55 protein-coding genes (1 of these 55 cut by a window edge) are annotated in these 55,687 nt (G+C 71.8%); 20 read left to right on the forward strand and 35 right to left on the reverse strand.

All coding sequences use genetic code 11. The features are described from left to right. Positions 1 to 554 precede the first annotated feature (554 nt). Entirely contained in the window at positions 555 to 1,409 is an 855-nt protein-coding gene (locus tag ABD361_RS25325) for an SDR family NAD(P)-dependent oxidoreductase (RefSeq protein WP_344438501.1), read from the reverse strand. A gap of 249 nt (positions 1,410 to 1,658) precedes the next feature. Between ABD361_RS25325 and ABD361_RS25330 the strand changes: the two genes are divergently transcribed. The 4 genes from ABD361_RS25330 (at position 1,659) to ABD361_RS25345 (ending at position 5,006) form a co-directional block, all read left to right on the forward strand. Further along, entirely contained in the window at positions 1,659 to 2,309 is a 651-nt protein-coding gene (locus ABD361_RS25330) for a CatB-related O-acetyltransferase (protein ID WP_344438502.1), read from the forward strand. Positions 2,310 to 2,361: 52 nt separating this feature from the next. Further along, positions 2,362 to 3,531, forward strand: a complete 1,170-nt coding sequence (locus ABD361_RS25335) for a macrolide family glycosyltransferase (RefSeq protein ID WP_344438504.1) — start codon at positions 2,362 to 2,364, stop codon at positions 3,529 to 3,531. 156 nt (positions 3,532 to 3,687) lie between these two features. Continuing rightward, on the forward strand, positions 3,688 to 3,942 hold the full coding sequence (locus ABD361_RS25340; protein WP_344438326.1) for a chaplin family protein: 255 nt from the start codon (positions 3,688 to 3,690) through the stop codon (positions 3,940 to 3,942). 98 nt (positions 3,943 to 4,040) lie between these two features. Beyond that, complete coding sequence (locus tag ABD361_RS25345) at positions 4,041 to 5,006, forward strand: ATP-grasp domain-containing protein (protein WP_344438328.1); 966 nt, start codon at positions 4,041 to 4,043, stop codon at positions 5,004 to 5,006. Here ABD361_RS25345 and ABD361_RS25350 read toward each other — a convergent pair. The 3 genes from ABD361_RS25350 to ABD361_RS25360 form a co-directional block, all read right to left on the reverse strand. Next, the gene (locus ABD361_RS25350) at positions 4,996 to 5,481 is read right to left on the reverse strand and encodes a hypothetical protein (RefSeq protein WP_344438330.1); all 486 of its coding nucleotides are present in this window, start codon (positions 5,479 to 5,481) and stop codon (positions 4,996 to 4,998) included. The two genes, ABD361_RS25345 and ABD361_RS25350, sit on opposite strands and share 11 nt — an antisense overlap. 87 nt (positions 5,482 to 5,568) lie before the next feature. Continuing rightward, positions 5,569 to 6,168 carry a dihydrofolate reductase family protein gene (locus tag ABD361_RS25355; protein ID WP_344438332.1) on the reverse strand — a complete coding sequence of 200 codons (600 nt, stop codon included), beginning with the start codon at positions 6,166 to 6,168 and terminating at the stop codon, positions 5,569 to 5,571. A gap of 41 nt (positions 6,169 to 6,209) precedes the next feature. After that, positions 6,210 to 6,422 carry a DUF4287 domain-containing protein gene (locus ABD361_RS25360; protein ID WP_344438334.1) on the reverse strand — a complete coding sequence of 71 codons (213 nt, stop codon included), beginning with the start codon at positions 6,420 to 6,422 and terminating at the stop codon, positions 6,210 to 6,212. A 152-nt stretch (positions 6,423 to 6,574) separates the two neighbouring features. On the opposite strand from ABD361_RS25360, the gene ABD361_RS25365 reads away from it, so the two are divergent. Next, on the forward strand, positions 6,575 to 7,213 hold the full coding sequence (locus ABD361_RS25365; protein ID WP_344438336.1) for a TetR/AcrR family transcriptional regulator: 639 nt from the start codon (positions 6,575 to 6,577) through the stop codon (positions 7,211 to 7,213). A gap of 128 nt (positions 7,214 to 7,341) precedes the next feature. Here the strand turns inward: ABD361_RS25365 and ABD361_RS25370 are convergent, their stop codons facing one another. The 9 genes from ABD361_RS25370 to mqnC form a co-directional block, all read right to left on the reverse strand. After that, the gene (locus ABD361_RS25370; protein ID WP_344438339.1) at positions 7,342 to 7,836 is read right to left on the reverse strand and encodes a hypothetical protein; all 495 of its coding nucleotides are present in this window, start codon (positions 7,834 to 7,836) and stop codon (positions 7,342 to 7,344) included. Between the two features lie 104 nt (positions 7,837 to 7,940). Further along, positions 7,941 to 8,678, reverse strand: a complete 738-nt coding sequence (locus ABD361_RS25375) for a hypothetical protein (RefSeq protein ID WP_344438341.1) — start codon at positions 8,676 to 8,678, stop codon at positions 7,941 to 7,943. Between the two features lie 103 nt (positions 8,679 to 8,781). Continuing rightward, positions 8,782 to 9,222, reverse strand: a complete 441-nt coding sequence (locus tag ABD361_RS25380) for a hypothetical protein (RefSeq protein ID WP_344438343.1) — start codon at positions 9,220 to 9,222, stop codon at positions 8,782 to 8,784. 144 nt (positions 9,223 to 9,366) lie between these two features. Further along, the gene (locus tag ABD361_RS25385; protein WP_344438345.1) at positions 9,367 to 10,659 is read right to left on the reverse strand and encodes a geranylgeranyl reductase family protein; all 1,293 of its coding nucleotides are present in this window, start codon (positions 10,657 to 10,659) and stop codon (positions 9,367 to 9,369) included. 114 nt (positions 10,660 to 10,773) lie between these two features. Then, entirely contained in the window at positions 10,774 to 13,377 is a 2,604-nt protein-coding gene (locus ABD361_RS25390; protein WP_344438346.1) for a hypothetical protein, read from the reverse strand. A 105-nt stretch (positions 13,378 to 13,482) separates the two neighbouring features. Then, positions 13,483 to 14,181: a demethylmenaquinone methyltransferase gene (locus tag ABD361_RS25395; RefSeq protein WP_344438348.1), complete on the reverse strand. Its 699-nt coding sequence runs from the start codon at positions 14,179 to 14,181 to the stop codon at positions 13,483 to 13,485. 347 nt (positions 14,182 to 14,528) lie between these two features. Further along, positions 14,529 to 15,143 carry a Uma2 family endonuclease gene (locus ABD361_RS25400; protein WP_344438350.1) on the reverse strand — a complete coding sequence of 205 codons (615 nt, stop codon included), beginning with the start codon at positions 15,141 to 15,143 and terminating at the stop codon, positions 14,529 to 14,531. A gap of 88 nt (positions 15,144 to 15,231) precedes the next feature. Next, positions 15,232 to 15,867, reverse strand: coding sequence for an amidohydrolase family protein (locus ABD361_RS25405; RefSeq protein ID WP_344438352.1), 636 nt, complete (start codon positions 15,865 to 15,867; stop codon positions 15,232 to 15,234). A gap of 12 nt (positions 15,868 to 15,879) precedes the next feature. Then, complete coding sequence (mqnC, locus tag ABD361_RS25410) at positions 15,880 to 17,076, reverse strand: cyclic dehypoxanthinyl futalosine synthase (RefSeq protein ID WP_344438354.1); 1,197 nt, start codon at positions 17,074 to 17,076, stop codon at positions 15,880 to 15,882. Positions 17,077 to 17,332: 256 nt separating this feature from the next. Between mqnC and ABD361_RS25415 the strand changes: the two genes are divergently transcribed. Continuing rightward, a complete protein-coding gene (locus ABD361_RS25415) occupies positions 17,333 to 18,643 on the forward strand; it encodes an alpha/beta hydrolase (protein ID WP_425583319.1) in 1,311 nt (436 codons plus the stop codon). Positions 18,644 to 18,703: 60 nt separating this feature from the next. Here the strand turns inward: ABD361_RS25415 and ABD361_RS25420 are convergent, their stop codons facing one another. Next, positions 18,704 to 19,558 carry a menaquinone biosynthetic enzyme MqnA/MqnD family protein gene (locus tag ABD361_RS25420; protein ID WP_344438355.1) on the reverse strand — a complete coding sequence of 285 codons (855 nt, stop codon included), beginning with the start codon at positions 19,556 to 19,558 and terminating at the stop codon, positions 18,704 to 18,706. A gap of 283 nt (positions 19,559 to 19,841) precedes the next feature. Here ABD361_RS25420 and ABD361_RS25425 point away from each other — a divergent pair, with 283 nt between their 5' ends. Next, on the forward strand, positions 19,842 to 20,045 hold the full coding sequence (locus ABD361_RS25425; RefSeq protein ID WP_182313849.1) for a cold-shock protein: 204 nt from the start codon (positions 19,842 to 19,844) through the stop codon (positions 20,043 to 20,045). Positions 20,046 to 20,148: 103 nt separating this feature from the next. Here the strand turns inward: ABD361_RS25425 and ABD361_RS25430 are convergent, their stop codons facing one another. Further along, positions 20,149 to 21,930 carry an AMP-dependent synthetase/ligase gene (locus ABD361_RS25430; RefSeq protein WP_344438357.1) on the reverse strand — a complete coding sequence of 594 codons (1,782 nt, stop codon included), beginning with the start codon at positions 21,928 to 21,930 and terminating at the stop codon, positions 20,149 to 20,151. 123 nt (positions 21,931 to 22,053) lie between these two features. Between ABD361_RS25430 and ABD361_RS25435 the strand changes: the two genes are divergently transcribed. Then, the gene (locus tag ABD361_RS25435; RefSeq protein ID WP_344438359.1) at positions 22,054 to 23,142 is read left to right on the forward strand and encodes an AraC family transcriptional regulator; all 1,089 of its coding nucleotides are present in this window, start codon (positions 22,054 to 22,056) and stop codon (positions 23,140 to 23,142) included. A gap of 84 nt (positions 23,143 to 23,226) precedes the next feature. Then, the gene (locus ABD361_RS25440) at positions 23,227 to 24,411 is read left to right on the forward strand and encodes a lipase family protein (protein ID WP_344438361.1); all 1,185 of its coding nucleotides are present in this window, start codon (positions 23,227 to 23,229) and stop codon (positions 24,409 to 24,411) included. Between the two features lie 124 nt (positions 24,412 to 24,535). Here the strand turns inward: ABD361_RS25440 and ABD361_RS25445 are convergent, their stop codons facing one another. After that, positions 24,536 to 26,419, reverse strand: coding sequence for an AMP-dependent synthetase/ligase (locus ABD361_RS25445; protein ID WP_344438363.1), 1,884 nt, complete (start codon positions 26,417 to 26,419; stop codon positions 24,536 to 24,538). A 201-nt stretch (positions 26,420 to 26,620) separates the two neighbouring features. Beyond that, positions 26,621 to 27,265 carry a TetR/AcrR family transcriptional regulator gene (locus ABD361_RS25450; protein WP_344438365.1) on the reverse strand — a complete coding sequence of 215 codons (645 nt, stop codon included), beginning with the start codon at positions 27,263 to 27,265 and terminating at the stop codon, positions 26,621 to 26,623. Positions 27,266 to 27,617: 352 nt separating this feature from the next. On the opposite strand from ABD361_RS25450, the gene ABD361_RS25455 reads away from it, so the two are divergent. Beyond that, positions 27,618 to 28,652, forward strand: coding sequence for an ETX/MTX2 family pore-forming toxin (locus ABD361_RS25455; protein ID WP_344438367.1), 1,035 nt, complete (start codon positions 27,618 to 27,620; stop codon positions 28,650 to 28,652). A 66-nt stretch (positions 28,653 to 28,718) separates the two neighbouring features. Here ABD361_RS25455 and ABD361_RS25460 read toward each other — a convergent pair whose 3' ends face one another. The 4 genes from ABD361_RS25460 to ABD361_RS25475 all read right to left on the reverse strand — a co-directional run bounded on the left by ABD361_RS25460 (position 28,719) and on the right by ABD361_RS25475 (position 32,322). Then, complete coding sequence (locus ABD361_RS25460; RefSeq protein ID WP_344438369.1) at positions 28,719 to 30,047, reverse strand: dicarboxylate/amino acid:cation symporter; 1,329 nt, start codon at positions 30,045 to 30,047, stop codon at positions 28,719 to 28,721. 207 nt (positions 30,048 to 30,254) lie between these two features. Beyond that, entirely contained in the window at positions 30,255 to 30,542 is a 288-nt protein-coding gene (locus tag ABD361_RS25465; RefSeq protein ID WP_344438371.1) for a DUF4229 domain-containing protein, read from the reverse strand. Between the two features lie 80 nt (positions 30,543 to 30,622). Beyond that, positions 30,623 to 31,786 carry an aminofutalosine synthase MqnE gene (gene mqnE / locus ABD361_RS25470; protein ID WP_344438373.1) on the reverse strand — a complete coding sequence of 388 codons (1,164 nt, stop codon included), beginning with the start codon at positions 31,784 to 31,786 and terminating at the stop codon, positions 30,623 to 30,625. 80 nt (positions 31,787 to 31,866) lie between these two features. Further along, positions 31,867 to 32,322, reverse strand: coding sequence for an Lrp/AsnC family transcriptional regulator (locus ABD361_RS25475; RefSeq protein WP_344438375.1), 456 nt, complete (start codon positions 32,320 to 32,322; stop codon positions 31,867 to 31,869). Positions 32,323 to 32,463: 141 nt separating this feature from the next. On the opposite strand from ABD361_RS25475, the gene ABD361_RS25480 reads away from it, so the two are divergent. Then, a complete protein-coding gene (locus ABD361_RS25480) occupies positions 32,464 to 32,595 on the forward strand; it encodes a hypothetical protein (RefSeq protein WP_344438516.1) in 132 nt (43 codons plus the stop codon). On the opposite strand, the gene ABD361_RS25485 is transcribed toward ABD361_RS25480, so the two are convergent. Further along, positions 32,592 to 33,281, reverse strand: a complete 690-nt coding sequence (locus ABD361_RS25485) for a UbiX family flavin prenyltransferase (RefSeq protein WP_344438377.1) — start codon at positions 33,279 to 33,281, stop codon at positions 32,592 to 32,594. The genes ABD361_RS25480 and ABD361_RS25485 overlap by 4 nt on opposite strands. 175 nt (positions 33,282 to 33,456) lie before the next feature. Here ABD361_RS25485 and ABD361_RS25490 point away from each other — a divergent pair, with 175 nt between their 5' ends. Then, positions 33,457 to 34,590, forward strand: coding sequence for a hypothetical protein (locus ABD361_RS25490; RefSeq protein ID WP_344438380.1), 1,134 nt, complete (start codon positions 33,457 to 33,459; stop codon positions 34,588 to 34,590). A 157-nt stretch (positions 34,591 to 34,747) separates the two neighbouring features. Here the strand turns inward: ABD361_RS25490 and mqnP are convergent, their stop codons facing one another. Then, positions 34,748 to 35,650, reverse strand: coding sequence for a menaquinone biosynthesis prenyltransferase MqnP (mqnP, locus tag ABD361_RS25495; RefSeq protein WP_344438382.1), 903 nt, complete (start codon positions 35,648 to 35,650; stop codon positions 34,748 to 34,750). Between the two features lie 79 nt (positions 35,651 to 35,729). Further along, positions 35,730 to 37,181, reverse strand: a complete 1,452-nt coding sequence (locus ABD361_RS25500; protein ID WP_344438385.1) for a menaquinone biosynthesis decarboxylase — start codon at positions 37,179 to 37,181, stop codon at positions 35,730 to 35,732. Positions 37,182 to 37,291: 110 nt separating this feature from the next. On the opposite strand from ABD361_RS25500, the gene ABD361_RS25505 reads away from it, so the two are divergent. Then, complete coding sequence (locus ABD361_RS25505) at positions 37,292 to 37,582, forward strand: PLD nuclease N-terminal domain-containing protein (protein WP_344438387.1); 291 nt, start codon at positions 37,292 to 37,294, stop codon at positions 37,580 to 37,582. Here the strand turns inward: ABD361_RS25505 and ABD361_RS25510 are convergent. The 8 genes from ABD361_RS25510 to hemL all read right to left on the reverse strand — a co-directional run bounded on the left by ABD361_RS25510 (position 37,579) and on the right by hemL (position 46,080). Further along, the gene (locus tag ABD361_RS25510; protein WP_344438389.1) at positions 37,579 to 38,100 is read right to left on the reverse strand and encodes an SRPBCC domain-containing protein; all 522 of its coding nucleotides are present in this window, start codon (positions 38,098 to 38,100) and stop codon (positions 37,579 to 37,581) included. The two genes, ABD361_RS25505 and ABD361_RS25510, sit on opposite strands and share 4 nt — an antisense overlap. A gap of 95 nt (positions 38,101 to 38,195) precedes the next feature. Beyond that, positions 38,196 to 39,278, reverse strand: coding sequence for a c-type cytochrome biogenesis protein CcsB (ccsB, locus tag ABD361_RS25515; protein ID WP_344438391.1), 1,083 nt, complete (start codon positions 39,276 to 39,278; stop codon positions 38,196 to 38,198). After that, positions 39,275 to 41,065, reverse strand: coding sequence for a cytochrome c biogenesis protein ResB (gene resB / locus ABD361_RS25520; RefSeq protein ID WP_344438394.1), 1,791 nt, complete (start codon positions 41,063 to 41,065; stop codon positions 39,275 to 39,277). The genes ccsB and resB overlap by 4 nt, the downstream gene beginning before the upstream one ends. Before the next feature lie 3 nt (positions 41,066 to 41,068). Beyond that, on the reverse strand, positions 41,069 to 41,773 hold the full coding sequence (locus ABD361_RS25525; protein WP_344438508.1) for a cytochrome c biogenesis CcdA family protein: 705 nt from the start codon (positions 41,771 to 41,773) through the stop codon (positions 41,069 to 41,071). 88 nt (positions 41,774 to 41,861) lie between these two features. Beyond that, positions 41,862 to 42,485, reverse strand: a complete 624-nt coding sequence (locus tag ABD361_RS25530; protein ID WP_344438396.1) for a TlpA family protein disulfide reductase — start codon at positions 42,483 to 42,485, stop codon at positions 41,862 to 41,864. Between the two features lie 23 nt (positions 42,486 to 42,508). Beyond that, a complete protein-coding gene (locus ABD361_RS25535) occupies positions 42,509 to 43,861 on the reverse strand; it encodes a polysaccharide deacetylase family protein (RefSeq protein WP_344438398.1) in 1,353 nt (450 codons plus the stop codon). A gap of 207 nt (positions 43,862 to 44,068) precedes the next feature. Next, positions 44,069 to 44,716, reverse strand: a complete 648-nt coding sequence (locus ABD361_RS25540) for a histidine phosphatase family protein (RefSeq protein WP_344438511.1) — start codon at positions 44,714 to 44,716, stop codon at positions 44,069 to 44,071. A 38-nt stretch (positions 44,717 to 44,754) separates the two neighbouring features. After that, complete coding sequence (gene hemL / locus ABD361_RS25545) at positions 44,755 to 46,080, reverse strand: glutamate-1-semialdehyde 2,1-aminomutase (protein WP_344438400.1); 1,326 nt, start codon at positions 46,078 to 46,080, stop codon at positions 44,755 to 44,757. Between the two features lie 127 nt (positions 46,081 to 46,207). Here hemL and ABD361_RS25550 point away from each other — a divergent pair, with 127 nt between their 5' ends. The 4 genes from ABD361_RS25550 (at position 46,208) to ABD361_RS25565 (ending at position 48,465) form a co-directional block, all read left to right on the forward strand. Further along, entirely contained in the window at positions 46,208 to 46,786 is a 579-nt protein-coding gene (locus ABD361_RS25550; RefSeq protein WP_344438402.1) for a hypothetical protein, read from the forward strand. Positions 46,787 to 46,817: 31 nt separating this feature from the next. Beyond that, entirely contained in the window at positions 46,818 to 47,153 is a 336-nt protein-coding gene (locus ABD361_RS25555) for a YnfA family protein (protein WP_344438404.1), read from the forward strand. A gap of 61 nt (positions 47,154 to 47,214) precedes the next feature. Next, a complete protein-coding gene (locus ABD361_RS25560) occupies positions 47,215 to 47,976 on the forward strand; it encodes an SDR family NAD(P)-dependent oxidoreductase (protein ID WP_344438406.1) in 762 nt (253 codons plus the stop codon). 108 nt (positions 47,977 to 48,084) lie between these two features. Further along, positions 48,085 to 48,465, forward strand: coding sequence for a VOC family protein (locus ABD361_RS25565; protein ID WP_344438408.1), 381 nt, complete (start codon positions 48,085 to 48,087; stop codon positions 48,463 to 48,465). A 36-nt stretch (positions 48,466 to 48,501) separates the two neighbouring features. On the opposite strand, the gene ABD361_RS25570 is transcribed toward ABD361_RS25565, so the two are convergent. Further along, positions 48,502 to 49,695, reverse strand: a complete 1,194-nt coding sequence (locus tag ABD361_RS25570) for an RtcB family protein (RefSeq protein ID WP_344438410.1) — start codon at positions 49,693 to 49,695, stop codon at positions 48,502 to 48,504. A 162-nt stretch (positions 49,696 to 49,857) separates the two neighbouring features. On the opposite strand from ABD361_RS25570, the gene ABD361_RS25575 reads away from it, so the two are divergent. Together ABD361_RS25575 and ABD361_RS25580 are read left to right on the forward strand one after the other, a co-directional pair. Beyond that, positions 49,858 to 50,733 carry a hypothetical protein gene (locus ABD361_RS25575; protein ID WP_344438413.1) on the forward strand — a complete coding sequence of 292 codons (876 nt, stop codon included), beginning with the start codon at positions 49,858 to 49,860 and terminating at the stop codon, positions 50,731 to 50,733. A 137-nt stretch (positions 50,734 to 50,870) separates the two neighbouring features. After that, entirely contained in the window at positions 50,871 to 51,608 is a 738-nt protein-coding gene (locus tag ABD361_RS25580) for a hypothetical protein (protein ID WP_344438415.1), read from the forward strand. 75 nt (positions 51,609 to 51,683) lie between these two features. On the opposite strand, the gene lysS is transcribed toward ABD361_RS25580, so the two are convergent. Beyond that, positions 51,684 to 53,405: a lysine--tRNA ligase gene (gene lysS / locus ABD361_RS25585; RefSeq protein ID WP_344438418.1), complete on the reverse strand. Its 1,722-nt coding sequence runs from the start codon at positions 53,403 to 53,405 to the stop codon at positions 51,684 to 51,686. Positions 53,406 to 53,562: 157 nt separating this feature from the next. Here lysS and argS point away from each other — a divergent pair, with 157 nt between their 5' ends. Continuing rightward, positions 53,563 to 55,320 carry an arginine--tRNA ligase gene (gene argS / locus ABD361_RS25590; protein ID WP_344438420.1) on the forward strand — a complete coding sequence of 586 codons (1,758 nt, stop codon included), beginning with the start codon at positions 53,563 to 53,565 and terminating at the stop codon, positions 55,318 to 55,320. 4 nt (positions 55,321 to 55,324) lie between these two features. Here argS and ABD361_RS25595 read toward each other — a convergent pair whose 3' ends face one another. After that, on the reverse strand, positions 55,325 to 55,687 hold the 3' portion of the coding sequence (locus ABD361_RS25595; RefSeq protein WP_344438422.1) for an ATP-binding protein. It continues 78 nt past the right edge of the window; the window shows 363 of its 441 coding nt (coding positions 79-441); its start codon lies off the right edge, out of view; its stop codon occupies positions 55,325 to 55,327.

Here is a 55,687-nt window from a genome sequence, read left to right on the forward strand (position 1 = left end):
CCCCCAGGGCGCAGCCCGCCCCTCCGCCCCCCAAGCCGCGCAGCGGCGCAGCGCACACTCCCCCACCCCGCGCAGCGAAGCGGAGCGACCACCCCACAAGAAAGGGAAACGCCGCCACCACGGGCCAGCCCCCTCAAGCCGCGCAGCGGCGGACCTCACTCCACCAGGCAAACGATTCCGACGCACCCACACCATCCCGGGCTCGCCCCTCCAGCCGCGCAGCGGGTGGGCCCCCAGGGCGCAGCCCGGCCCTCCGCCCCCCAAGCCGCGCAGCGGCGCAGCGCACACTCCACCACCAAACCCACCCACCCGCACCGCCCCGCACAGCGCCCCGCACCGCTCAGCTCAACTGCACCAGTACCCCCACCACCATGACCCCGACGGCCACCGCCACCGCCAGCGCCGTCACCGGTGACACCGATGAACGTAACCTCCGCCGTCCCACCCACTCGCGCATCCGCAACTCCTCCCTGCGCACCCCAGCCTTCCGGAGGCCGTCCGTCCGCCGCGATACGGTCATCCGCCCACCGCAGGTGGGGCTCGCCCCCGGGGGCTCACCCCTCCCCCGTCACCCACTCCCCCGTCATCGCCAGCACCCCCGTCCCGTCCACATCCGCGAGCTTGCCGCTCACGAAGTCGCGGGCCCACGCCGAGGTCTGCATCCGCAACGGCGGTTCCGCGGCCGTCAGGGCCTGGATCACCGGGGTTGCCGCCTCGGCCGGGGTCTGGGCCGTGGCGAAGATGTCTTCGAGGCGGGACAGGTAGGCATCGAGGGCGGGCCGGTAGGGGCCTGCGGCCTCGGACAGGCGCTCCACGTCCAGGCCGATGTTGTTCACGAACTCGCTGCTGACCGGCCCCGGTTCCACCACCGTGATCCGCACACCGAACCGCGCCACCACAGGTGCCAGCGCTTCCATGAACCCCTCGACCGCGAACTTCGCTGCGCAGTACGCCTCGTTGAACGGCTGGCCGACGACCCCTCCCACGCTGCTGACGGTCACCAGGCGGCCGCCCGCCGCGCGCAGGTGCGGCAGGACGAGCCGGGTGGTCTGGACGACGCCGAAGAAGTTGACCTCCATCACGGCCCGTACGTCCTCGACGGAATCCCGTTCGATGGTGCCGAGATGTCCCGCACCGGCGTTGTTGACCAGTGCGTCCAGGCGTCCGTGGTCGGCGACGACCCGTTCGATGCACGCCGTCACGGAGGCCACGTCGGTGACGTCGAGGCGGCGTACCTCCACGGACTCGTCCACCCCTGCCGTGGTGGCCGCTTCCCGCAGCGCATCGCCCCGCGACAGGTCCCGCATCGTGGCGACGACGTGCCAGCCGGCCTGCGCCGCAGCCACTGCGGCGGCCAGGCCGATGCCCGACGACGTGCCGGTGATCAGGACGGTCTTCTCGCCGGTCATGCCGGTCATGCGCGACTCGCTCTCCCTCGCCCTGCCGGACCCGGCCGGTGCGCCGAGTGGCGTCAGTCTCGGCGCCCGCCCGGCCCCGCGGGCCCACGGCACGCCGGGGGACGAACCGAGAGACCCCTATCGGACCCCGCCTCGGCCCCCGCCTCGGACCCCCGCCATAAATCGCTGGCCCGCTTCCCCCTCCGCAGCGATCATGGACGCGTGTCTTCCTTCCCCGCCGATCCGACCGTGCTGCACCCCATGCCCGGGCAGCCCCGCGTCGTGCTGCTGAAGCCGCTGGTGACGTCGCCGCTGATCGAGGTCGGGGAGTTCTCCTACTACGACGACCCGGACGACGCGACCGCGTTCGAGTCGCGCAACGTGCTGTACCACTACGGGCCGGAGAAGCTGGTCATCGGGAAGTTCTGCGCGATCGGCACCGGCGTGCGGTTCATCATGAACGGCGCCAACCACCGCATGGACGGCCCGTCGACCTTCCCCTTCCCCACCATGGGCGGCTCGTGGGCCGAGCACTTCGACCTGCTCACCGACCTGCCGAACCGCGGGGACACCGTCGTCGGCAACGACGTCTGGTTCGGTCACGGCGCGACGGTCATGCCCGGCGTGCGGATCGGGCACGGCGCGATCATCGCCTCCGGTGCCGTGGTCACCTCCGACGTACCCGACTACGGGATCGTCGGCGGCAATCCGGCCCGCCTCATCCGTACGCGCTACAGCGAGCGGGACGTCACCCGGCTGCTGGCCCTGGCCTGGTGGGACTGGCCGACGGAGCACATCACCGAGCACGTCCGCACCCTCATGTCCGGCAGCGTCGACGACCTCGAAGCGGCTGCCCCACAAGCCCCACAGACTCCACAAGCCCCACAGACTCCGCAAGCCCCTCGGCACTGACACGCCCCTCAGCACTGAAGCGAGTGATCCGACGTTGCCCGCACACATCGCCATGGTCGGCGTTCCCATCCTCAGCCACGTCCTGCCGGGCCTGGAGGTCGTCCGTGAGCTGGTGGCCCGCGGGCACCGGGTGACGTACGCCGTCGACCCGGCGGTCGTCCCCGCGGTCGCCGAGCTGATCGCCGGTACCGGCGCCGAGCTCGTGCCCTGCACGTCCACGCTGCCGGTCGCCGACAACAACTGGCCCGAGGACGCCATCGCCGCGATGGGGCTCTTCCTCGACGACGCCGTCCAGGCGCTGCCGCAGTTGCGTGCCGTCTACGACGACGACCCGGCCGACCTCTACCTGTACGACATCGGCGCGTACGTCGCCCGGGCCCTGGCCGAGTCGCAGGGCCGGCCCTGCCTGCAGCTGTCCCCGACCTTCGTGGGCTGGCGCGACTACCACCGGGACGTCGTGGCGCACGTGCGGAAGCTGCCGGGCGCCGACGCGTTCTGGGAGAGGTTCGCGCAGTGGCTCGCCGGTTGCGGGGCCACGACCACCGACGTGGACACCTTCTCGGGCCGCCCGCCGCGCGCCCTGGCGCTGATCCCCCGGGCGATGCAGCCGCACGCCGAGCAGGTCGACACCGATGTGGTGACGTTCGTCGGCCCCTGTTCCGCCGCCCGTGCGGACGAGGGCGGCTGGACCCGCCCGGCGGGCCCCGCCGGCGCGGCGAAGGTGCTGCTGATCTCCATGGGCTCGGCGAACACGCGGCAGGCGGAGTTCTACCGGCAGTGCCTCGCGGCCTTCGGCGACCTGCCCGGCTGGCACGTCGTGCTGCAGATCGGCAAGTACACCGACCCGAAGGAACTCGGCGAGATTCCGGCCAACGTCGAGGTGCACCCGTGGGTGCCCCAGCCGGCGGTCCTGCGGGAGGCCGACGCCTTCGTCACCCATGCCGGGATGGGCGGTTGCGGCGACGGGCTGCTGGCCGGGGTCCCCATGCTCGTGGCGCCGCAGAACATGGAGCAGTCCATGAACGCCGACCGGCTCGTCGACCTGGGCGTGGCCCGCCGCATCGACACCGCGGAAGCCACCGCGGAGGACCTGCGCACGGCCCTGCTCGACCTCACCGCCGACGCGCAGGTCGCCCGCCGCTCGGCGCGGCTGCGGGCCGAGGTGCGGGCGGAGGGCGGCGCGGCGCGAGCCGCCGATCTGATCGAGGGCATGCTGGCCTGAGCCGGTCGACCCGGTCGAGCCGGCTGAGCCGGGCCGAGCCGTCATCCGTTGGGGTGGACGCCCGCCCCTGCGCAACATGCCGTGCGCCGCCTGTCGTTGTACCTGCGTCCAGATGATCCTGATGATCCAACGATCCGATCAACGGAGTGGGTTGCGATGACCTTTGAGACCTCTCACCTCGTCCGTCGTGCCGTGGCCGTCGCGGGCGCCACCGTCGCCGGGCTGGCCGCTGCGGCGGGCGTGGCCGCGGCCAGTACGAACGTCCTCGGCGTCGGCAACCCCGCCGCCGACAACACCTGCGTCAACAAGACCGGCCCCGCCACGGCCGCCGTCACGCACAACCCCGGGGTGCGCACCGCGCACCTCACCCAGCTGCCCGTCGCGCTGCCGGTGAACCGCTGCGGCAACTGAGACCGGCGTTTCGGCAGCCGAGTCCCCGGAAAGGATCTTGCGGTCGACGACGCCGTACATCCGTACGGCCGTACAGCCGTCCCGCAGAGGGAGATCCCGTGACCGACTCCGTCCACGTCGCATGCGCCGACGTGTGGATGCTGGTGCGGGAGCACCCGGCGCCGCTGCTCAAGGCCACCAAGGCGCTGTCCGGGGCGCTGGCGAAGGCCTTCGGCCCGCGGTTCGCCGTCTGGCGCTCCGACGAGCTGCTGTTCGGCGTCCGGGAGGGCCGCCTGGTGCTGCGCACGCTCGGCGGCCTGGACGTACCGCCGCCGCGCGTCGTCCTGGTGCGGCAGGCGCCCGGCACGATGTCCCACGACCGGGAGATGACGCTGCTGCGGCACCTGGAGCGCATGGGCGCCGTCCTGATCAACACCGCCGATGCGGTGCACCGCTGCCGCAACAAGCTGTGGCAGCTGCAGGACCTCGCCCTGGCCGGGCTGCCGGTGCCCGACTCCCTGTCGTACGCGACGGCGCCGCTCGGCGGGGTGGTGCGCAGCCCTGCCCTGGAGACGCCGTGCGTGGTGAAGTCCGTCAACGGGCACGGCGGGAACCGGGTGTTCCTGGCCCCCGACGGGCAGCTGCTGCGGGCGGTGGCGGGCAGCCTGGCGCAGGAGGTGCCGCTGCTGTTCCAGGGGTACGTGACCGCCTCCCACGGCCGGGACCTGCGGGTGGTGGTCGTGGACGGCGTCCCGGTGGCGGCCGAGGTACGGACCTCCGCCGACGGCTCCCTCGCCGCGAACCTCGCCCGCGGCGGCACCGCGGACCTGTGCCTGGGCCGCTACCCGGCCGCCGAGGCACTGGCGGTGGCGGCCGCCGGGGCCCTCGGCCTGACGGTGGCCGGGGTGGACCTGCTCTTCACCGCCGACGGGGCCGACGGTGCCGCCGGGGGCCATGTGATCTGCGAGGTCAACGCGGTCCCGGGCTGGCGCCCGGGCATGTCGGGGGTGATCCCCGCGATCACCGCGCACATCAGTCGCCTGCTGAAGGAGGCGCCGCCCCTCACGCCGCCCGTCAGTACGTGACGGGCGCGGCCGGAGCGGCGGGCGGGACGTACGGTGCGCCCGGCAGGACCCCGAGGAGGTACTGGCCTTCCTCGCGGCAGTCCTCCGGGAAGCGCAGCTTGAGTCCCTTCTCCCAGCCGGCCACCATCAGCTCGCCGGCCAGCGTGATGCCGAACATGCCGTTCTTCGGGGCGCTGCCCGCCACGCAGGCGCGCGGCAGGTCCATCAGGAGCTTGCCGGGTTTGCCGGAGGGCGTGTGGCCGTTGAAGAACAGCAGCCGCCGGTCGGTGAGGACGATGTACATCTGCCGCGGCCGGACGGTCGCGATCACCGTCCCCGCGCTGATCACGCCCACCAGGGCCGTCGTGGCCAGCTGCCGGCGCTTGGAGACGCTGCCGACGTGGGCGAAGGTGATGAGCTCGACCCTCTCCCCGGGGAAGAGCAGCGGAAACGCCGCCTCATAGGTCTGTTGCTGACGGCGTTCTCTGAGCGGCACTGGGGCTCCGTGTCGGGGAAGTGCGGGTGGTGCAGGCACGAACCGTATGGCACGCACTCCCAAGGTTTCGGCACGAAAGCCCCAAGATCAGCCCTGCTTCGCCGCCGGGCGGTACGTGCACGCCTGCGTGCCCGTGCTGCTGGTGACGACGTCCACCAGTTCCAGCTCGCGCAGCAGGCCGTCGCGCGGGAAGATCGTCTTGCCGCCGCCCAGCAGCACCGGCATGACGACGAGCCGCAGCTCGTCGAACAGGCCCTCGTGCAGGAGGGTGCGCACGAGGCTGGGGCTGCCCATGACGAGCAGGTCGCCGCCCTCGGTCGCGCGCAGCTCGCGGATACGGCGCAGGGCCTCGTCGCCGAGGATGCGGGTGGTGTTGTCCCAGGCCGGGGCGTCATCGCCGAGCGTGCTGGAGACGACGTACTTCGGCATGGCGTTCATGCGGTCGGCGAAGGGGTCGCCGGCCCGCTCGGGCCAGGCTGCGGCCATCGTCTGCCAGGTGCGGCGCCCGAACAGCAGGGCCTCGGCCTTGCCGAGGGCGTCGGCGAAGGCCCCGCCGACGACGTCGGGGTCGAAGAACCGGTGCGACCAGCCACCGTGGGCGAAGCCGTCGTCGGTGTCCTCCTCCGGGCCGCCCGGTGCCTGCACGACGCCGTCGAGGCTGATGAACTCGCTGATCACGATGCGCATGGGATGTGCTTCTCCTTCGTGACGCTGCTGACGTACTGACGCTACTTGCCGCTGTCTTCGGCGAGGGTGTGGGCCACGAGGGCATTGGCGTGACCGTGGCCGAGCCCGTGCTCGGCCTTGAGCCAGGCGACCAGCTCCATGTGACGGGTCAGGGGCGAGGAGCGGATGAGCTCCTGCCATGCGGCCACGGGGCGGCCATACGTCCTCTCGATGGACGGGAAGTAGCTGGCGGGGCCCTTCACCTGGATGGTCATGCGGCTGTCCTCCGTTACGCATGTCGCACGTCGCGCATCGCGCTTGTGTACGATGTCCACATTCGGAGGGTGCGGCGATCCGCGGACCCCCCGTGATCAACTGCAGCCTAGGCGAGAAAAGTGGATGCTGTCCACATAGGGAGGTGCGGGCTGTGGCCGAGGGGGCCGGGCCGAAGCGCGCGACGTACCGTCACGGCGACCTTCGCAACGCGCTGATCAGGGCAGGCTTCGAACTGGCCCGCGAGGGCGGGCCGGAGGCCGTCGTCCTGCGGGCCACGACGCGGCGGGCAGGGGTCGTGCCCAACGCCGCCTACCGCCACTTCGCCGACCGCAGCGCGCTGCTGCACGCCGTCTCCCAGGCCGCCATGGCCGAGGTCGCGCGCACGATGGAGGCCGAACAGGCCGCCCTGCCGCCGGCCGCCGACGCGGCGGCCGGCGCGCGCGCCCGCTTCCGGGCGGTCGGCACCGGCTACGTGCGCTTCGCCCGAGAGGAACCGGGGCTCTTCCGCACCGCGTTCCACGTGCCCGGCGATATGACCCACGCGGCCGACGAGACCGCCGCGGGGGACGGCGGCAGGACGCCGTTCGAACTCCTCGGCGCGGCCCTCGACGACCTCGTCGAGGCCGGCGTCCTGCCGGAGGACCGCCGCCCCGGCGCCGAGTTCCTCGCCTGGTCGGCCGTCCACGGCCTGGCCGCCCTCCTCATCGACGGCCCCCTGCGCGGCCTGCACGCCACCCAGGTCCAGCAGGCGGTCCAGGACGTCATCGACATGATCGAGCGCGGCCTGTAAGCCGGTAAGCCTGCAAGCCTGCAAGGTCGCGCTCTTCGGCGGGCGCGGCCCGCCGGAGTCCTGGCCCACGGCGCCGACGCGGAACCGGTGCGGTTGGTGGGGTCGTTCGTCACCCCGCTCGTGGCGCGTCAGTGGATGCGGAAGGACGTCCCCGTCACCAGCGTGCCGCCGAACGTCGCGCGGGTGTGCGGGGGCAGCGGGCGCTGGGCGCAGGCCTGGGTCCAGCAGGCGGAGGCGGTGTAGTTGCCGGTGTCGTAGCCGCTGCGGTAGGGCCAGGTGCCGCGGGCGGTGCCCGGGGACCCGTAGAAGCCCTGGTGGGCGTACGGGACGCGGCCGCTGAGGAAGCAACCGTCGCCGCGGTTGCAGACATTGTGCTGACTGATGCCCTGCTCCCCGGCCGGCTCGCTCGACTGCCGGACGGACAGGATGCCGCCCGTGGCCGGGTCGAGGACGACGGTCTTGGGCACGTTCGAGGCGAGCAGGGCCTGCTCGTGGGCGGTCAGCGGCGGTACGGGCCCGGGGCTCGCCTGGGCCGGGGCGGCGAGGCCGAGGCCCAGGGCCGCGGCCGCGGCGGCCAGGGCGCCGGCGCGGCGCAGGGACGGGCGGGGCGTGCGGTGCGACACGGTGAACCCCCAATGCTCGACGGGTGCTTGGCCGTCAGGCTAGGGGCCGCCCGCGCCGCACGGTACCCGCCGTCGTACTCCTGTCCGGATCCCACCCCGGAGGGTCAGGGGCAGTTGAGGGCGGCGTTGCCGGTGTCGATCACGCAGGTGTCGGTGCCCTCGCCGGCGTCGACCGTGCCGCGGTTGTCGTGGACGTGGAGGACGTCGTCGCCGTCGTCGCCGTGGACGGTGCCGGTGGGGGCGACGGTGCCGTTGATGTCGATGTAGTCGTTGTCGAAGACGCCTTCGACCAGGCCGCGGATGGTCACCGCTCCGTCGGCGAGGATGACGTCCGCGCCCCGGGCGCCGCGGATGACGCTGTGCTCTCCGGTGTCCGCGGTGCTGAAGAGCAGGATGGTGTCGCGGTCCTGGCCGCCGCGCACCGTGCCCAGAACGGTGCCGCGCAGGTCGAGGGCGTCGTCGCCGGCCTGGCCGTCGACGTCCCCGGTCTCGGTGAGCCGGGCGCCGTGTTCGAGGGTGATGTGGTCGGCGCCGGTCCCGCCGAGGACGTGGCCCTCGACGGTGCCGGACAGCGAGACGGTGTCGTCGCCGGCGCCGGCGTCGACGGTGTCCTCCCGGGCCAGTGCGGTGCAGACGATGGTGTCGTCGCCGTCCGTTCCGTCGATCTGCGGGCCCGCGACGGGGGTGCCGTTGACGGTGCAGGTGGGTGCGGGGGCGGGTGTGGCGGCCGGTGCGGGGGCGGTGGGTTCGGCGGCGTACGCGACGGGTCCCGGGCGTACCGCCGCGGGCAGGACGAGAACGGCCGCCACGGCGAAGGCGACGGCGCAGTCGGGCTTCCTCACCAGGGCCCTCCCTCGGAAGAGGTGGTGTGCGCGGGGTCCGCCCGCCGCGCGCTGGTGGTCCGCACGGCGGGCGGGGCGTGCCGCGAGGCGGCGGAAGGCGGCGTCACGGGCAGTCGAGCGCCCGGTTGCCCTGGAGGATCACGCAGGAGTCGAGGCCCGGGCCGCCGTCGACGACGCCCAGGTTGAGGTGGACGAAGATCCTGTCGTTGCCGAAGCCGCCGTTGACGCGGCCGTAGGGGCCGACGATGCCGACGTCGATGAAGTCGTCGCCGCCGAGGCCGTCCACGACGGTGAAGGCGTCGACGCTCTCGCAGGTGATGCGGTCGGGGCCGGGGGTGCCGTGGACGACCGCCCCGGTCACGGGGATGCCGTTGACGGAGCAGGTCGTCAGCTTCTTCGCCTTCTCCGCGGGCGCGGCGGGCGGTGCGGCCTGCGGTGCGGTGCGCGGCGCGGCGTGCGCCGGGCCGGCGAGGACGGCGGCGGGCAGGGTCAGGGCCGCGGCGAGTGCGGCGAGGCGGGCGGTGCGTCTCTTCACAGGGTTCATGACGAGCGGGTTCCCTTCACGAGAAAGCCCTTCCGGCCCCGCAAACGGAGCCGGACTCTCCTCCAAACTTCCGTGAACACGACACGCCGAAACCGCACGAAAGCTACACGAAGGGGTGAATCACGCTGTGCTCCTGACGAACCCTCAGGAGCGGGGCGCCACCTTGCTCAGCCCGTTGATGATGCGGTCCATCGCGTCGCCGCCCGTCGGGTCGGTCAGATTGGCCAGCATCTTCAGCGTGAACTTCATCAGCAGCGGATGCGTCAGGCCCCGCTCCGCCGCCAGCTTCATGACCTTCGGATTGCCGATGAGCTTCACGAACGCCCGGCCGAGCGTGTAGTAGCCGCCGTAGGTGTCCTTGAGGACCTTCGGGTAGCGCTGCAGGGCCAGCTCCCGCTGGGCGTACGAGCCGCGGGCGTGCGCCTGCACGATCACGTCGGCCGCGAGCTGCCCCGACTCCATGGCGTACGCGATGCCCTCGCCGTTGAACGGGTTCACCAGGCCGCCGGCGTCACCGACCAGTAGCAGCCCGCGCGTGTAGTGCGGCTGGCGGTTGAAGGCCATCGGCAGGGCCGCGCCGCGGATCGGGCCCGTCATGTTCTCTGGCGTGTAGCCCCACTCCTCCGGCATCGAGGCGCACCAGGCGCGCAGCACCTCGCGCCAGTCCAGCTCCTTGAAGGAGGCGGAGGTGTTGAGCACGCCGAGACCGACGTTGCTCGTGCCGTCGCCCATGCCGAAGATCCAGCCGTAGCCGGGCAGCAGCCGGTCCGGGCCCGGGCCGCGCCGGTCCCACAGTTCCAGCCAGGACTCCAGGTAGTCGTCCTCGTGCCGGGGCGAGGTGAAGTACGTGCGCACGGCCACGCCCATCGGACGGTCCTCGCGCCGGTGCAGGCCCATGCCCAGCGACAGCCGGGAGGAGTTGCCGTCGGCGGCGACGACCAGCGGGGCGGCGAAGGTGACCGGCGCCTTCTCCTCCCCCAGCTTCGCCTCCACGCCCACGATCCGGCCGGTGACCTCGTCCACGACGGGCGCGCCGACCGTGCACCGCTCGTACAGCCGGGCGCCCGCCTTGACCGCCTGCCGGGCCAGCTGCTCGTCGAAGTCGTCGCGCTTGCGCACGAGCCCGTAGTCGGGGAAGGACGCCAGCTCCGGCCAGTCGAGCTCCAGGCGCACGCCGCCGCCGATGATGCGCAGGCCCTTGTTGCGCAGCCAGCCCGCCTCCTCGGAGACGTCGATGCCCATCGCCACCAGCTGCTTGGTGGCGCGCGGCGTCAGGCCGTCGCCGCACACCTTCTCGCGCGGGAACGCCGTCTTCTCCAGCAGCAGGACGTCCAGGCCGGCCTTGGCCAGGTAGTAGGCGGTCGTCGAGCCGGCCGGGCCCGCCCCGACCACGATCACATCGGCACGGTGTTCGGTACGCGTACGCGACTCGGTCACGGCGGGCTCTCCGTTTCGGCAAGGGGACGGGACGGGACTGCTGGGCTCGTACCCGCCGAGTCTAAGAGCCGCGCCGAGCCGCCGGACCGGCGCCTGCGCGCCCGGTCAGTCGAATCAGTCGAAGTCCAGGGGACCCACCCACCAGTACTTGACCGCGTTGTCGAACACCGAGCGCCCCTGGGCGCCGAACCGGTCCCGCCAGGTGTACATGATCGCGTACTCCTTGCCGTCGGCATCCACGTACGCCTGGTCGAGCGCGTGCATGACCTCGCCGTTCTTCTCCTTCCACGTCCACTCCCACAGCGCGCCCTGCCGGCCCTGGAAGGTGTTGCGGGTCAGCTGCACGCGGGTGTAGCCGTCCTGCTGGGAAACGGTCTTCTCCAGCTGCTCGAAGTGCTCGTACGAGTAGACGGCGGGCTTGCGCGTGATGCCGACCCGCAAGGTCTCCGGCCCGGTGGGGCCGTGATAGTCGGTCTGGTCGCTGCCCTTGTCCTGACTGCTCCACCCCTCGGGCACGGCGAGCGAGTACCCCTCGGGGGAGGTCACGCGCGTGTACCCCTTGGGCAGTTGCCCGGCAGGCGGCTGCACCGCCGCCGGGCCGGCGGAGCCGCCGGCGGACGGGGACGCGGACGGCTCCGCCGAGGGCTGCGCGGACGGTGCCGCCGAGGGCTTCGCCGACGGGCCGGCGGTGGCGGGCGCCTGGGCATCGGTGCCCTTGCCGTCGTCACCACCCGTCAGCATCACGCCGGCGGTGGCGACGCCACCGATCAGGAAGGCGGCCAGACCGATGGCCACCCACACGAGCGGACTGCGCACGGACCCGGCCCGCGGCGCGGCCGGCGCCTGCGGCGCCGGGGGCTGGAACGTGGGCAGAACGGCGGTGTGCGGCTGCCCGGGCACGGACGGGTACGCGGCGGCCGCGTACGGCTGCCCGGCCGGTACGGCGACGGGGGCCGCGGGGGCGGCGGGCGCCGCAGGGGTCGCGGCGGCCGGCGGTGCGGCAGGAACCGCGGGCGCCGCGGGGGCGGTGGGCGCCATACCCGCCGCAGAAGCCGGCGGCGCGGCAGGCGCCGTAGGCAGCGCACCTGCGCCCGCCGTCGGCGCAGCAGGCGCCGCAGGGGCGGCAGAAGCCGCTGCTGCCGGTGACGCCGGCGGCGTCGCAAGGTCCGCAGGAGCGGCAGGGGCGGCAGGGGCAGCAGGGGCAGCAGGGGCGGCAGGAGCCGAACCCACCGCACCCGCCGGCGCCGTAGGCGTGCCCGCGCCCGTCGGCACCCCGCCCGCCGGCGGTGCCGTCGGCAGCGGGGGCAGCGGGGCGGCCTTGCCGCCCCCGCCCGCGCCCCCGGCCGGACGGCCCCCGCGGGCGGCGTAGAGCGCCGCGAGCAGCACCGCTGCCGCCGTCCACAGGAGGCCGAACAGCAGCAGTTCGGCCTGGTTCGTGTGGATCGAGGTGGCCGTGCTCCTCCCGCCGTACGACGAGCCGAAGGACGAGCCGAAGGACGAGCCGGAGCCCGAGCCCCGGGTGATCTCCATCGAGAAGCCCGTGACGAACGACAGCAGCCACAGCGTGCCCAGGAAGAACACCCCGGACAGCACCTGCTCGCTCCGGTCCGCCGAGCGGCGCGCCACCATGGCGGCCAGGATCAGGGCGCAGACCACGCCCAGGGCGACCGTGCCCGTCTGTGCCCAGGCTCCCGCGGTGTCGCCGATCTCGGACAGGCCGAGGGTGCCGCCCTCGTGCCGGCCGCCGTCGCTCACCGAACCCTCGATGCCGGCGCCCCAGGACACGCCCAGTGCCGCCAGGCCGCAGTTGACCAGCAGCGGCAGGGACGTGGGCGCGGCCCAGTCGCCCATGTCGTCGGTGTGGGTGGCGATGACGACGAAGGCGACGAGGGCGCACAGCGCGACGGACAGCCCCAGGGCGCGCAGGGCGGTGCCCCACGCCCGTACGACCACCTGTGCACCGGCGCCCAGCCGGGCGGTGAGCGCGGTGCGGCACAGCACTGCGCCGCTCACCGCGCCGGTCAGCACGAGGGTGAAGAGCGCGGCGAGGAGCGGGGTGGTGGAGATGTCGACCATCTCGGTGCTCGGCCGGCCGATCAGGCCGAGCACGAGCACCACCGCACCGCTCAGCAGGGTGAGGCGCAGGGCGGCCTGCGCGCCGCCGCCGGCCGTACCGGCCGCCTCGGCGCGGCGCAGCCGTACGGCGCCGAGGGCCACGGCGCCGGCCCACAGCAGGGTGATGGTCAGCGGCCACACGGAGACCGAACCGCTGCCCCTGATGACGAAGGACAGCAGGCCGCCACCGCCCACTTCGATGTCCAGGGTGCCGCCCAGTCCTTGCAGGAGCAGGGCGACGGTGAGCTGGAAGCGGTCGGACCAGTTGCCGAAGCCGGCTTCGGCGTAGTCGTCCGTGGAAGGTATGGACAGCAGCAGGGCGAGGCCGAGGAGGAGGCCGGCGGGCCACAGGGCCGCCTTGGCCGAGCCGGCCCAGTCGCCGGTCAGCGCGCTGCGCAGGAACTGTGCCCCGCGCGAGGGCGCGACGTTCGGCGCGTACGCCGGTGGGGGCGCGTACGGCGGAGGTGCCGTGGGCAGCGGCGGGGCGGGAACCGCGGCTGCGGCGACCGCGGCGGCGGCCGGGCGCTCCCTGCCGCAGCTCATGCAGAACCGCGCTTCGGCGACGAACGCGGCGCCGCAGGCGGGACAGAACGGGGACGGCATGGGGCCTCCGGAGGGGACGTCAGGGCCGGGGGCCCAAGATCGTACCGATCTTGAGTCCTGCCCATGACAAACACCGGAGGCCGCCGTGCCGGCGACGGCAGGGCGTCAGTCCGCCGGGCGGACGCCCCGGTGCAGGGCCACGATGCCGCCGGTCAGGTTGCGCCAGGCCACCTTGGACCAGCCCGCGCCCTGCAGCCGCGCCGCCAGGGCCGGCTGGTCGGGCCAGGTGCGGATCGACTCGGCGAGGTAGACGTACGCGTCCGGGCTGCTGCTCACGGCCCGGGCGACGGGCGGCAGCGCCCGCATCAGGTACTCGGTGTAGACCGTGCGGAACGGCGCCCACGTGGGCCGGCTGAACTCGCAGATGACCACGCGCCCACCGGGCCGGGTCACCCGCAGCATCTCGCGCAGCGCGGCGTCGGTGTCCTGCACGTTGCGCAGCCCGAAGGAGATGGTCACGGCGTCGAAGACGCCGTCCGCGAAGGGCAGTTTCGTCGCGTCGCCGGCGGTCAGCGGCAGCCACGGCTGGCGCTTCTTGCCCTCGCGCAGCATGCCCAGCGAGAAGTCGCACGGCACGACGTAGGCGCCGTCGGCGGCGAAGGGCAGCGAGGAGGTGCCGGTGCCGGCCGCGAGGTCGAGCACCTTCTCCCCCGGCCGGGCGGCGACGGCCTTCGCCACTTCCTTGCGCCACAGCCGGGCCTGGCCGAGCGAGAGCACGTCGTTGGTGAGGTCGTACTTCGCCGCCACGTCGTCGAACATCGCGGCGACTTCGTGCGGCTGCTTGTCCAGGGATGCTCGGGTCACCCGGCCATTCTTCACCACGGCCCGCGCGGGATCTTGGACGGGGACGGCCGCCCGGGAAGGACCGGTCGCGCCCGTGGTGCGCACTGCGCTCGCTCTGTGGGCCCCCTCGCCCTCCAGGCCTGCCGGCCCCCTGCCCGTCGCCCCCCTCGGCGACCGGACTTCCTCCGGCAGTGCGCGCCCTTCCGGCTCGTCCGCATCGCGGACGGGACCCTGACACACCGCACCACGCGACGACCGCAGCGGCCGTCCCCGCACGGATCATCCTGCCGGGCGAATCCGCTACGACCGGGGCCCTTGACGCGGCCCTGACGTGGGCGGACGCCGTTCTGACGGATTGCTGACGGCGTTCAGAACTTGAGGAGATTCGCCAGGTCGATGGCGACAGGGAACGGAACCTCCGTTTCCAGCTTCCCCCGGTGCACGGGATGCAGAGGTGCCGGGATGTAGGCGTCCTTCCCCACGGGAAGCCAGAACTCGTGCACCTCGGGCATTCCGTCGTCACCCCGCTCCACCCGCCAGTAGTAACGGACACCGGCCGCCGCGTACATGGCCGGCTTACGGACGCGGTCGTCCTGACGCGACCCGGGAGACACGACCTCCACGAGAAGGACGGCCTTCTCCACCGGTACGTATTCCGCTGCCAGGAGGTCGAAGCCCCGCGCGTTGAACACGACAACATCAGGAACGGGAGGGTTGTACTCGTCGATCAGAACGCACTGCTCACCGAGAACGCCAAAGGGTTCGACGAGACACTCCCCCAGGTGCTGTTCAAGGGACGACCTCACCTTGTTGTGCCACGGCAGAGCCCTACCCCGAACCACGATCGCCCCATCCACGAGGTCCCAGTCGAAGGGCAGAGTCAGGTCCTTCACCTGATCGAATGTCCACCCCTCCGGAGGCGGGAACATCCAGTTCTCAGGAGTGGCCTTCTCCAGCCGTTCTGCGATCATCACTGCTCCCATGAACGCGAGTGTGGACGCGGGTGCGGATCGCGGTCCCATATACGACGGTAGCGTCACCCGAAGTAATGAACGGGCTTCCACGCCGCTCTCAGCGGCGCCGGTGCACCAGCCGGCCCGCCAGCACCGTGGCCACGCACGTGCCCGCTCCGGCCGCTTCCAGCGCGGAGACGTCCGGGACGTCGAAGACGGCGAAGTCGGCGCGGCCGCCGACGGTCAGCGGGGAGGCGATGGCATCCGCCAGGGACGCCGCGCCCCTCAAGGGGTCGAGGTGCGCCTCGGCGGGAGCGGCCGGGGGCAGGACGCGCAGGCCCGAGCGGGCCACCGCCGTTGCCGTCAGGGGATCGGTCAAGGGCCCCGCGAGGGCCGTCGTGCCGTGCCGCAGCATCTGCTGCAGGCCCCGGCGGATGCTGCCGGACCAGCGGGTCTCGTCCATCTCCAGGGACGCGAGCCGCTCGCCGGTCAGCGGGCGCTCGCCCAGTTCGGCGTACTCGCGCGGGTCCGGGTGGTAGGCGCCCCGCAGGAGGGCGCCCGCCGCGGGCTGCCGCAGGCCCGGCGTGAGCACTCCGCGCCAGCGGCGCACCCGTGCCTGCGGGAAGGCCGCGGCGACCTCCTCGTACGGGCCGATCGCCGCGATCGCACCGCCGTCGACGGCCACCGCGCCGTCCGGCACGGGATCCGTGCCGGGGCCGGCGATCAGCAGGTCGGCCGCGTGCAGCGTCAGCAAGGGATCAGCCCGTCAGCTCGCCTCGACGATCTGCAGCTCGGGGTGGGCCGTGCCGCCTTCGAGGGCGGTCGAGGACAGGTGGGAGACGACGCGGTCGTCGACCGGGTCGTTGGCCGGGTCGTCGTGCACCAGGAGGTGCTCGTACGTGGTGGCGCGCTGCGCCGGTACGCGGCCGGCCTTGCGGATGAGGTCGATGAGCTCCATGCGGTTGGAGCGGTGCCTGGCGCCGGCGGAGGAGACGACGTTCTCCTCCAGCATGACCGAGCCGAGGTCGTCCGCGCCGTAGTGCAGCGAGAGCTGGCCCGCCTCCTTGCCGACCGTCAGCCACGAGCCCTGGATGTGGGCGACGTTGTCGAGGAAGAGCCGCGCGACGGCGATCATGCGCAGGTACTCGAAGATCGTGGCCTGCGTGCGGCCCCTCAGGTGGTTGTTCTCGGGCTGGTAGGTGTAGGGGATGAAGGCGCGGAAGCCGCCGGTGCGGTCCTGCACGTCGCGGATCATGCGCAGGTGCTCGATGCGCTCGGCGTTGGTCTCGCCGGTGCCCATGAGCATGGTGGAGGTGGACTCCACGCCCAGGTTGTGGGCGAGCTCCATGATCTCCAGCCAGCGCTCGCCGGACTCCTTGAGCGGGGCGATCGCCTTGCGCGGGCGCTCGGGCAGCAGCTCGGCGCCGGCGCCGGCGAAGGAGTCCAGGCCCGCGGCGTGGATGCGGCGGATGGCCTCCTCGGCGCTGACGCCGGAGATCCGCGACATGTGCTCGACCTCGGAGGCGCCGAGGGAGTGGATGACGAGCTGCGGGAACTCCTTCTTGATCGCCGCGAAGTGCTCCTCGTAGTACTCCACGCCGTAGTCGGGGTGGTGCCCGCCCTGGAACATGATCTGCGTGCCGCCCAGCTCCACGGTCTCCGCGCAGCGGCGCAGGATGTCGTCGAGCGGGCGGGTCCACACCTTGTCGCTCTTGGGCGGGGCGTAGAAGGCGCAGAACTTGCACGCCGTGACGCAGGCGTTCGTGTAGTTGATGTTGCGCTCGATGATGTACGTCGCGATGTGCTCGGTGCCGGCGTAGCGCCTGCGGCGCACGGCGTCGGCGGCCGCGCCGAGGGCGTGCAGCGGTGCGGAGCGGTAGAGCTCGAGCGCCTCCTCCGGGGTGATCCGGCCACCGGCTGCGGCGCGGTCGAGGACGGCTGCGAGGTCGGCGTTCTCGGTCACCGGACGTCCCTTCGAAGGGGGTGTGGAGCAGGTGTCGCCAGCCTAGTCGAGGGCTCCGGGCCGCGGTCACGGGGGCGACAAAGGAGGCATCGGGCCTTTCGCCCTCCCCGCGCGCGGGCCTTCCGGCCCTGTTCCGAAGTTATGACTCAATTCACGGGCCGTCCCAGGAACCTCGCACCGTCGTTCGGCCATCCCCTAGGGCGGAACGAACCGTCATGTCCTTCGGGGCAGCAGCATCATCATCCGGAGCGACGCGATGACGCACTCACCAGGCGGGGGCTACCGGCCCGACGCGGGGTACCAGCAGGGCGGTGGCTACCCCCAGGGGGGTGGCTACCCGCAGGCCGACGGCTACGGCCGCCAGGGCGGCTACGGCGGGCAGCCGGGCGGCTACGGCCGGGCGCCCCAGCAGTCGTACGACGGCTACGCCCAGGGCGGTGGCCCGGGTGGCTGGCCGCCGCACGGCCACGACGACTACGACCCCGACGGCAAGTACCAGTCGCAGGGCCGGCGTCGCGCGTCGCGCGCCAAGATCTGGGTGATCGTGGCGGCGTCCATAGCGATACTCGGGCTGATCACCGGCGGTGTCCTGAAGTACATGGAGATCGGTCCCTTCTCGAAGAAGGGCGACCCGGTCAGCTTCGGTCAGGACAACAACAACGGCGGTGGTCAGGCGGGCGGCACCGACGCCCAGGCCGCGGACTCCAAGACGCTGATGCCGACGGGCCCGGCGGCACAGTTCAAGAACGCCAACACGCTGAGCGACGGCACCGAGATCGGCGTCGTGACGATCACGGGCAAGAAGTCGGGCTTCACGGGCAAGGTCTGGGTCTGGGCGCCCAAGCAGTACAAGGACCCGAAGTACGCCAAGAGCGGCTTCCCGGTGATGATCGCGCTCCCGGGCGGCCCCGGCTACCCGAACAACTACTGGATGGGCACCGACCTCAACCTCCAGTCGAGCATCAGCAAGTGGTCCCAGGAGGGCAAGTCCCTGCCGTTCATCCTGGCGATGCCGATCCTGAACCCGGACGACAAGCACTACTACGACGGCAGCGACATCCCGAACCAGCCGAAGATGGGCACCTGGCTGTCCGAGGACGTCCCGGACCTGATCAAGCAGAACTTCCGCACGCTGAAGTCGCGTGACGGCTGGTGCTTCATGGGCTCCTCCTCCGGCGGCTTCGCGGGCTTCAAGGCCGTGCTGAAGCACCCGGACAAGTTCAAGGCCGTCATCGCCTCCGGCCCCGACATCGTCCCCGACTCCCCGCTGTGGAACGGGCACGAGAAGGAGAAGCAGGAGAACAACCCGCAGAAGCTCGCCCAGCACCTGATCGACACCAAGGGCCCGGACGTCTACATCGCCTTCCAGGTCGGCACGGCCGAGCCGCCGATCGTGATGAGCCAGGTCAAGCAGTTCCAGGCGCAGTACGGCAAGGGCCCGGTGCACACGATGCTGCGGGAGATCCCCGGCGGCAAGCACAACGCCAAGACCTACGTGCCGAACATGGGCGAGGGCCTGATCCAGTACATCAGTCAGCACATGGAAGGCCCCACGCCCTCCTCCTGATCGCGTTAGCGCCCAGGCCCGAAGCCCTGGTCCCTCGGCCCCGAATCGACGGGCGAGGGGTCAGGGCTTCAGCAGTTCCACCCGTACGTCGGCCGGGTAGCCGGTGGTCGGTCCGGTGCGGCGGGCGAACTCCGTCACGCCGGCGAGCTGCGCCGGGCCGAAGCGGAAGTCCAGCGTCGTGAAGTAGCGCTCCAGCAGCTCGGCGTCGAACGCCTCCCAGCGGGCCGCCTGCTCGGCGACCTTGCCGACCTCCTCCAGCGACAGGTCGCGCGAGGCGAGGAACGCCCGGTGCACCTCGGAGACCAGGCGCGGCTCGCGGGCCAGGTAGTCGCGGCGGGCCGCCCAGACGGCGAAGACGAACGGCAGGCCCGTCCAGTCCTTCCACATCTGCCCGAGGTCGTGCACCTCCAGCCCCAGCTTGGGCGCGTAGTGCAGGGAGGCGCGCAGCGCGGCGTCGCCGATGAGGACGGCGGCGTCGGCCTCCTGCATCATCGCGCCGAGGTCGGGCGGGCAGGTGAAGTACTCGGGGTGCACGCCGTGGCGCTCGGCGAGCAGCAGCTGCGCCAGGCGCACGGAGGTGCGGGAGGTGGAGCCCAGGGCGACGCGCGCCCCGTCGAGCCGGTCCAGCGGCAACTGCGAGACGATCACGCAGGACATCACCGGGCCGTCGCAGCCCACCGCGATGTCCGGCAGGGCGACGAGCTCGTCGGCGTGTCTGAGGAACTCGACGAGGGTGACCGGCGCGATGTCCAGGTCCCCGGCGATCAGCCGCTCGCTGAGCTTCTCCGGGGTGTCCTTGGTCAGCTCCAGGTCGAGCAGCGTGCCCGTCCGGGCGAGGCCCCAGTACAGGGGCAGGCAGTTGAGGAACTGGATGTGGCCCACGCGGGGGCGGGCCGGTGAGGCTGAATTGTCCACATCCGGAGGCTAGCCCCGGCGCCCGGGGGCCGCCGGACCGGGGTCCTGTGTCGCAGTGCCCGACCTGCGATCTTTTCCGGGCGCCGGGCCCGGAAAACCCGCCACACGCGTGATCTTCGACTCCTTCCCCGGAAGAACCTCGCGTGCTAGGCTCGCCGCAAGTTGCAGTTTGGTTTCCCTTGCAGTACAGAGCCTGCGGAGCATGTGACCCGCAGGCTTTTGTAGTTTTCAGACTCCTTTGCAGGTTCTGGAGCAGGGCAACCCTTTGGCCCAAGGAGGGCTTATGGCTACCGGAACCGTGAAGTGGTTCAACGCTGAAAAGGGCTTTGGCTTCATCGCCCAGGACGGCGGGGGCCCCGACGTCTTTGTCCACTACTCCGCGATCAACGCCTCCGGCTTCCGCTCCCTCGAGGAGAACCAGCCGGTGACCTTCGACGTCACGCAGGGCCCCAAGGGCCCGCAGGCGGAGAACGTCACCCCGGCGTGATTTCCGGATCCTCCGGGGTCCACTCCAAGGAGCCCTGCCCCGCTTCGGCGGAGGCGGGGCTCCTGCCTTTTTCCGGGCCTTTCCCTGCCCTTCCCCAACGGTTTCATTCGTACATTTCGGCGATTTCTGCGGCGTACCGCTGTTCGATCACCGCGCGGCGCATTTTCAGCGTCGGCGTGAGCTCTCCGCCGGCGACCGAGAAGTCCTCGGGGAGGATCGCGAAGGCGCGGATGCGGGCCGGCCGGGAGATCCGCTCGTTGGCCGCGTCCACCGCCTCCCGGCACAGCCGCTGCACCTGAGGGTGACCGGCGGGCCCCGCGGCGCCGAACGCCACGCCCTCCCGGACGGCCCAGGCCGCGATCTCGTCGGCGTCCAGGGTCAGCAGCGCCACCGGGTACGGCCGGCGGTCGCCGATCATGACCGCGCGGGAGATCCAGCGCGACTGCTGCAGCGCGGCCTCCACGGGCGCGGGCGCGAGGTTCTTGCCGCTGGAGGTGATGATCAGGTCCTTCTTGCGGCCCGTGATCCTCAGGTAGCCGTCCTCGTCCAGGCTGCCGACGTCGCCGGTGTGCAGCCACCCCTGCGCGTCGACCGCCGCGGCGGTCGCGGCCGCGTCGCCGTGGTAGCCGGCGAACACCCCCGGCCCGCGGACCAGCACCTCGCCGTCGTCCGCGATGCGCAGCTCGCAGCCGGCGACCGGCCGCCCCACCGTGCCGTACCGCACGGCCGCCCGGTGGTTGAGGGTGACCACCCCGGCGGCCTCGGTCATCCCGTACCCCTCGAAGATCCCTATGCCGCAGGCGCGCAGCAGGTCCACGGTCTGGGGGGCGATGGGGGCGGCCCCCGTCAGCGCCCAGCGCAGCCGGCCGCCGAAGAGCTGCCGCACGGGCGCGAAGACGCGCTCCTCCGCCTCCTGCCAGGCCGCTCTGAGCTCGTCGTGGGGCTTGACCCCGCGCTCCTCGGCCTCGGCCATCTCCAGCCCGGTGCGCACCGCGGCCTCCAGCCGGGCCCTGCCGTCCGGGCCGGCCGCCTCGGCCCGCGCGAGGACGCCCGCGTGCACCTTCTCGAACAGGCGGGGTACGGACGGCAGGTGCGTGGGCCGCACCTCGGCCAGCTCGGCGACGACGTCCTCCACCCGCCCGCCGAAGTAGCACAGCGTGCCGCCCTGGCGCAGGGCCGACAGCTGCACCAGCTGTCCCATGATGTGCGCCAGCGGCAGGTACAGGTACGTCACGTCGCCCGGGGCGCTCTCGGTCAGGCCGCTGGTGGCGTCGTTGTTGGAGACCATGTTGCCGTGGGTGAGCCGGCAGCCCTTGGGCAGGCCGGTGGTGCCCGAGGTGTAGACGATCAGGCACAGGTCTTCGGGCCGGCGCGCGGTCGCCCGGGCCCGCAGCGCGGCCAGCGGCGCCCGGTCCGGCAGCGCCGCGAGCCGCACGTCGCCGGGGCCGCCGTCGACGAGGACCACGTGTCGCAGCGCCGGCAGCCGGTCCCGCACGGCGGCGATGCGCTCCGCCTGGGCGGCGTCCTCGCAGATCACCACGGAGGCGCCCGAGTCGCCGAGCACCCAGGCCAGCTCCTCCAGCCCGGCCGTGGGGTAGACGGGCACCACGACCGCGCCGGCGGCCAGGACCGCGAAGCAGCCTTGCGTCCACTCCGGGCGCGTCTCCGACAGGATCGCCACCCGGTCGTCGGGCGCCACCCCCAGGCCGATCAGCCCGCGCCCGATCTCCCGTACGGTCTCGCGCAGCCGGTGGTATCCGGTCTCGGTCCACTCGCCGGCCCCCTCGCCCCCGCGCCGGCGGTGGCGCAGCGCGGGGAGCGCGCCGAAGAGCTCCGCGGTCCACTCGGTGAACTCCGCGAGCGTATCGGGCCGTTGCAGACGCATCACGCCTCCTGGGGGCACGGTAGGGGAACTACGGCGACGCTAGGCACCGTGCCCGGCCCGCAGGGATGACCGGAAGCGTCAGCACCACTGACCGCGGCGCTCACCCGCCGCTACGGTTCGGGCATGGGGAGCATCGGCAGCCGCTCGGTCACCGTGCACCACGTCCGCGCCGCCCTCGGCGGCGCCCGCCGGCTCGGCATCGACACCGCGCCCTTGCTGCAGCGCGCCGGCATCCCGCCGCTGCTGCTGGGCGACGACGCCGCGCGCGTCGCACCCGAGCGCTTCGCCCATCTGGTGCGCGAGCTGCACGAGGCCACGGGCGACGAGTTCCTGGGCCTGGGATCCGTGCCCAGCCGGCCGGGCACGTTCGCGATGATGTGCCACCTGTGCGTGGGCTGCGCGGACCTGGGCGCGGCCGTGCGCCGCGCGGCCCGCTTCTACGGGCTCTTCCCCGGCGGCCCCGACCTCGCGCTCGAACGGCACGGCGGCGAGGCGGTGTTCGCCGTGCGCAACGACCTGGGCGGCCACCCCGAGGGCCGGTTCCTCGCCGAGAGCGCGCTGGTGCTCTTCCACCGGCTGGCGAGCTGGCTGACCGGCCGGCCCCTGCCGCTGCGCTGGGTGCGCCTGACCTGCCCTCCACCCCCGTACGCCGCCGAGTACGCCCTGGTCTTCGGCTGCCCCGTACGGTTCGGCCGCCCCGGAAGCGGCCCCGCGGCGGCCGCCGCCTTCGACGCCCGCCGGCTGACCGCGCCCGTCGTGCGCGACGAGGAGGCCCTGCGCGACCTGCTGCGCCGCGCCCCCGCCGGCCTCATCGGCCGCCCCGGGCCCGCCATCGCCGTCACCGTCGCCGAACAGGTGCGCCGCGCCTTCGTCCACGCCCTGCGGGAGGGCCGGCCCGCCCGGCTGCCCGAGGTCTCCCAGCTCGCCGCCCGTCTCGCGGTGAGCCCCGCGACGCTGCGGCGCCGGCTGCAGGAGGAGGGCACCTCCTACCAGCGGCTGAAGGACCAGGTGCGCCGGGAGGCGGCAGTGGCCCACCTGACCGAGGGCCGCGAACCGATCGCCGAACTCGCCTCCCGCCTCGGCTACTCCGAGGACACCGCCTTCCACCGCGCCTTCCGCCGCTGGACGGGCACCACCCCCGGCGCCTACCGGCTGCACGGCGCCGTGCGCACCCAACGGCAGCCCGCCGACCACCGAGGCCAGGAAAGCTGAGCGTCCCGGCCAGCGCCCCCTTACTCACCGGTCACTACGGTCTCACCCCAACCGACCGTCGTCCCCGGACGTTGGGAGAGCCGCATGCACCTGTGGAGCCGTACCCACCCGCGCAGCCCCGCCCGCCTGCGGGCCGGAGCGCTCACCGCCCTCGCCGCCCTGACCGCCGCCCTCGGCCTGACCGGCGGCACCGCCACGGCCGACGTCGCCGCGGGATCCCCCGGCGACGTCGTCAGCGCCGCCCCCACCTCCTTCCACCCCCTGCCCGGCCAGCCCACGAACACCCGCGCCTGGCACATCACCTACCGCTCCACCACCGCCAAGGGCACGCCCAACGTCGTCTCCGGCACCGTGATCGTCCCCCAGGACGGCCGCACCGGGCCGCGCCCCCTGATCACCTACGCCGTCGGCACCGTCGGCCTCGCCGACCCGTGCGCCCCCTCCGCCGGCTTCCCGTACGGCACGACGGTCGAGGCCAACCTCATCCAGCTGCTCACCGCCCGCGGCTGGGCCGTCGTCGTCACCGACTACGAGGGCCTGGGCACCCCCGGCGACCACACCTACGCGGTCGGCCGCGCCGAGGGCCACGCCGTCCTCGACGCCGCCCGGGCCGCCCGCCGGCTGCCGCAGGCCGGGCTCGGCGCCTCCCCGGTCGGCATCATGGGCTACTCCCAGGGCGGCCAGGCGAGCAGCTGGGCCGCCGAACTGCACGACTCGTACGCGCCCGAGCTCGACGTACGCGGCACCGTCGCCGGCGGCGTCCCCGCCGACCTGCTCAGGACCGCCGAGTACAACGACGGCAACGTCGGCGCCGGCCTGATCCTCATGGCCGCGGCCGGCCAGAACGCGGCCTTCCCCGAACTGCACCTGGAGAGGTACCTCAACGACGAGGGCCGCCGGTACATCGACTACTTCAAGCAGCACTGCGTCGTCGTCGACGTCGCCGCCGGTCTCTTCAAGAGGATCGACGACGTGACCGTGAAGAACCCGCTGAAGGAGGGCGACTGGCAGCGCGCCCTGCGCTCCTCGAACCTCGGCACCCACGCCCCCGACCGCCCCGTGTACCTCTACCACGGCGCGCTCGACGAGCTGATCCCCTACGCGGTCGGCACCGGGCTGCGCGCCGACTGGTGCGCCAAGGGCGCCACCGTCCAGTGGAAGTCCCTCCCGCTGGCCGAACACGTCGCGGGCGCCGTCGCCGAGGCGATACCCGCCGCCAACTGGCTGGCGGACCGCTTCGCGGGAAGGACAACCGAGGGCAACTGCTAACCGGTTGTGGGCAGGCGTTCCGCTGGGGGTCCCCTCAGCGGTAGCTGGGGGAGGAACGGGTGGGCACAACCCGGCCCACCGGGCCGCACCACCCAACGGGTCCGGGGCGTGAGGCCCCGGGCCCTCACGCCCTGTACAGCGCCGCGATGTCGTCCGCGAAGTCCCGCGCGATAGCCCCCCGCTTCAGCTTGCGCGACGGCGTCACGTGGCCGCTGCGCTCGGAGATCTCCCCCTCCAGCACCGCGAACCGCCGGATCGACTCCGCCCGCGAGACCCCCTCGTTCGCCTCGTCCACCGCCGCCTGCACCTCGGCCAGCAGGCCCGCGTCGTGGGCCAGTTCCTCCGCCGGCACGCCGTCCAGGCCGTGCATGCGCGCCCAGTGCTCCAGCCCGTCCGGATCCAGGGTGATCAGGGCGGTGACGTACGGCCGGTCGTCGCCCACGACCACGCACTGCTCCACCAGCGCATGGACCCGCACGCGGTCCTCCAGCGGCGCGGGGGCGACGTTCTTGCCCCCGGACGTCACGATGATCTCCTTCTTGCGGCCGGTGATCGTCAGATAGCCGTCGGCGTCGAGGGAACCCAGGTCGCCGGTGGCGAACCACTGACCCGCCCCCTGCGGACCCGGCGGGACCGCCTCCTCCTTCTCCCCGTCCCAGTAGCCCGCGAAGACGTGCGGCCCGCGCAGGAGCACCTCGCCGTCGTCGGCGATGCGCACGGCGCTGCCCGGCAGCGGCCGGCCGACCGTGCCGGGGCGCGGGGCGTCCGGCGGGGTCAGGGTGCTGGCCGCGGTGGTCTCCGTCAGCCCGTAGCCCTCGACGACCTCGATGCCGGCGCCGGCGTAGAACGCGGTCAGCCGCACCCCCAGCGGGGAGCCGCCGCTGATGACGTGGCGGACCCGGCCGCCGAGCGCCCGGCGCACCCGCCGGTAGACCAGCGGGTCGTACAGCGCGCGGGCGGCGCGCAGCCGCAGGTCCGGCCCCGGACCGGTGCCGTGCTGCCGCGCGGCCAGCGCCTGGCCGTAGCGCGTCGCGACGCGCGAGGCGCGGTCGAACGCGGCGGCGCGGCCCATGCGTTCGGCCGTGGCCCGGCCGGTGTTGTAGATCTTCTCCAGCACGTAGGGGATCGCCAGCAGGAACGTGGGCCGGAAGGCGGCCAGATCGGCGCGCAGGTCGTCCGCGGCCATCGACCCGGTGTGCCCCAGCCGCACCCGGGCGCGCAGGCAGCCGACGGCGACCATGCGGCCCAGGATGTGGGACAGCGGCAGGAACAGCAGCGTCGAGGCGGGCCGGCGGCTGAGGGTGCGGAAGACGGGGTGCAGCAGCTCGGTGGCGTTGTCGACCTCGGCGAAGAAGTTGGCGTGCGTCAGGACGCAGCCCTTGGGGCGGCCGGTGGTGCCGGAGGTGTAGACGAGGGTGGCGATGTCCTCCGGGCCGCGGGTGGCGCGCCGTTCGTCGATCACGCTGTCCGGCAGCCCCCGCCCCGCGGCGATCAGCCGCTCGACCGCGCCCGCGTCGAACTGCCACACGTGGGCCAGGGCCGGCAGGTCCGGGCGGGCGGCGGCGATCAGCCGCACCTGCTCCGTGGTCTCCGCCAGAGCCGCCGCGGCCCCGGAGTCCTTCAGGATCCAGTGCACCTGCCGGGCGGAGGACGTCGGATAGACGGGCACGGTGACCAGGCCCGCCGCCCAGCCGGCGAAGTCCAGCAGCGTCCACTCGTAGCGGGTGCGGGCCATCAACGCCAGCCGGTCGCCCGGGCGCAGGCCGTGCGCGACCAGCCCCTTGGCGACCGCGCGCACCTCCGCCGCGAAGCGGGCCGAGGTGACCTCGCGCCACAGCCCGCCGGGCTCCTTGCGGCCGAGTGCGACGAAGCAGGGATCGGCCTCGGCGTTGTCGAACGGCAGGTCCCCCAGCGAACCGTGCAGGACGGGCGCCACCAGGGCCGGCGCGACCGCCTCCCGTACGACGCCGGCGACAGTGGTGGTGCGGGGTGGCACGGATGCGGACATGTGCGGCTCCTGTTCAAAGACCCACATGCGAGATCGGCCTACCCGGCGGTAGGACGTGGCCGCAAATGTACGCCCGCGCCCGAGCGCCCCACCAGACCGCGGCGCCCCCATCAGGGGCGACCTGCGGCTGCCGCCGCGCGGGCGCGACACGGCACCCCGCCTGCGGGCGCGTCGTGGCTTGTCGCGCAGTTCCCCGCGCCCCTACGGGGCGTCCTCCGGAGGAGGGGCCGTCGGCGACCAGCGCCGCCCCGACACGAGGTTCTCCAGGCCCACCCAGGCCACATCCATCAGCGTCGCCGCGGTCTCCTTCGCCGAAGGCTGCGCGCCCGTCGGCGAGTTGGCCCACCCGGCCAGCGACTCGGCGGCCCCCACCAGCGCGTGCGCGAGCCCGGACACCTCGTGGTCGGCCGGCGCCCCGGCCCGGCCCGCGTCCTCGCAGGTCGCGGCGATCAGCCGGGTGACCACGTCCACGATCTGCTGCCGCAGCTCGGCCACCACCGGCGTGAACGGCTCGCCGTGCGTACGGGCCTGGCAGCTGAGCAGCGCCCATCCGTCGGGGTGGTCGGCGGTGTGCGCGAAGAAGGCGCGCAGCCCGTTCCACAGCCGGGCGTCCGCCGGGGCGTCGGGTTCGACGGCTGCCGTGACCGCCTCCATCAGGGCGTGCGCCTCGCGCCGGATGCAGGCGCCGAAGAGCTCTTCCTTGGACTGCAGGTAGAGGTAGACCAACGGCTTGGAGACCCCGGCCAGTTCGGCGATCTCGTCCATCGAGGCGGCCCGGTAGCCGCGCCGGGCGAAGACCTCCACGGCGGCGTCGAGCATCTGCCGCTCCCGCACCTCGCGCGGCATGCGCCGCACCTTGCCCCCTGCGCGCCTGCGGCCGGCGGGCCCCGGGGCCGGCGCGGCCTGAACGGTTCGTGCGTCACTCGCGAGCGTCATGACAAAAAATCCCTCCCTCCCCCGTCACGCTACCGGCAGGTAATATCACAGGCCCGGAAAACGTCAAGGGCGTGGATCAAGCCGCGGACACCACCGCCCGGACGGCCGCGCAAGGAACGCGTCAGGGCGGGCCGCACGGCCGCATCGAAAGCATCAACACGTCCGGTCGTCACGGTTACCGGGGGTTGGCTGAGACCAACGGCTCCTGCCGACAGGCATCCCGAGCGATGCGGGCGGAGCCGCGTGATCCAGGGAGCAACCCGTGAAGAAGTCCATGCGCCCCAGGGGCCTCGCCCGCCTCGTGGCGCCGGTCGCCGCCATGGCGGCCCTCGCCGTCGCGGCGGCACCCGGCAACGCCTTCGCCGCCGGCCACGGAACCCCGCCGTACCCCGCCGACCTCGACGGTCTGCTGACCGACCTGGTGCAGTACGGCGATCCCGGCACCTGGGACGCCGAGCGGAGTTACGCGGCCACGTGGGACAACCGCCACTGGAGCTACCAGTGGGGCCGCGCCGGCATTCCCACGACCAGCCACGTCTCGGCCCGCAACGACGCCTCCGGCGTCACCTTCTCCCACCTGCAGGTCGTCCCGGACGGCGACCCGGTCACCGGCCCCGGCGCCAGCTGGTTCGTGGGCACCTCGCAACTGACCAACACCACCGACAGCCCGATGACGCTCACCAGCCAGGGCTTCAGCAAGGCGGTGACGCAGACGGTGTCGACCACCGTCACCCGGCAGTTCTCCACCTCGACCAAGGTCTCCGCGGAGGCCCGGCTCGGCGACGCCCTCAAGGGCGGCGCGGAGTTCACCGCGACGTGGACGTGGGGCGAGTCCGGCACCCGGACGACGTCGGAGGAGCAGACGTACACCGCCACGCCCCAGCAGGTCCCCGTGCCGGCCCACACCACCGCCGTCGTCCGGGTCGTGCTCCTGCAGACGAAGAGCACGGGCACGGTGCACCTCGTCGGCGACCTGGGCGGAAGCTTCACCAGATCCCTGATCCGCACGGACTGCAACAGCGGCGGCGCCTGCGCCCCGGGCCACACGGTCCGCTCGACGACGGAACCGGTGTACGACAGGGCTCTGGCCGCGGTTCCTCTGCCGCCGGGCGTCCACCTGACCGACCACCACACGGTCGCCGTCCCGGGCCTGGGCACCTACACGGCCCAGACGGGCGCCGAGTTCGAGGTGACGGTCGGCTACCGGCCCAACGGCCCCGCCCCCGCCCCGGCGGCCGCCTCCCACCCGTACGCGTACACGGTGGCCGCTCTCAAGGCCGGGGCGCCCGGCCGGTGACGCGGGCGCCACGGCGAACGCCCCCGGCTCCGCTGCGGAGCCGGGGGCGTTCGGCGATCAGGAGGCTCAGGCGGCGGCCAGGGCCGGCTGGGGCTCGGGGTCGGCGTCGAGCTTGGAGCCGTCGGCCGTGTCGTACGCCTCGCGGTCGAGGATCTTCTCCCGCGCGGCGACGATGATCGGGACGACCGACTGGCCGGCCACGTTCGTGGCGGTGCGCATCATGTCCAGGATCGGGTCGATGGCCAGCAGCAGGCCGACGCCCTGCATGGGCAGGCCCAGCGTCGACAGGGTCAGGGTCAGCATGACCGTGGCGCCGGTCAGGCCCGCGGTGGCTGCGGAGCCGATGACGGAGACGAAGGCGATCAGGACGTAGTCGCGCACGTCGAGGTGGACGCCGAAGACCTGGGCGACGAAGATCGCCGCGATGGCCGGGTAGATGGAGGCGCAGCCGTCCATCTTCGTCGTGGAGCCGAAGGGCACCGCGAAGGAGGCGTACTCCTTGGGCACGCCGAGCCGCTCGGTGACCTTCTGGGTCAGCGGCATGGTGCCGACCGAGGAGCGGGAGACGAAGGCCAGCTGGATCGCGGGCCAGGCGCCGCGGAAGAAGCGCAGCGGGTTGACCTTGGCGACGGTGGCCAGCAGTACGGGGTAGACGACGAACAGCACCAGGGCGCAGCCGACGTAGATGTCGGCGGTGAAGGTGGCGTACTTGCCGAGCAGGTCCCAGCCGTACTTGTAGATGGCCTTGCCGACGAGGCCGAGGCTGCCGAGCGGGGCGAGCCGGATGACCCACCACAGGACCTTCTGCAGCAGTTCGAGGACGGACTCGCTGAGGGTGAGCAGCGGGCGGGCCTTCTCGCCGACCTGCAGGACGGCGATGCCGACGGCCGCGGCCATGAAGACGATCTGCAGGACGTTCAGCTCGGTGAAGGGCGTGATGACGTCGGTGGGGATGATGCCGGTGAGGAAGTCGAGCCAGGAGCCCTTCTTCTTCGGGTCGCCACCGTCGGCGGCGGTCAGGCCGGTGCCGGAGCCGGGGTCGGTGAGCAGACCGATGGCGAGGCCGATGACGACCGCGATCAGCGATGTGATCATGAACCACAGCAGCGTGCGGGTGGCCAGCCGGGCCGCGTTGGAGACGTTCCGCAGATTGGTGATCGAGACCAGAATGGCGAAGAACACCAGTGGGGCGACCACGACCATCAGCAGCTGGATGAACAGGTCACCCGTCTTGGCCAGGGTGGTCTGCAGCCAGCCGATGTCGCCGCTCCGGGCGACCCAGCCGAGCAGGGCGCCCAGGACCAGGCCGAGCAGGATCTGGGCCCAGAAGGGTATGGAGGGGAAGCGGGCGGTGCGGCCGCGCGGGGTGGCGGCAGGAGACGGGGACGTGGACATGCCGGTCACCCTAACACTCATGCTTTGAGCATCCCAAAGGTTGACTTTGGGAAGCGCGCATGCAAAAAGCGCCCCGGAACGCGCCTGCGCCCCGCCGTGGAGCGGTGCTTCCACAGCGGGGCGCAGGGCGCGAGCGGGACGCAATGTGAGGAGAGTTACACGAAAAGGGCGATTTGCCCCTCTCGTCGGCTCAGGCCGCTCGGTGCCTCAGGCCTGGTCCTCCTGGCCGGCGTTGGCGGCCATCTTCGCCTTCGCCCGGTCGACGCGGTCCACGATCTGCTCCGACATCGCGTCGCGCTGCTTGCGCAGCAGCACCAGGCTCAGCGGCGCCGAGATGATCAGGGCGAGCAGCAGCATCCAGAAGATGTTGGAACCGCCGATCCCGAGCGGCACGAGGCGGACGTAGCACAGCACCCACACGACGGCGAAGCATGCGACGAGCAGGCCGATACGCAGGGCGGTGTAACGGAGCGAGGCGTATTTCTGGCTACTCACGGGCGGGACCTTCTTCTCCAGCACTTCTCACGGACGGCCCGACGGGCCGCATCCAGTCAAACACGCCCCCCGCGCACCGGTCACGCACGCATCGGCTGCGGCGTCTCGCGCAGCGAGGCGTCGGGGCCGGGGTACTCGCGGATGACCTCGTAGCGCGTGTTGCGCTCGACCGGGCGGAAGCCGGCCTCGCGGATCAGCTCCAGCAGGTCGTCGCGCGTGAGCTTGTTGGGCGTGCCGTAGTTGTCGGCGTCGTGCGTGATCTTGTACTCGACGACCGAGCCGTCCATGTCGTCCGCGCCGTGCTGCAGGGCGAGCTGGGCGGTCTGCACGCCGTGCATGACCCAGAAGACCTTCACGTGCGGGACGTTGTCGAACAGCAGCCGGGAGACGGCGAACGTCTTCAGCGCCTCGGCGCCCGTGGCCATGCTGGTGCGGGCCTGCAGGGTGTTGCGGACCTTGCCGTCCTTCATGTCCACGAAGTCGTGCTGGTAGCGCAGCGGGATGAAGACCTGGAAGCCGCCGGTCTCGTCCTGCAGTTCACGCAGCCGCAGCACGTGGTCCACGCGGTGGCGCGGCTCCTCGATGTGCCCGTAGAGCATGGTGCAGGGGGTCTTCAGGCCCTTGGAGTGCGCCAGGCGGTGGATGCGCGACCAGTCCTCCCAGTGGGTCTCGTGGTCGACGATGTGCTGGCGCACCTCCCAGTCGAAGATCTCCGCGCCGCCGCCGGTCAGCGACTCCAGGCCGGCGTCGATCAGCTCGTCGAGGATGTCGGAGGCGGACAGGCCGGAGATCTTCTCGAAGTGGTGGATCTCGGTGGCGGTGAACGCCTTGAGGGAGACCTCCGGCAGCGCCTTCTTCAGCTCGCGCAGCGAGCGGGGGTAGTAGCGCCAGGGCAGCGCGGGGTGCAGGCCGTTGACGATGTGCAGCTCGGTGAGGTTCTCGTTCTCCATGGCCTTGGCCAGGCGCACGGCCTCCTCGATGCGCATCGTGTACGCGTCCTTCTCGCCCGGCTTGCGCTGGAACGAGCAGTACGCGCACGAGGCCGTGCACACGTTGGTCATGTTCAGGTGCCGGTTGACGTTGAAGTGGACGACGTCGCCGTTCTTCTTCGTCCGGACGTGGTGGGCGAGTCCGCCGAGCCAGGCGAGGTCGTCGGACTCGTAGAGGGCGATGCCGTCCTCGCGGGTCAGCCGCTCACCGGCGAAGACCTTTTCCTCGAGCTCGCGCTTGAGCCCAGCGTCCATGCGTCCGCCTCTTTCGCTACATCCGGCAAGGTTCGGTCCGGTTGTCCCCTCGCAACCGGACCGAGCCTACTCCCCCGCCCTCAGACGTCCTCGGGCAGCTCTCCCACCCGGTTCTCCCACTTGGTCGACAGCACGATGGTGGTACGGGTGCGGGCCACGCCCTTGGTGCCGGACAGGCGGCGGATGGTGCGCTCCAGCCCGTCCACGTCGCCGACGCGGACCTTGAGCATGTAGGAGTCGTCGCCGGCGATGAACCAGCAGTCCTCGATCTCCTCCAGGTCGCGCAGCCGGCGCGCCACGTCCTCGTGGTCGGCGGCGTCGGAGAGCTGGATGCCGATCAGGGCGGTGACGCCCAGGCCCAGCGAGGCGGCGTTGACGGTCGCCCGGTAGCCGGTGATGACACCGGCCGCCTCCAGGCGGTTGATCCGGTCCGTGACGCTCGGCCCGGACAGGCCGACCAGCCTGCCCAGTTCGGCGTACGAGGCCCGGCCGTTCTCCCGCAGCGCCTGGATGAGCTGCCTGTCCACCGCGTCCATAGCCTGGAACCTTTCAAATAATCAGCGATCTCGCCGGTTTACGTGTAGAATCTAAGGCGTACGGGGCGCGACACCCCGTAAATCTTTCACCAGATCAGCGAATCAACGACGATCCTTCGATCTCTCAGGAGTGAAGCACCCGTGTACTCGATCGAGATGGCCTACGCCCGTATGCGCGAGCTGCAGGACCTGGCCAACCGCTCGCGTGCCCACCAGTCCGCCGCTCCCCGCCGCGCCTCCAAGCTCCGCCTGGCGCGCGACAAGAAGCGCTAACCGCTCTCGCGAGCACCGCTCGCACCACCGAGCTCTCCTTCCCAACGGCGGTACAGCCGGTGCGGCACCCCTGCCGCGTCCAGCACCCGCCCGGCGACGAAGTCCACCAGATCCTGGATGTGCGTCGCCCCCGCATAGAACGCCGGCGAAGCGGGCAGCACCACGGCTCCCGCGTCGTCGAGCGCCACGAGCTGGCGCAGCGTCTGACCGCTCAGCGGCGTCTCCCGCACCGCGACGATCAACGGCCGGCGCTCCTTGAGCGTCACGCTCGCCACCCGCTGCAGCAGGTCCTTCGACAGTCCCAGCGCCACCCCGGCCACACAGGCGGTGCTCGCGGGCACGATCAGCATCCCCCGCACGGGGTACGACCCGGACGAGGGACCCGCGGCCAGATCACCGGCCGCCCAGTACCGCACGTCCGAGACGTCCGCGTCGAAGGCGTGCGGTTTGCCGTCCGCCCCCAGAGCCAGCCAGCTGCGCAGGTCCTCCTGCCAGTGCGCGTCCCGGAAGCGGATCCCGGTCTCGTCCAGCAGCGTCAACCGCGCGGCCCGGCTGACCACGAGGTCCACGGCCTGCCCCGCCGCCAGCAGCCCCCGCACGACGGCCGCGGCGTACGGCGTCCCGGACGCACCGGAGACACCCACGACCCAGGGCCGGCGCTGCGCTGTGTGTTCGTACGGCTCCACGCCCCGAGCCTATCCGGCGCCTCCCGCTGCGGGCCTGACCAGGCGGTCCGCCCGGGGATCGGTGACGGAAGGGGGCCTGTGCGAAGGGTCAGTTGGCCCCTGTCAGGATGTCGTAAAAGAGCTTTGACATGATCGATCGTTTTGCACTTTAGTTATCTTTTGCCAAGTTCCGTCAATGGGGGAGCGCACCATCCACACCACGCGAAAAGCTCTGGCCGCCGCCGGCGTCGTGGCGATCATCGCCGCGGGTTCCACGGCCTGCGACCCGAGCAACAGCCTCAGCACGGCCGCCAAGGTCAAGCAGGCCTTCGACAAGCTCGGCAAGCAGAAGTCGCTCTCCCTGGAGATCGGATTCGACGCCAATGCCGACCAGATCTTCAAGGCCATGCAGGGCCAGGACGACTTCACCCGTGACGACGCCGCGATGCTCGCCAAGCTGAAGCTCGACTACTCCTTCGGCTCCGACACGGCCCTGAAGGACGCCAAGGCGGACGACAAGAGCTTCAAGTACGGCATGCAGCTCGGCGAGGGCGGCGGCAAGCCGGTCCTGGAGGCCCGCCAGCTCGGCGACAAGAGCTACTTCCGCGTCGACCTCAAGGCCGTCATGGCCTTCGCCGAGAAGCACGGCAAGAAGCCCGGCTCGGGCGACGCCGAGAGCCGGACGATGGAGAAGCTGATCCGGCAGGCCGACCAGCTCCCCGATTCCCTGGGCGGCGCCAAGAACGCCCTCAAGGGCGAGTGGGTCAGCCTCGACAAGGCGACTTTCGAGGAATTCGCCAAGTCGATGGACAAGTCCGGCAGCGGAAAGAGCACGCAGCCCGACCCCGAGACCCAGAAGAAGGTCTACGAGGTCCTGCAGCGCGCCCTGGTCGACAACGCCGAGGTCAAGGACGCGGGCAAGAAGAACGGCGTCGAGCACGTCACCGCCACCGTCCCGGCGAACAAGGTCGCCAAGGACTTCGCCGAGGGCCTCAAGCCCCTCAAGGACAAGCTCGGCGACAAGGCCCCGTCGCTGGACAAGCTCAACAAGGACCTGGACGAGCTCGACAAGAAGAAGGACAAGAACCTCGTCTTCGACCTGTCGATCAAGGACGGCATGCTGGCCGGCCTGAGCCTGGACGCCGCCCAGTTCAACGACGACGCCAAGGCCGAGGACAAGCTCCAGGGCCCGCTGCCGATCGCCATCACCTTCAAGAACGGCGCCGCCGCTCTCACCGCCCCCGCCGGGGCCAAGGAGCTCAAGCCGCAGGACCTGATGGGCGCCGCCATGTTCGCCATGGGCGCCGGCAAGGACGGCAAGGACGTCTGACGTCCCCGTCGCGACACGGCGAGAGGGCGGCACCCCTGCGGGGGTGCCGCCCTCTCGCCGTCAACCCCGCGAATGCGGGGACCACATCACCGTCAACGGCTTCATCGGGATGGCGCTGGGAACATCCCCGCATGCGCGGGGCCAGGCGGTGGATCGGCTACCACCCGAGACCACGGTAGACGAGGTCCAGCAAGGCGAAGCCGAAAAGGCAGATCCCGATGAAACCGTTCACCGTGAAGAAGGCCCGGTTCAGCCGGGACAGATCGCGCGGGGTGACGATGGAGTGCTCGTAGACGAACGCCGCGGCCACCACCAGCAGGCCCGTCCAGAAGAACGCCCCCGCGTGCGTCAGCAGCGCGTACCAGACCAGCAGGGCCGTCGTGACGACGTGGCACACGCGGGCGCCGTACAGGGCCGCGGGGATGCCGAAGCGGGCCGGGGTGGACTTCACCCCGTGCGCACGGTCCGCCGCCACGTCCTGGCAGGCGAAGATCAGGTCGAAGCCGCCGATCCACACGCCCACCGCCAGGCCCAGCACCACCGCGTCCCACGACCAGGAGCCCGTCACCGCCAGCCACGCGCCGACCGGGCCCATGGCCTGGGCCAGGCCCAGGATCGCGTGCGGGAAGTCGGTGAAGCGCTTGCCGTACGGGTAGACCACCATCGGGACCACCGCGATGGGCGCCAGCGCCAGGCACAGGGGGTTGAGCAGGGCGGCCGCGCCCAGGAAGAAGACGACGGCCACCAGCGCGCCCGTCCACGCCGAGCGCACCGAGACCGCGCCGGTGACCAGCTCGCGGCCGGCGGTGCGGGGGTTACGGGCGTCGATCTCGCGGTCGATGATGCGGTTGCAGGCCATCGCGAAGGTGCGCAGGCCCACCATGGCGATCGTCACCAGCAGCAGGCGCCACCAGCCGATGTGACCGTTCTTGAAGTACATCGCCGTCAGCGACGCTATGTAGGCGAAGGGCAGCGCGAAGACCGAGTGCTCGATCATCACCAGGCGCAGGAAGGCCCGCGTGCGCCCGGGCTGCGGTACGGCGGCGGCAGCGGAACTCACAGTCCGTACTCCGGTTCACCCCCGCGGAAGCGGGGAAACCCCGGCTTCGCGCTGCCGTATCCCATGTTGACGGCCTGTGTCACAGCCCGTACTCCTTCCAGCGCCGAGTCACTCGATCGGACGTTTCCGGATCCGACTCCACCATGTGCGGCCAGCCGCCGTCACGCGTGTAGCCCTCCTCGGGCCACTTGGCGGTCGCGTCGATGCCCGCCTTGCCGCCCCAGAACTGCTGGTACGAGGCGTGGTCGAGGTGGTCGACCGGGCCCTCGACGACGGTCAGGTCGCGGGCGTAGTCGGTGTTGCCCAGCGCCCGCCAGGCCACCTCGTGCAGGTCGTGGACGTCGCAGTCGGCGTCGACGACCACGATCAGCTTGGTCAGCGACATCATGTGCGCGCCCCAGATGGCGTGCATGACCTTCTGCGCGTGCTTGGGGTACTTCTTGTCGATCGAGACGATCGCGCAGTTGTGGAAGCCGCCGGCCTCGGGCAGGTGGTAGTCCACGATGTCCGGGATGATGATCTTCAGCAGGGGCAGGAAGAACCGCTCGGTGGCCCGGCCCAGCGGGCCGTCCTCCGTCGGCGGCCGGCCCACGACGATGGACTGCAGCAGCGGCCGGCGCCGCATCGTCACGCAGTCGATCGTCAGCGCCGGGAAGTCCTCCTGCGGCGTGTAGAAGCCGGTGTGGTCGCCGAAGGGCCCCTCCGGCAGCATCTTCCCGGGCTCCAGCCAGCCCTCCAGGACGACCTCGGCGTTGGCCGGCACCTGCAGCGGCACCGTCTTGCAGTCGACCATGTCGATGCGCTTGCCCTGGACGAAGCCGGCGAAGAGGTACTCGTCGATGTCGCCGGGCAGCGGCGCCGTCGAGGCGTACGTCACCGCCGGCGGGCAGCCGAAGGCGATGGCGACCGGCAGCCGCTCGCCCCGCTTGGCCGCGACCTGGTAGTGGTTGCGGCTGTCCTTGTGGATCTGCCAGTGCATGCCGATGGTGCGCTTGTCGTGCCGCTGCAGGCGGTACAGGCCGAGGTTGCGCACCCCGGTCTCGGGGTGCTTGGTGTGCGTCAGGCCCAGGTTGAAGAAGGACCCGCCGTCCTCGGGCCAGGTGAACAGCGCCGGCAGCTGCTCCAGGTCGACGTCGTCGCCGGTGAGGACGACCTCCTGGACGGGGGCGTCCTTGATCTTGCGCGGCGGCACGTGGGCCATCGCGCCCAGCTTGCCGAACGCCTCGCGCACCCCGGTGAAGCCGTGCGGCAGCTCCGGCTTGAGCAGACCGCCGATCTTCTCGCCGATCTCGTCGTACGAGCGCAGGCCGAGGGACTTCAGCAGGCGCCGGTCGGTGCCGAAGACGTTCATCGCGAGCGGCATCGAGGCGCCCTTGACGTTCTCGAAGAGCAGCGCCGGCCCGCCGGACTTGTTCACTCTGTCGACGATCTCCCCGATTTCCAGGTACGGGTCGACTTCGGCCGTGATGCGCTTGAGATCGCCGTCGCGCTCCAGGGCCCGCAGGAAGGAGCGAAGATCGTCGTAAGCCATGCGTTCCAGTATCGAGCACGCACTAGGCTGGAGCGGTCACGGGGCCGCTCCGGCGGCCCGCGCACGCCGTTCCCGCGCCGTGTCCACGCCGTATTCCGGGGGGCTTCCCGATGCTGAGGTATCTGCCGTTCCTGCTGGTACTGGCGTTGTGGATCTACGCGTTCATCGACTGCCTCAACACGCCGGAGGACGAGGTCCGCAACCTGCCGAAGATGGCCTGGGTGCTGATCATCCTGCTGTTCGGCGAGGTGCTGCTCGGCCCGGTGGCCTGGCTGATCGCCGGCCGCCCGCGCGCCGCGCGGCGTCCCGCGGCCGGCGGCGGCCGCTGGGTGGCGCCCGACGACAACCCTGAGTTCCTGCGCTCGCTCAAGCGCGACGAGGACGAGGGCCCGCAGCGCTAACCGTGCCCCCGGCGGTACTCCTCCCGCAGCTGCCGCCACCGCTCCGTCGTCCACGCCGACCAGTCCGCCGGGTTCCCGCCGAGGGCCTGCAGCAGGTACTCGAAGTGGTGGTGCCAGCCCGCGAGGCAGTCCAGCCGCACGTCCTCGGTGCCGGTCATCTCGTTGGTGAAGTGCAGCAGCGTGCCGCCGACCCCGAGCGGCCCCGGCTCCAGCTCGAAGCGGATCCGTCCGTGGATCTCCACGGTGTACTCCGCCACCCGCTTCGGCTGCCACGCCGTCACCCGCCCGGGCGCGACGGTGGCGTTCCCCTGCGCGTCGGTGTTCTGCCACCGCAGGGTGATCGCCCCGCCCTCGCGCTGCTCGAACGGCTCGGCGACCGCGAGCCACGCCGGCAGCCCCTCGGGCGTGGCGATCGCGTCCCACACCTCGTCGACGGGGTACGGGATGGACAGCTCGTAGCGCAGCGTGTGGATGTCGCCCTGGGACTCGGCCGCGCCGTAGGGGGAGGGGATCTCCATGGGTCCACCTCTAGCACGCCCGGTGGCGCGGCGCGCGCGCAAAGGCCCGCTTCCCCCGTTCGGGGCAAGCGGGCCTTGGTACGTCCGCCCTGCGGTCAGACGCCCGCGTACGAGTGCTTGCCGCTCAGCAGGATGTTCACGCCGTAGTAGTTGAACAGGTAGCAGGAGAAGGCCAGCAGGCCCAGGATCGCGGCCTTGCGGCCCTTCCAGCCGGCCGTGGCGCGGGCGTGGAGGTAGCAGGCGTAGGCGACCCAGGTGATGAAGGACCAGACCTCCTTGGGGTCCCAGCCCCAGTAGCGGCCCCAGGCGGCCTCGGCCCAGATCGCGCCCGCGATGATCGTGAACGTCCACAGCGGGAAGACGGTGGCGTTGATGCGGTAGGCAAACTTGTCGAGCGTCGCCGCCGAGGGCAGCCGCGAGAGGACGTTGTCGATCTTCCGCAGGGGGCGGTCCTCCGCGAGCCGGGCCTCGTAGCCGTCGCGGAAGAGGTAGAAGAACGTCGAGACCGCACCCACGTACAGCGCCGCGCCGGAGAGGATGGCGCAGGAGACGTGGATCCACAGCCAGTACGAGTGCAGGGCGGGCACCAGCTGGTCGCTGGCGGTGTACAGCACCGAGACGGCCAGGCCCAAATCCAGCAGGACCGTCGTGACCAGCGGCAGGCCCAGCCAGCGGATGTTCTTCTTCGCCAGCAGCAGCGCGAGGTAGACGGCGACCGCGACCATCGCGAACGTCGTCGAGAACTCGTACATGTTGCCCCACGGCGCCCGCTGCACCGACAGCGCGCGGGTGAGCACGCCACCGGCGTGCAGCGCCCACGCGAGCACCGTCAGCGAGATGGCCATGCGGCCGTACAGGTCGCCCTTCTCGCTGGTGCCGGCCGCGCCCGGGCCGTCGGGCACGTCCCGGCTGCCGGGGGCCGACCGGGTGACGACCTTGGGCCGCTCCAGGACGGCGGTGCCGCCGCCGGCCTGCTGGACCGTCACGCTCACCGCGGGAGCCGCGGCCGCCGCCTCGGTGGTGATCGCCGCCGCGGTGCGCCCGACGGCGCTGCGGCTGCCGAAGACCCACTCGGCGATGTGGGCGAGGAAGGCGAGGGTGTAGACGGCCATGGCCGAATAGACCAGCCAGTTGCTGATGTGGGCCAGGTTCTCGTTGGTTGCAGCCGCGAGGGTCACGCGCGCGCTCCTTCGGACGGTTCGGCTGTGTCGGCTGGGGTGCCCGGTTCGGGGGCGACAGGCGGCGCGTCGGGCTGCAGGCCGGCGGCCAGCGCGGCGAGCTCCTCGGGCAGCCGGGCGGACTCGCTGCGGGCCAGGCCCGCCAGCTCCACGACCGTACGCCCGTCCTCGCCGGCGAGGGCCCGCACCCACACGCGGCGGCGCTGGACGAACAGCGAGCCGGCCAGGCCCACCAGGGCGCCGACCGCGCCGGCCAGCGCCAGGCCGTTGCCGGGCTTCTGGGAGACCTGGAAGGTCGCCCACTGCCTGATGCCGTCGAAGTGCAGCGTGCCCGCCCCGTCCGGCAGCGTCATGGTGTCGCCGACCTTGAGGATCTGCGCGAACTTCGAGCCGTCGGGGTCGGTGAACTGCTTCATCCTGGAGTCGTCGAGCTGGTAGACGCTCTGCGGCACGCCCGAGTCCAGGCCCAGGTTGCCCCGGTAGGCGGTCAGCACCAGGCGCGGATTGTCCAGCGCCGGGAACTGGGAGAGCATCGTGCCGGCCCGCAGGTCGAGCGTGGGCACGAAGTTGCCCTTGAAGCCGAGGTCGGACTCCTTGCCGTCCTTGTCCCGGTAGTCGGGCACCTTCAGCACGGACGTCTCGGTGACGTTGCTGTCCAGCGGCAGCGAGGGCATCGGGCCGCGGAAGGCCACGTCGCCCTTGCCGTCGCGCACGGTGACCATCGGCGCGTAGCCGTGGCCGATCAGGTAGACCTTCGAGCCGGCCGTCTCCAGCGGCTCGTTGACCTTGACCGTGGTCTTCCGGGGCGTGCCGTCGGGCCCGTCCCAGTACGTGATGTGGGCGGCGTAGTCGCGCGGGGTGCCCTTCTGCGGGCCGGTGCGCTCGTAGGACCCGGAGAAGCTGTCGAGCCGGAACCCGAACGGATCGAGGTCGTCGGCGCTGAACAGCGAGCCGGACTTGAAGTCGTCGTACTGCGTGAGCGTGTTCGAGAAGCCGTCGCCCTCGACGACCAGCTTGCCGCCCTCGGACTTGAACAGCTGCCCGGAGGCGAAGGCCACCAGCATCACGATCAGCGAGACGTGGAAGAGAAGGTTGCCCGCCTCGCGCAGGTAGCCCTTCTCCGCGCCCACGGAGTCCGCGGCGCGCTCGACGCGGAAGCGGCGCCGGCGCAGCAGCCGCTCGGCGGCCGCCAGCACCTGCTCCGGCTCGGCGGAGGTGTGCCAGGTGGCGTGCGCGGGCATGCGCGTCAGCCGGCGCGGCGCGCCCGGCGGGCGGCTGCGCAGCTGGCCGACGAACTGCCAGGTGCGCGGGACGATGCAGCCGATCAGGGAGACGAACAGCAGGATGTAGATCGCGGAGAACCACACCGAGCTGTAGACGTGGAAGAGCCCGAGCTTGTCGTAGATCGGCGCGAGTGTTTCGTGCTTGCCGCGCCACTGCTCGACCTTGAGCTCGTCGACGCCGGTCTGCGGCACGAGGGAGCCGGGGACGGTGGCCAGGGAGAGCAGGAACAGCAGGATCAGCGCGACCCGCATGGAGGTCAGCTGCCGCCAGCACCAGCGCACCCAGCCCAGCGCCTCGCGCCCGGCCCAGGCCAGCGCGCCGAGCGCGCCGGGCCGGCGGACGCCGCCGAAGGAGCCGGGTACGGCGCGGCCGCCCTCGGCGTCGTCGTCGACGGGCGCCGTGGACAGCGCGGCGGCCGCGCTGTCCTCGGTGTCCGTCGCGTCAGGGGCGTGCGAGGCGTCCGGGCCGGTGTCGGTGCCGGCGGGGCCGTTCGTCTTGGCCATCGATCAGATCCCAGGGGTGAAGGTGCTCGACCACGTCTGCAGCTCGCCGACCATGCTGTCCCACACCCCGGTGACCAGGAGCACGCCGACGACGACGAGCATCCCGCCGCCGGCCCGCATGACCCACGCGTAGTGCCGCTTGACCCACCCGAACGCGCCCAGCGCGCGCCGGAAGGCGACCGCGGTCACGACGAAGGGCAGGCCCAGGCCCAGGCAGTAGGCGACGGTCAGCAGCGCGCCCCGGCCGGCGCTGGCCTGGTTGAAGGACAGCGACTGCACGGCGGCGAGCGTCGGCCCGATGCAGGGCGTCCAGCCGAGCCCGAAGAGCACTCCGAGCACGGGCGCGCCGGCCAGGCCGAGCGCCGGCTTGGTGTGGAAGCGGAACTCTCGCTGCCCGAAGAAGCCGAGCGCGCCCATGAAGGCCAGGCCGAGCACGATCGTCAGGGCGCCGAGCACCATGGAGATCGTCCCCTTGTACTCCTGCAGCGTCCGGCCGAAGTAGCCGAAGAACGCGCCGGCGGAGACGAAGACGGCGGAGAAGCCGGCCACGAAGAGGGAGGAGCCGGCCACCATCCGGCCGCGCCGGGCCTCGGCCAGGTCGGCGCCGCTGACGCCGGTGACGTAGGAGAGGTAGCCGGGCACCAGCGGCAGCACGCACGGCGAGAAGAAGGAGATGAGTCCGCCGAGCACGGCCACGGGCAGCGCCATCAGCAGCGCGCCGGACAGGACGGTCTGGTTGGTGTCGGTCACGGCGGCGAGCACGTGCGCGGCGGCGGGGGACCCGGTGATCACGGGGTCACTTCTCCGCTACCAGGGGGGCGAGCGTCTGGCGCAGCTCGTCCTCGCTCAGGGCCTTCATGGCGCGGGCGGCGATCTTGCCGTCGCGGTCGATGAAGACGGTCGAGGGGATCGACTGCGGGTTCAGGCTGCCCTTGGGGAAGCGCAGCAGCAGCTTGCCGGAGGAGTCGTACAGGCTCGGGTAGGGAACCTTGAACTCCTTCTCGAAGGCGATCGCGGGCGCCGGGTCGGGGTCGCGCGTGTCGAGCCCGACGAACTGTACGCCCTTGTCCTTGAAGTCGTTCGCGACGGCGACGAGGTTCTTGGCCTCGGCCCGGCAGGGCGCGCACCACGAGCCCCACACGTTAAGGACGACGATCTTGCCCTTGTACTCCTTGGCGACGTCGAGGTCCTTGTCGTCGAGCGTTTTGCCGGACAGCTCGGGCGCCGCCTGCCGGCCGCTGCGCTCCTTGACGACGTCCACGCCGCCCGTGCCCTGCACGAACTGCGTCTGCCCCCCGCCTCCCGCGGAGTCGTGGGAGCCGCAGGCGCTGAGCATCAGCGCCGCGAGGGCCGCGCCGATCGCCGGCACGGTGGTACGACGGCGTGGAAGTGGGCGTCGAAGGGCGCGGCAGGCACTCATGTGAAAAGTTTCGCATGGGCAGTTTAGGGATCTTCCGCACCCCCCTCGGTCTCGTCGGAGGACTCCCGCTCCCAGCCGGCCGGCGGCTCCTTCTCCCGTTCCCGCTCGGGCGTGGCCTGCGGCCGGGGCCTCGGGCGGCCCCCGGCAGCGGCCGCCTTGCCGTGCCACTTCTCCCCCACGTCCAGCGACCGCAGGTACGCGAGGACCTCCGGCTTCTGCACGTCCAGCCAGTCCACGAACTGCCGGAAGGACACCAGCCGCACGTCGCGCCGCTTGTCGTCGGCGATGTACTTCAGCGCCTCCTCCACGGCGTCCATGTAGATCCCGCCGTTCCAGTCCTCGAAGTGGTTGCCCACGAAGAACGGCGCCCGGTTCGTCTCGTACGCCCGGTCGAACCCGGCGATGTAGGACTCGGTGGCCTGCCGGCGCCAGGAGGGGTAGTGGTCGGGCACGCCGCGGGTGGTGTTCTTCGACTGGTTGGCGAGGATGTTGTAGTCCATCGACAACACCTCGAAGGAGTGACCCGGGAAGGGCATCTGCTGCAGCGGCAGGTCCCACAGCCCGTGCTTCTTGCGCGGCCAGACCTGCTCGCCGCCCGAGGAGCTCGCGTCGTAGCGCCAGCCCAGCCGCGCCGCCGTCGGCAGCAGGCCCTCCTGGTTCAGCAGGCACGGCGTCCGGCCGCCGATCAGCTCCTTGCGGTAGTCGAAGGGCAGCGGCTCCAGGTCGGTGAAGCCGGTGTGGGTGCGCCACTGGGTGACGAAGGAGACGGCCTGGTCGATCTCCGAGGCCCAGTCCTCCGGCGTCCAGCGGGCCACCGAACCGTGCCCGGTGCAGAAGTGCCCGTTGAAGTGCGTGCCGACCTCGTGCCCCTCCAGCCAGGCCGCCCGCAGGTTCTTCAGCGTCGCCCTGATGTGGTCGTCGGACAGGTAGCCGATGTCGGAGGCGCCGACCGGGTTGTTCGGCGGCTCGTACAGCCGCTTGCGCGACTCCGGCAGCAGGTAGATGCCCGAGAGGAAGAACGTCATCTTCACGCCGTGGTCCCGGGCGAGCTTGCGGAAGCGCGGGAAGAGGCCGTTGCCGACCTCGCCGGCGCCGTCCCACGAGAAGATCACGAACTGCGGCGGCTTCTCCCCCGGCTCCAGCGGCACCGGCTTCGGCGGCTGCTCCGGCTGCGTGCCGGTGTCCGCCGTCGAGCCGTCCCCGATCAGCCGGGCCTTCGCCTTGGCCTCGTGACCGCGCTGCCGCGGCCCCGGACCGGTGGTCACCACCTCGTCGTCCGGTGCGGACTGCGAACAGCCCGCGACCCCGCCGAGCACCGCGGCCGCACCTGCTCCCATCCCCATGCCGAGCAGGCCCCGGCGGCTGATGTCGCGCATGTCGGCTCCGTCCGGTTGCGCCCCCATACCATACGCCGTCCATATAAATGGACATTGAGTATGAGGGCGCGCCGGATTACGACGGTTGCGCAGTTATCGAGGGATTTCCCGCCCCTTGGGGGTGTTCTGGCGCTCCGCCAGGCGTACGGCGCGCGCCGGGCGCACGGCACCCGGCGCGCACTCCCCCCAGTCTGCTCGGCCTCCTCGTCAGGCCCCGAACGCCTTCTGGCCGCCCTTCACCGGCTTCGCACCCGCCAGCAGGTGCGCCGGCACCAGGTCCCGCGCCGGCTCGCTGTACCCCACCGACACGATCCGGTCGCCCCGGTAGGTGAACGTCGTCAGGCTCGCCAGCGTGCACTGCCGCTTGCGCGGGTCGTGCCACAGCCTGCGCTTCTCCACGAAGCTGCGCACGATCCAGATCGGCAGCTGATGACTCACCAGCACCGCCTCGTGCCCGCGCGCCGCGTCCTTCGCCGCGTCCAGCGCACCCATCATCCGCACGACCTGCTCCACGTACGGCTCGCCCCACGACGGACGGAACGGGTTCGTCAGGTGCCGCCAGTTCGCCGGCTTGCGCAGCGCACCGTCGCCCACGCCGAAGGTCTTGCCCTCGAAGACGTTCGCCGCCTCGATCAGCCGCTCGTCCGTCGCCAGCTGAAGCCCGTGCGTCTTCGCGATCGGCGCCGCCGTCTCCTGCGCCCGCTCCAGCGGCGAGGCCACCACGTACGTCACGTCCCGCTCCGCCAGGTGCTCCGCCACCCGGTCGGCCATCCGCCGGCCCAGCTCGGAGAGGTGGTAGCCCGCCCGGCGGCCGTAGAGCACGCCGTCGGGGTTGTGCACCTCGCCGTGCCGCATCAGATGGACGACGGTGATGTCGTCCGCGCCCTTCGCGCTCACTTCTCCCCCTCCGTCGCCTCGGCCGCCGCCCGCGCCGCCGCCGGCAGCGCCGCCGCGATCCGCTCGACGGCCGCCGCGTCGTGGGCCGTGGAGACGAACCACGACTCGAACGCCGACGGCGGCAGGTACACGCCCTGCGCCAGCATCGAGTGGAAGAAGGCGTTGAAACGGAACGCCTCCTGCGAGCGGGCCTTCTCGTAGTCCGTGACCTGCGCCTCGGTGAAGAAGACCGAGAACATGTTCCCCGACGTCTGCAGGCGGTGGGCCACCCCCGCCTTCGCCAGCGCCTCCGTCACCAGAGAGCCGATCTCGGCGGCCACCGCGTCCACCTTCTCGTACGCGGCGTCGTCCAGCAGCCGCAGCTGCGCCAGGCCCGCGGCCGTCGCCACCGGATTGCCCGACAGCGTGCCCGCCTGGTACACCGGGCCGGCCGGCGCCAGCTGCGCCATCACGTCCGCCCGGCCGCCGAACGCCGCCGCCGGGAAGCCGCCGCCCATGACCTTGCCGAAGGTCATCAGGTCCGGCTTGACGCCGTCGATGCCGTACCAGCCGGCCTTCGAGACGCGGAAGCCCGTCATCACCTCGTCGGAGATGAACAGCGCGCCGTTCTGCGCGCACGCCGTCTTCAGGCCCTCGTTGAAGCCCGGCAGCGGCGGGACGACGCCCATGTTGCCCGGCGACGCCTCGGTGATCACGCACGCGATCTCACCCGGGTGGGCGTGGAACGCCGCGTGCACGGCCTCCAGGTCGTTGTACGGCAGCACGATCGTGTCCCCGGCCTGCGCCCCGGTCACGCCCGGGGTGTCCGGCAGCCCGAAGGTCGCCAGACCGGAACCGGCCGCGGCCAGCAGCGCGTCCACGTGACCGTGGTAACACCCGGCGAACTTGATCACCTTGGCCCGGCCCGTGAAGCCGCGCGCCAGCCGGATCGCCGACATGGTCGCCTCGGTGCCCGAGGACACCAGGCGCACCTGCTCGACCGGCTCCACCCGGGAGACGATCTCCTCCGCCAGGGCGACCTCGCCCTCGCCGGGCGTGCCGAACGAGGTACCGCGCGCCACGGCCTGCTGGACCGCGGCGATCACCTCCGGGTGCGCATGGCCGAGAATCATCGGTCCCCAGGAACACACGAGGTCCACATATTCCCGGCCATCCGCGTCCGTCAGGTACGGACCGGTGCCCGAAACCATGAACCGGGGCGTACCCCCCACGGCACGGAACGCGCGCACGGGAGAGTTCACGCCACCGGGCGTCACGGCCGACGCACGGTCGAAGAGCATCTGGGAGACTGGGGCGTCATATGGGTAGCTCACGCTAGCCATGGTCTCAGAGCGCTCCCACCGGTCGCGTCCGGGCGTTTCGCGCGTCCGCAGCGGGGGAGGTCTCTGAGACGATGATCGGGTTGCGCGGCGGGGGCTGTGCTGCCCAAAAGTGCGGTCGGGTGGAGATATGCATCGCGGTGGCGGACTGGGCGAGGGCACGGACGACCTGGGGCCCGAGCGAGCCGAGCGGACCCACAAGGGGCGACACCGGCGCGCGGACAAAAGCGGCGAGAGCCGTGAGGAACACAGCGCGAGCAGGAGTGGCCGGGTGGGGGTGACCTACAAGTACTTCGGTGCGCCGAACGGCGCCACCGCCGCCCGCGTACCCCTTTCCATGCGCCCCGAGGAGCTCGGCGGTGACGAGCTGGGCATGGGCGGGATGTTCACCAGGATCAAGCCGGAGACCGTGGCCGCCATGGTCCTCACCGGCATCCAGGGCATACCCCTGCACAAGGTGCCCCCGCTCGAGCTGGTGGTCCTCCACCCCGACTACGCGGTCGTCAAGCTGCCCATGACCGTCGTCGACCCGCTGCGCGGCATCGGCGAGGAATCGGTGGGCGCGGCGGCGTTCATCTGGTCCACGGTCCCCGACCGCGGCGGCCCCCGCGACGCCTTCACCGTCTACCGGCTCCTGCACGAGTGGCAGGACTTCTCCCACCGCCTGCACGAGGCCGGCCACCAGCCGTACTGCCTGGTCTGGCCGTAAACCGGGCGATCCCCCGTAATACCGTACGAGCATGCTCGTCGCCCGCTCCATCGCGCTCTTCGTCCTCGCCGCCCTGCTGGAGATCGGCGGCGCCTGGCTGGTGTGGCAGGGCGCCCGCGAACAGCGCGGCTGGGCCTGGATCGGGGCGGGGATCGTCGCGCTGGGCGCCTACGGCTTCGTCGCCACGCTCCAGCCCGACGCCCACTTCGGCCGGATCCTCGCCGCGTACGGCGGCGTCTTCGTCGCCGGATCGCTCGCCTGGGGCATGGTCGCCGACGGCTACCGGCCCGACCGCTACGACGTGACCGGCGCCCTGGTCTGCCTCGCCGGCGTCGCCCTGATCATGTACGGGCCGCGAGGCCGGTGAGGGCCCGGCCTATGCTGCGGCATAGGTCCCAGCGATCCCAGCCGCCCCAGGAGGCCCAGTCATGAGCACCCGCACCGCAGTGATCACCGGCGCCAGCAGTGGCATCGGCGCCGCCACCGCCCGGCAGCTCGCCGCCGCCGGCTACCGCGTCGTGCTCACCGCCCGCCGCGAGGACCGCATCCGCGCCCTCGCCGACGACCTCACCGTCGCCGGCCACCAGGCCGTCGCCTACCCCCTCGACGTCACCGACCGCACCGCCGTCGACGCCTTCGGCGACTGGCTCGACGGCCAGGGCCCCGTCGAGGTCCTCGTCAACAACGCCGGCGGCGCCATCGGCACCGAGACCGTCGCCACCGCCGACCCCACCGACTGGCGCACCATGTACGAGGTCAACGTCCTCGGCACCCTCCACATGACCCAGGCCCTCCTGCCCCGCCTCACCGCGGCCGAGGGCACCGTGATCGTCCTGTCCTCCACCGCGGGCCTGGCCACCTACGAGGGCGGCGGCGGCTACGTCGCCGCCAAGCACGGCGCCCACGTCCTCGCCGAGACCCTCCGCCTGGAACTGTGCGGCCAGCCCGTCCGCGTCATCGAGATCGCCCCCGGCATGGTGCGCACCGAGGAGTTCGCCCTCACCCGCTTCCGCGGCGACCGGGACAAGGCCGCCGCCGTCTACACCGGCGTCGCCGAACCCCTCACCGCCGACGACGTCGCCGACACCATCACCTGGGCCGTCACCCGCCCGCCCCACGTCAACATCGACCTGCTCGTCGTCCGCCCCCGCGCCCAGGCGTCCAACTACAAGGTCCACCGCGAGTCCTGACCGGCCATCGGCCCAGGGACCGAGGACCGGCGACCGATAGCCGAAACGATCATGCCTGGCTAGATTCGACGCACAGACCCAACACCCCACGCGGAAAGACCGGGAACCATGCGCGTCATCGACTTCGACCACCTCGTCCTCAACGTCTCCGACGCCGAGCGCGCCCTCGCCTTCTACACCGGCCCCCTCGGCCTGGAGCCGGTCCGCGTGGACGAGTGGCGCGCCGGCACGGTGCCCTTCCCCTCCGTCCGCGTCACCCCGACCACGATCATCGACCTGGTGGAGGGCCCCCGCGGCGAGTCGAACGTCGATCACCTCTGCCTCGTCGTCGAGCCCCTCGACTGGCAGACCGTCATCGACTCCGGCACCTTCGACGTCGTCCGCGGCCCCAGCACCAACTTCGGCGCCCGTGGCAACGCCGAGTCCCTCTACGTCCGTGACCCGGACGGCAACACGGTCGAACTGCGCTGGTACCCGCAGGACGCGTGAGCCGGCACCGGTCGCCGGACCGGCCCTTCGTCCGCCTCAGCCCTTCACGCAGACGACCTGCTTGAGGTGGGCCACGACCTCGACGAGGTCCCGCTGCTGCTCCATGACCTGCTCGATGGGCTTGTAGGCGGCCGGGATCTCGTCGACGACGCCGGAGTCCTTGCGGCACTCGACGCCTCGCGTCTGGTGCGCCAGGTCGTCGGCGGAGAAACGCTTCTTCGCGGCGTTGCGGCTCATGCGGCGGCCGGCGCCGTGCGAGGCGGAGTTGAACGAGTCCTCGTTGCCCAGGCCGCGCACGATGTACGAGCCCGTGCCCATGGAGCCCGGGATGATGCCGTACTCGCCGCCGCCCGCGCGGATCGCTCCCTTGCGGGTGACCAGCAGGTCCACGCCCTCGTAGCGCTCCTCGGCCACGTAGTTGTGGTGGCAGGAGATCTCGGGCTCGAAGGTGGGCTTCGCCTTCTTGAACTCCTTGCGGATGACGTCCTTGAACAGCGCCATCATGATCTCGCGGTTGTGGCGCGCGTACTCCTGCGCCCAGAACAGGTCGTGCCGGTAGGCCGCCATCTGCGGGGTGCCGGCGAGGAAGACGGCGAGGTCGCGGTCGACCAGGTTCTGGTTGTGCGAGAGCTTCCGCGCCTGGCCGATGTGGTACTCGGCCAGTTCCTTGCCGATGTTCCGGGAGCCGGAGTGGAGCATGAGCCACACCGACCCTTGGTCATCGATGCAAACTTCGCAGAAGTGGTTTCCGCCCCCGAGCGTTCCCATCTGCTTCAGCGCTCTGCTCTGCCGGAACTTCACCGCCTCCGCCACCCCCTGGAACCGCCCCCAGAAGGCGTCCCAGCCCGCCGTCGGCAGGCCGTGCAGGCGGACCGGGTCGACCGGGTCGTCGTGCATGGCGAAGCCGACCGGGATGGCGTCCTCGATCCTGCGGCGGAGGGGGGAGAGGTCGCCGGGGAGGTCCTCGGCGCGCAGGGAGGTCTTGACCGCGGACATGCCGCAGCCGATGTCGACGCCGACCGCCGCCGGGCAGACGGCGCCGCGCATCGCGATCACGGAACCGACCGTGGCGCCCTTGCCGAAGTGGACGTCCGGCATCACGGCGAGCCCCTGCACCCACGGCAGCGTCGTCACGTTCTGCAGCTGGCGCAGGGCGACGGGCTCGACGGTGGCCGGGTCGGCCCACATGCGGATCGGTACCCGGGCGCCGGGCACCTCGGTGTAGGACATATCGGTTTCATTCCCCCGAATAGAGCAGATAAAGCAAACAGCGGACGTATTCGCTGATAGTCGACAGGGAACCGGCGGATGCGGCGGCCCGTGCGGTACACATTGTGTTCAGTCGCCACCCTGCGGCGACAACCCGTTTTCCGGCGAAGGGAGCCACGGACAGTGCAGCGAAGGGCGTACGCACCGGCAGCAGCACTGGCCGCGGTGGCAGTGCTGTCGGCGCTGCTCGGCGGGTGCGGCGGGGGCGCCGGGGCCGACGGCCACGGCCAGGACGCCAAGCCCGGGCCGGGCGGCTCGTCGGCCGGCTCCGGGGAGCCGGGGAAGTACCACAGCCTGCCCGAGCCGTGCGGCTACGTGAGCCCCGCGACGATCCGGCGGATGCTGCCGGGTGTGGACCAGGGCGACGAGGAGGAGGCCAAGCGCCTGCTGCGCGGCCAGGCCGCGATCACGTACGACACGGACCGCCGGGTGGGCTGCCGCTGGAAGCTGGAGACCCCGGAGGGCACCCGACACCTGACGGTGGACTTCGAGCGGGTCGTGTCGTACCAACCGGGGATCAGTGACGAGAACCGGGCCCGGCAGCTGTACGCCCGGCAGGCCGCCGAGGCGCACATCGCCGTCGCGACGCCCTCGGCGTCCCCGTCCTCCTCCCCCTCCGCCTCGGCGGGCGGCGCCTCCCCGAGCACCGGCCCGGCCCCGCAGCTGCGCGGCGCCACGCCGGCGCCCTCCTCCCCGCCGGCGTCCGCTGCGGCGCCGTCCGGCACGGCGTCCTCGGCGCCGCCGTCGGCCGATCCGCGGCTGGCGCCGCGGGTGCTGGACGACCTGGGCGACGACGCGTTCGTGAACGACAAGCTGGTCACGGCGGGCTCGGGGGTGCACCGTGACGTCACGGTGGTCTTCCGTTCCTCCAATGTGCTGGTGACGATCGCGTACGACCAGTGGACGACGGATCCGCGGCACGTGCCCGCCAGCCAGGACCTGCAGGGCAAGGCCCAGGACCTGGCCCGTGAACTCGATGCGGGGCACTTCGGCAATTAGCGGGTGATTAGCCCGGGCGCGATGGCGCAATGCGGCGTCCGCCGTGCCCGGGCCGCGTACCGTGCCCGTATAAAACCGTGCTCACGCAAAACCGGTACTGCCCCCGCCGTCACTACTTTCGAATGAGCGAAGGACCCATGCACCGAAGTACAGCCCCGCGACTCGCCCGATTCCTCGCCTGCGCCGCAGTTCCGGTGATGCTCGTCGCCACCGGCTGCTCGGACGGCGGCGGGGAGAAGAAGGAGCCGGAGAAGAAGCCGTCGTCCGCGGCCCCCGGTTCGGCGAAGCCGAGCGCCTCGGCGTCCGCCTCCGCGAAGGCGGCGACGTTCGCCAAGCTTCCGGACGTGTGCAAGACGCTTTCCGGGGACACCATCGACAAGCTGGTGCCGAAGGCGGAGAAGAAGGAGGGCAAGGCGCTGCCCTCGTCCGACACCAATGACTCCGCCAGCTGCATCTGGAGCGGTCTGAACGACAAGGACGTCAAGGACCTGCAGTTCCGTACGCTGACGGTGTCGCTGAAGCGGTTCTCCTCGGACCCGACGCTGGGTTCGGGCGAGAAGCGGGCCGATGACTTCATGGGCAAGCAGGTGCAGGCGGCGACGACGCAGGACGGCGCGAAGGACGCCAAGACGGAGAAGGCCTCGGACATCGGTGACGCGGCGTCGGTGGTGAGCACGACGACGAAGAAGGACGACAACGAGTTCAAGAACGAGACGGTCGTCGCGCGCACCCAGAACGTGGTGGTCACCGTGAAGTACAGCGGTGCCGGCTACGAGGGCGCGAAGACGCCGGACGCGGACGAGCTGAAGAAGTCGGCGCAGGACGCGACGAAGGAGATCGTGAAGGCGGTCGGCGCGGCCAACGGCAAGCAGTAGGCAGCAGGCGAACGCGAAAGGGCCCCGGCCCGGTGAGTGCTCACCGGGCCGGGGCCCTTTCGCTTTTCGGATGCGTTACGCGCTCAGCAGCTTGCGCACGCGGTCGGCGCCGACGGCGAGCAGCAGCGTGGGCAGGCGCGGGCCGGTGTCCCGTCCGACGAGCAGGTGGTAGAGCAGCGCGAAGAACTGGCGCTGGGCGACCTTGAGCTCGGGGGTGGGCTTGGCCTCGGGGTCCAGGCCCGCCATGATCTTCGGCACGCCGTAGACGAGGTGGGTCAGGCCGTCGAGGGACCAGTGCTCGTCCAGGCCCTCCAGCAGCAGCCGCAGCGACTCACGGCCGGTGTCGTCGAGGGAGGCGAGGAGCTCGGTGTCGGGCTCGGCGCGGACGATGGTGCGCTGGTCGGCGGGGACCTGGTTGTTGATCCAGTGCTCGGCCTTGTCCAGGCGCGGGCGGCACTCGTCGAGGGTGGCGACGGGGTTGGCCGGGTCGAGGTCGCCGAGGATGCGCAGGGTCTGCTCGTCGTGGCCGGCGGTGATGTCGACGACGGAGGCCAGCGTGCGGTAGGGCAGCGGGCGGGGGGTCGTCGGCAGGTCGCCGCTGGCGGTGCGGACGGCGCGGTTGTAGGCGGCGACGTCGGCGGGCAGGGCGGTGCCGTCGGCGACCTTGGCGGCGAGCTTGTCCCACTCGTCGTAGAGCCGCTGGATCTCCTGGTCGAAGGCGATCTTGAAGGACTGGTTCGGCTTGCGGCGGGCGTAGAGCCAGCGCAGCAGCGGGGCCTCCATGATCTGCAGGGCGTCGCCGGGGGTGGGGACGCCGCCCTTGGAGGAGGACATCTTGGCCATGCCGCTGATGCCGACGAAGGCGTACATGGGGCCGATGGGCTGCTCGCCGCCGAAGATCGGGCCGACGATCTGGCCGCCGACCTGGAAGGAGGAGCCCGGGGAGGAGTGGTCGACGCCGGAGGGCTCGAAGATCACGCCTTCGTGGGCCCAGCGCATGGGCCAGTCGACCTTCCAGACGAGCTTGCCGTGGTCGAACTCCTTGAGCAGCACGGTCTCGCTGTGGCCGCACTGGCAGGTGTACGAGAGCTCGGTGGTCTCGTCGTCGTACGCCGTGACGGTGGTGAGGTCCTTGTTGCAGACGGTGCAGTACGGCTTGTACGGGTAGTAGCCGGTGCTGCTGCTGCCGTCGTCCTCGGTGGCGGCGCCGGAGCCCTCGGCGGCCTCCAGCTCGGCCTCCTCGACGGGCTTCTGCTGCTTCTTGACCGCGGTGGCGGGCTTGGCCTTGGTGCGGTACTGGGCGAGGATCGCGTCGATGTCGCCGCGGTGCTTCATGGCGTGCAGGATCTGCTCGCGGTAGGCACCGGAGGTGTACTGCGCGGTCTGGCTGATGCCGCGGTACTCGACGCCGAGCTCGTCCAGGGCCTCGATCATGGCGGCCTTGAAGTGCTCGGCCCAGCTGCCGTGGGTGCTGCCGGGCGGGGCGGGCACGGCGGTCAGCGGCTTGCCGATGTGCTCGGCCCAGGAGGGGTCGATGCCGGCCGGGACCTTGCGGTACCGGTCGTAGTCGTCCCAGGAGAGGATGTGGACGCACTCGTGGCCGCGGCGGCGGATCTCGTCGGCGACCAGGTGCGGGGTCATGACCTCGCGGAGGTTGCCGAGGTGGATGGGGCCGGAGGGGGACAGGCCCGAGGCGACGACGATCGGTTTGCCGGGAGCGCGGCGCTCACCTTCGGCGATGACCTCGTCGGCGAAACGGGAGACCCAGTCGGCCTCGGTGCTCTGAGCCTGAGCCACGGCACTTCCTTCCTTACGGTCCTGGCATGACCATTGTCCCAGACGGACGGGGTGGCCCGCGGGTTGCCCGAGGGGGGCGCGAATTCCGTGGGGGCCGTGGTACACGCATGGGATACTCGGGGTGTCGAAATGCCGCCTACCGGAATGGCACCTTTCCATGGCTTCGGTTCCTTCGCTCGCTTCCACGCTTCACCAGCGCATCGCGGACGCCCTGGCGGCCGCCGTGCCGCAGGCCGGCGCCGCCGACCCGCTGCTGCGACGAAGCGACCGGGCGGACTTCCAGGCCAACGGCATGCTGGCGCTGGCGAAGAAGCTGAAGGGCAACCCGCGGGAGCTGGCGGCCGAGGTCGTGAAGTCCCTGCCGGCGGACGAGCTGATCAAGGACGTCGAGGTCTCGGGCCCCGGCTTCCTGAACATCTCGGTCACCGATGCCGCGATCACCGGCACCCTGGCGGCCCGTGCGGCGGACGAGCGCCTGGGCGTGCCGTTCAAGGAGCACCCGGGCACGACGGTGATCGACTGGGCGCAGCCGAACGTGGCCAAGGAGATGCACGTCGGTCACCTGCGGAACACGGTGATCGGCAACTCGGTCGTGCGGCTGCTGGAGTTCACCGGCGAGAAGGTGGTCAGCCGCCACCACATCGGTGACTGGGGCACGCAGTTCGGCATGCTCATCCAGTACTTGATCGAGCACCCGCACGAGCTGGACCACAAGGACGCGCAGGTCTCCGGCGAGGAGGCCATGTCGAACCTGAACCGGCTGTACAAGGCCTCGCGTGCGCTGTTCGACTCGGACGAGGAGTTCAAGGGCCGGGCCCGGCGCCGGGTGGTGGACCTGCAGGCGGGTGACGAGCAGACCCTCGCGCTGTGGCAGAAGTTCGTCGACGAGTCGAAGATCTACTTCTACTCGGTGTTCGACAAGCTGGACGTGGAGATCCGCGACGAGGACATCGTCGGCGAGTCGGGTTACAACGACATGCTCGCCGAGACCTGCCGCCTGCTGGAGGAGTCGGGCGTCGCGGTGCGCTCGGAGGGCGCGCTGTGCGTCTTCTTCGACGACGTGAAGGGCCCGGAGGGCAACCCGGTCCCGCTGATCGTGCAGAAGTCCGACGGCGGCTTCGGCTACGCCGCGACCGACCTGTCCGCGATCCGCGACCGGGTCTTCAACCTCAAGGCCGACACGCTGCTGTACGTGGTGGACACCCGGCAGTCGCTGCACTTCAAGATGGTCTTCGAGACGGCGCGCCGGGCCGGCTGGCTCACCGACGAGGTCACGGCCGTGCAGCTGGGCTTCGGCACGGTGCTGGGCAAGGACGGCAAGCCGTTCAAGACCCGTGAGGGCGAGACGGTGCGGCTGGTGGACCTGCTGGACGAGGCCGTCGCCCGGGCGTCGGCGATCGTGCGCGAGAAGGCCCAGGACCTGAGCGAGGAGGAGATCGCCGAGCGCGGTGCCCAGGTGGGCATCGGCGCGGTGAAGTACGCGGACCTGTCGACGTCGGCGGCCCGCGACTACAAGTTCGACCTGGACCAGATGGTCTCGCTCAACGGTGACACCTCGGTCTACCTGCAGTACGCCTTCGCGCGCATCCAGTCGATCCTGCGCAAGGCGGGCGGGGCGGGCCCGGTGGCGCACCCGGAGCTCGCGCTGGCACCGGCGGAGCGCGCCCTGGGCCTGCACCTGGACCAGTTCGCGGCGACGGTGGCGGAGGCGGCCGCGGAGTACGCGCCGCACAAGCTGGCCGGGTACCTCTACCAGCTGGCCTCGCTGTACACGACGTTCTACGACCAGTGCCCGGTGCTGCGCGCCGAGTCGCCGGAGCTGGTGGAGAACCGCCTGTTCCTGTGCGACCTGACGGCCCGCACGCTGCGCCAGGGCATGGCGCTGCTGGGCATCCGTACGCCCGAGCGCCTGTAGGGGCTCATCCGGCGCCGGCGCCGAGCTCGAACCAGATCAGCTTGCCGACCAGCCCCTGGGGCTGGTCGCGCAGGGCGAAGCCGCCCCAGCTGTCGGCGCACCACTGGACCAGGCCCAGGCCCCGGCCCTGTTCGGCGCCGTTGTCGGCGGCGTCGGGCAGGGCGACGCGGTCGAGCGCGGGCATGCGGGGGTTGGTGTCCCACACGGCGACGCGCACCCGGTCGCCCTCGCGTTTGACGCGGACGGAGGCGGGGCCGTCGGAGTAGCGGTAGGCGTTGGTGACGAGCTCCGAGGTGAGCAGCTCGGCGGTGTCGGCGAGTTCGAGGAAGCCGTGTTCCTCGAAGATGGTGCGCAGGGTGCGCCGGGC

It is taken from the genome of Streptomyces luteosporeus, assembly GCF_039532865.1.
Taxonomy (GTDB): domain Bacteria; phylum Actinomycetota; class Actinomycetes; order Streptomycetales; family Streptomycetaceae; genus Streptomyces; species Streptomyces luteosporeus.

Excerpts from the sequence above, each read along its gene's own strand:
- ABD361_RS25555 (WP_344438404.1), top strand. The coding sequence starts at position 46,818 with ATGCTCGTCGCCCGCTCCATCGCGCTCTTCGTCCTCGCCGCCCTGCTG.
- ABD361_RS25425 (WP_182313849.1), top strand. The coding sequence starts at position 19,842 with ATGGCTACCGGAACCGTGAAGTGGTTCAACGCTGAAAAGGGCTTTGGC.
- ABD361_RS25325 (WP_344438501.1), bottom strand. The coding sequence starts at position 1,409 with ATGACCGGCGAGAAGACCGTCCTGATCACCGGCACGTCGTCGGGCATC.
- ABD361_RS25580 (WP_344438415.1), top strand. The coding sequence starts at position 50,871 with ATGCACCGAAGTACAGCCCCGCGACTCGCCCGATTCCTCGCCTGCGCC.
- ABD361_RS25500 (WP_344438385.1), bottom strand. The coding sequence starts at position 37,181 with ATGGCTTACGACGATCTTCGCTCCTTCCTGCGGGCCCTGGAGCGCGAC.
- ABD361_RS25475 (WP_344438375.1), bottom strand. The coding sequence starts at position 32,322 with ATGGACGCGGTGGACAGGCAGCTCATCCAGGCGCTGCGGGAGAACGGC.
- ABD361_RS25490 (WP_344438380.1), top strand. The coding sequence starts at position 33,457 with ATGGGGGAGCGCACCATCCACACCACGCGAAAAGCTCTGGCCGCCGCC.
- ABD361_RS25360 (WP_344438334.1), bottom strand. The coding sequence starts at position 6,422 with ATGACCATCCAGGTGAAGGGCCCCGCCAGCTACTTCCCGTCCATCGAG.
- ABD361_RS25550 (WP_344438402.1), top strand. The coding sequence starts at position 46,208 with ATGCATCGCGGTGGCGGACTGGGCGAGGGCACGGACGACCTGGGGCCC.
- ABD361_RS25330 (WP_344438502.1), top strand. The coding sequence starts at position 1,659 with ATGCCCGGGCAGCCCCGCGTCGTGCTGCTGAAGCCGCTGGTGACGTCG.
- ABD361_RS25430 (WP_344438357.1), bottom strand. The coding sequence starts at position 21,930 with ATGCGTCTGCAACGGCCCGATACGCTCGCGGAGTTCACCGAGTGGACC.
- ABD361_RS25560 (WP_344438406.1), top strand. The coding sequence starts at position 47,215 with ATGAGCACCCGCACCGCAGTGATCACCGGCGCCAGCAGTGGCATCGGC.
- ABD361_RS25535 (WP_344438398.1), bottom strand. The coding sequence starts at position 43,861 with ATGCGCGACATCAGCCGCCGGGGCCTGCTCGGCATGGGGATGGGAGCA.
- ABD361_RS25415 (WP_425583319.1), top strand. The coding sequence starts at position 17,333 with ATGACGCACTCACCAGGCGGGGGCTACCGGCCCGACGCGGGGTACCAG.
- ABD361_RS25525 (WP_344438508.1), bottom strand. The coding sequence starts at position 41,773 with ATGGCGCTGCCCGTGGCCGTGCTCGGCGGACTCATCTCCTTCTTCTCG.
- ABD361_RS25510 (WP_344438389.1), bottom strand. The coding sequence starts at position 38,100 with ATGGAGATCCCCTCCCCCTACGGCGCGGCCGAGTCCCAGGGCGACATC.
- ABD361_RS25440 (WP_344438361.1), top strand. The coding sequence starts at position 23,227 with ATGCACCTGTGGAGCCGTACCCACCCGCGCAGCCCCGCCCGCCTGCGG.
- ABD361_RS25530 (WP_344438396.1), bottom strand. The coding sequence starts at position 42,485 with ATGAGTGCCTGCCGCGCCCTTCGACGCCCACTTCCACGCCGTCGTACC.
- ABD361_RS25565 (WP_344438408.1), top strand. The coding sequence starts at position 48,085 with ATGCGCGTCATCGACTTCGACCACCTCGTCCTCAACGTCTCCGACGCC.
- mqnE (WP_344438373.1), bottom strand. The coding sequence starts at position 31,786 with ATGGACGCTGGGCTCAAGCGCGAGCTCGAGGAAAAGGTCTTCGCCGGT.
- ABD361_RS25505 (WP_344438387.1), top strand. The coding sequence starts at position 37,292 with ATGCTGAGGTATCTGCCGTTCCTGCTGGTACTGGCGTTGTGGATCTAC.
- ABD361_RS25460 (WP_344438369.1), bottom strand. The coding sequence starts at position 30,047 with ATGTCCACGTCCCCGTCTCCTGCCGCCACCCCGCGCGGCCGCACCGCC.
- ABD361_RS25340 (WP_344438326.1), top strand. The coding sequence starts at position 3,688 with ATGACCTTTGAGACCTCTCACCTCGTCCGTCGTGCCGTGGCCGTCGCG.
- ABD361_RS25435 (WP_344438359.1), top strand. The coding sequence starts at position 22,054 with ATGGGGAGCATCGGCAGCCGCTCGGTCACCGTGCACCACGTCCGCGCC.
- hemL (WP_344438400.1), bottom strand. The coding sequence starts at position 46,080 with ATGGCTAGCGTGAGCTACCCATATGACGCCCCAGTCTCCCAGATGCTC.
- ABD361_RS25335 (WP_344438504.1), top strand. The coding sequence starts at position 2,362 with ATGGTCGGCGTTCCCATCCTCAGCCACGTCCTGCCGGGCCTGGAGGTC.
- ABD361_RS25540 (WP_344438511.1), bottom strand. The coding sequence starts at position 44,716 with ATGCGGCACGGCGAGGTGCACAACCCCGACGGCGTGCTCTACGGCCGC.
- ABD361_RS25450 (WP_344438365.1), bottom strand. The coding sequence starts at position 27,265 with ATGCCGCGCGAGGTGCGGGAGCGGCAGATGCTCGACGCCGCCGTGGAG.
- argS (WP_344438420.1), top strand. The coding sequence starts at position 53,563 with ATGGCTTCGGTTCCTTCGCTCGCTTCCACGCTTCACCAGCGCATCGCG.
- ABD361_RS25355 (WP_344438332.1), bottom strand. The coding sequence starts at position 6,168 with ATGCGCATCGTGATCAGCGAGTTCATCAGCCTCGACGGCGTCGTGCAG.
- ABD361_RS25445 (WP_344438363.1), bottom strand. The coding sequence starts at position 26,419 with ATGTCCGCATCCGTGCCACCCCGCACCACCACTGTCGCCGGCGTCGTA.
- resB (WP_344438394.1), bottom strand. The coding sequence starts at position 41,065 with ATGGCCAAGACGAACGGCCCCGCCGGCACCGACACCGGCCCGGACGCC.
- ABD361_RS25380 (WP_344438343.1), bottom strand. The coding sequence starts at position 9,222 with ATGAACCCTGTGAAGAGACGCACCGCCCGCCTCGCCGCACTCGCCGCG.
- ABD361_RS25570 (WP_344438410.1), bottom strand. The coding sequence starts at position 49,695 with ATGTCCTACACCGAGGTGCCCGGCGCCCGGGTACCGATCCGCATGTGG.
- ABD361_RS25390 (WP_344438346.1), bottom strand. The coding sequence starts at position 13,377 with ATGCCGTCCCCGTTCTGTCCCGCCTGCGGCGCCGCGTTCGTCGCCGAA.
- ABD361_RS25400 (WP_344438350.1), bottom strand. The coding sequence starts at position 15,143 with ATGGGAGCAGTGATGATCGCAGAACGGCTGGAGAAGGCCACTCCTGAG.